Here is a 57,671-nt window from a genome sequence, read left to right as displayed (position 1 = left end):
ATGGGGGATCTGATAGACAGAGAAATGTTAGATCTGTTAACTAACGATAATACATGGAATTAAAATTATATCCAACACAAAGAAATAGTTTTCCGTTGCAGGCAATCCATATCAAAGGTTTGTCAGTCAGTCATTGGTTACACGAAATTCAATGTATGCAGTTAGACTTAAATAAAGTCTCTGTTTATCCATTACCCGGTATGCAGCTAAATAGCATATCTGGATGCTTGGTTATTCTTCATAAATCAGTGTTGGAACTAGATATACGAAATAATATATGGTGTCAGAAGATAGGAAAGCATCTATACATACCTCAGTATACAGGTATTGAACCTCAAATATTCACAGAAGAAGCAGATGAACTCTTTGCTCGTCATCCTCACTTTATGCATCCAGAATTGGGCTTAATAGAGTTGGAGGAAGAGGTAAAGTGGGAAGAGTCTATTTTTATCGGTAAAGAACAATCGATCGAACAAATAAAACCCAAAGCTGCACCGTTTATCCCGGAAAGAATAACACATTTTAGAATATCCGTAGTTCAAGAGGATAGCATTGAGCATATTTTAGAAGACCTTGAAAAGAAAGCCGATGTTGATAAACTGAAAGATGAACCATTGAGTACGTCCGAAAAGTTAAAACTGTCGTTGTATAAAACACTGATGAACAATGCTGATCCTGAGAATATAATAAAGGAAGGAGAAGGTTTACCTAAATTGTTAAGATATTCGAATATTATTTCGTCCATCTTTAAAGAGAAAGACAAAAATGGCGACAAAAAAGATTGGGGCGATCGTTTACTGGAAGATTATAAGGATTTAACTAACAGAAACAAAAGTCAGCTGGATAAATTACTCGAATTATTGAAAGATAATCCCGAAAAGGCCTTAGACTATGCTATACCTTTAGATGGAGAAGGTACTGCAAGAGGAAGTGACTTAGGTGCATTTCAGATGAGTAAATTTGCGAATGATTTATCTTCATTGAGCAAATTACTGAAAAGTAGCCGAACATCGGGAGGTAGCGGATATTATACGATGGAAGACGATGCTCTTTCTCTCTTGCGAAAACAATATAGAGATAGTGCAGATAAGCTTGTGTCAGATAAGAAATATATACAAGCATCTTATATCTATATAAAATTACTAAAAGATAATTATGCTGCGGCAAGAATGTTTGAAAATGCAAATCTGTATCAGGAAGCAGGAGATGTGTATCAAAAACTTATCGAGGATAATCTAAGAGCCGGTGAATGCTTCGAAAAAGCTAAATTGTACGATAAGGCTATTGAGATGTATAAGACAAAAGATATGTATGAGAGAATTGGAGATCTCTATTCCTTAATGAACAACAAAAAAGAAGCAGATGTTTTTTATCAGAAAGAAATTGACCGTCACTCTTCTGATCTTCAATATATAAAAGCAGCTAAGGTAAGTTCAGAAAAGATGAATGATCCTAACTATGCGCAATCTTTAGTATTGAAAGGTTGGAAAGAATTTGCAGACCCCTACAACTGTTTGGGAAAATATTTTTCTAATATTGAAAAGGAAAAAGAAAGAGGAAGAGAGATAAAGAGGATCTTTGAAGAAGATATTACACCTAAAAACAGAGAAGGATTTTTGAGGATTCTACAAAAAGAATATAAACAAACGGAAAGTTTGCGTGAGATGACAAAAGACATCGCTTATACTATTATTGCAGATATACTCCCTCAGAATAAAAACATAGCAAGCGAACTTATAGCTTTCAATAAAGAAGATAGTCAACTGATAAAGGATACAATCAGGTATAAGTTGTCGAGAAGTAAATAGAGGGTAATGAATGCTAAATAATCAGATTAAAAAGAGCGTTCTTTTATATGCTAAGGTCTTATTGAATACCATTTTTTGTATCGAAGAGGTAAGAGGTTAAAACCTTTGATAGGTCAAATAAAATAAGTAAATTCGCAGCCATATGAAGACTATTCGCTAAACATGAAGAATATAAAAAAACTCCTATCAAGTACGATTTGGCTTGTTATCGGGATTACTCTATTTCTACTGATTCAATATTTTTTTGAATTTCACTTGTATTACGCAGAACAACTGCAACTTTTTTTATACAATAAAACATTTTTATCAGATCTGCTTTTTTCATTTGGCGGTCTGTCTGAGATTATTGGCAGATGGTTTCTCCAATTTTATCTTCATCCTAAAGTAGGGGCATTGATAACAACTTTTTTAGTGTTGAGTGTTGCCATAATTATGGATAGAATTTCAAAAAAGATCAACTCCAATATATCCCTTATACTATTACCTCTTTTAACGGCTGTTTTCTTTCTGTTCTTGCACCTCGATCATAGCTATTATATAGCAGGAACAATCGCTTTTATATTAATGTTAGCTGCTTTTCTAGTATATTTATACATAGATAAACCTATTGTGAGAATAGGTGTTGCTACTGTATTTACTGCTTTGTTGTTCTGGTGGGGAGGTTCAGTCGCTTTTCTGTTTTCTATAGCTGTTCTTTTGTGGGAATTACTAACGGATAAGAAAAAAATATTATTATCACTTATCCCATTATGTCTACTTTTGATTTTAGCCTATGTCAGCGTTCATTTTGCATGGATAGGAGGATATGAGCAAATATTTACCCCATCACTATATTTCGGAATTGGGATTACGATACCATCTATTACTTACTTTGCTTGGGGTGGATTAGTGCTTTTGATCCTACTAGCATACGGACTAAGAAATCAGAAAATATCAGATAAAAATGGACTTTTTGTTTTAATTGGTCAAGTAATAATTGCTACAGTTATTACATATTATTTGTTGCCAATATATGGACAGTTTTCATCTATTCAGTATAAAAAATTAGACTATTATGCACGAATGGAGAGATGGAACGATATTATTGAAGAAAGCAAAAAGCCTATAACTAACCTGTTGTATGCCTATTACCTTAATCTTGCTCTGATGGAAACGAATCAACTCGGTAAGCAGTTTTTTCAATTCGACCAAAAAGGTATTAATGGCTTAGTCCCAAAAACGGATAGAAATATGTCTACTCTGATAATATCCAACGAAATGAACTTTGCATTGGGAGATATTGCAGCTTCTCAGCACTATACCTTCGAATGTAATATATCTATATCTAAAACAGGTAGTCCGAGGCTATATAAACGATTGGTTCAAACAAATCTGATTAGTGGAGCATACCCTGTTGCTGAAAAATATATCAAACTACTAGAACAAACCCACTACTATAAAGAGTGGGCAACAGATCAACGCCGATTCCTATATAACGATCAGGCTGTAGAAGAAGATCCTTTATTAGGGAAGAAAAGACGGGGCTTACCAAACGAAAACTATTTGTTGTTAACAACAAATGTAGTCTCTAAGTTGCAGCTGCTTGCTGAGACTGATCCTACTAATAGAACGGCTGTTGAATATTTAGCTTCGTTATTCTTGTTTGGGAAACAAACGGCTTCTTTTATTGAGCTGATAGATAAATATTACAACACCGAGGAAGCTCTGTTGAATATGCCTGAAAAATTTCAGGAAGCTATTATTGTTATCACCGAAAAATCTCCAACTGAATGGGAAAAGTATAAGATAAATCCTATGATCATTCAGAAATATAAAGAATACAAACAAATGTTTTTGAAAAATAGGAACAATCCTAACTTGGGAAATATGCTATACCAAAATTTTGGAAATACATATTGGTCGTATTTTATTTTTAGTAACTAATTTAGTCATATGAATAAAGTCATATATATAGCTTGTATCGTTTTCTCTCTTATAGTATCGGCATGTACCAAAACTGTAGAAATAAATAAAACGAGTGATACACTTCTTCCAATATACCCAGACTATATTGGAGTAACTGTTCCTTCCAATATTGCACCTTTGAACTTCAAATTAGTTGAGGATACTGATAAGGATTTAGCTGCTATTTTTGAAGGTAGCGATGTCCGATTTGAAGTACATGCTAAGAATGGACAGATCCAAATACCTGAATCGAAATGGCAAGAGTTGCTAAAAGCTTCTATTGATAATGAATTCTTAGTAACATTATGTACACAAGAAGAGGCTGGGTGGACTGCATATTCTCCTTTTAGAATAAAAGTAGCTAAAGAACCTGTTGATCCGTATTTAGCATATCGTCTTATCGAGCCAGGATACGAAGCATGGAATGAAATGGGAATTTACCAACGAAATTTGGAGAATTTTACCCAAACAGCTATTTTGGAAAATAAAACGGTAGGGAGTGATTGTATGAACTGTCATTCCTTCAGAATGCAAGATCCAGATCAGATGATGATGCATATACGTGGAGCTAATGCCGCTACAATGTTAATGATTGATGGGAAAGTGCAAAAAATAAATACCAGAACCGATGATACAATGTCAGCCCTTGTGTATCCATCATGGCATCCTTCCGGAAAATTTATCGCATTCTCGGTAAACGAAACAAAGCAAAATTATCATTCAATAGATAAAAATCGGGTCGAAGTATATGATTTAGCCTCCGACGTAGTAGTATATGATATAGAAAAACAAGAGATAATTACAACAGCGGCCTTGTTTTCGGATCAAAGATTTGAGTCTTTCTCTACCTTTTCTCCCGATGGTAAAACTCTTTATTTCTCTACCGCAGAGGCTCGCCAAATGCCAGAAGAATTCAGAGATGTAAAATATAGCCTTTGTAGTATTAGTTTCGATCCTGAAACCAGGCAGTTTGGAACAGCTGTTGATACGATCTTTAATGCTAAGATAGAGGACAAAAGTGCATCATTCCCCAGAGTGTCTCCTAACGGGAAGTATCTTCTGTATACTAGGGGCGATTATGGCGGTTTCTTTGTGTGGCATAAGGAAGCCGATCTTTATATCTGCAATCTGGAAACGAAGGAGCATTACCCTCTTACACTAGCAAATAGTAATGATGCCGAAAGTTATCATTCGTGGAGTAGTAACAGTAGTTGGATTGTGTACAGTAGCCGACGTATAGATGGATTGTACACCCGTCCTTTTATCGCTTATATTAATGATAAGGGTGAAGCAGAAAAAGCTTTCGTTGTACCTCAAAAAAATGTTGAGTTTTATAGCTCTTTAATGAAATCATATAATGTTCCTGAATTTGTAAAAGGTAAAGTGAAAATTACCGGGCATGATATTGCTCATGTTGCTAAAACAGAAAAGGGAAGCAATGTAACATTTAAGAAACAATGAAATATACGAATATATATTGGGATGATTTAGCGATACAGTTGAAAGCAACGTCTTTCGATGTAGGCGGTAATGCATCCGAATTTCATTCTATTCTACAAATTACAGATTCAACCTTAGATGTAGAAACTCAATTCTTAAATATACATACAGCGATACAGCGTATAGCTGATAACAAAGTCTTTGAAGGGACAGATCTGATTTGGAAACGTTACTTTGTAAGTGATGCTATAAATCAATCTTTGTATTTCGAAGAATATCCGAATGCCGTCTCTTCTATTGTACAGCAACCTCCGCTTAACGGAACAAAGGTGGCATTGTGGCTCTATTATATTAAAGGGAATAACTCTATTCTAAAAGAAGGGAATACATTAGTAGTGCAGCGTAACGGTGGCAGCAAACATTTATATACAGCGCAATTACATGCTCCGCTTAAAAATGAATATGCTGAAACTGAATATATTTTCAACTCGTATAATGAAATCCTTAAGCAACATCAATCTACCCTCAAGGATAATTGTATAAGGACATGGATTTATGTACAAGGTGTTGATATTCACTATCAGGAAATGGTAAAAGCTCGTGTAGCTTATTTTGAACAAGAAGGGCTGAATAAAGAAACACACTATATTGCAAGTACAGGTATCGAGGGTCGACATATTCACCCTCATTCTTTGGTGTTGATGGATGCATACGCGATTGAAGGAGTGAAGCCGGGGCAGATAAAATTCTTGCATGGCTTAACGCATCTCAACAGAACACATGACTATGGAGTTACTTTCGAAAGAGGGACTTCTATCGATTTTGCTGACAGACGGCATGTGTATATATCGGGTACAGCTAGTATAAATAATAAGGGGGAGATTGTACATCCGCACAATGTGATGAAGCAGCTCGATCGCACATTGGAAAATATCAATGTGCTATTGTCTGAAGCCGAATGTGGTATGACTGATATCGCTCAAATGATTATATATATACGCGATATAGCCGACTATTCGTTGGTTAATCGCTTCTTTGACAAAAACTATATAGATATCCCTAAGGTTATTGTCTTAGCCCCTGTTTGTAGACCGGGCTGGCTGATTGAAATAGAATGTATTGCAATAAAGAATATAGCGAATAATCTTTTACCTGAGTTTTAGTTTATATATTCAAAATAAGCAAAAGATCTCTGGCGAAATTTTTGCTTACCTTGATATTTCTTAAAGCTATTTTATCAGTATTATTGAACAATCTTACTATAAATATTACTGAAACGATCTATTACTTCAATCATGATAGAACTTTCAGTTGACTTTGGAACAGCATAGAACATATGTTCTGTTGGCGCTGCACCTATGCCTTTATGCTTGAAACCGGATTGGTTTTTATTAACATAGTCAACAATAGAAAAATCATATCCTGTAAATTGTTCCATTTCTCCCATTTTCACACCATTTTCATACCAATAAACTTTCCATGCCGGATCATAATTCCATACATTGGCAGTTACGGCATTAGGCTTTTGTTCGTTATATCCAATAGGGTAGGCGTTGAATTGATGATCCTTATCTTTTCCTATCGATTTAGAATACCACTTAATATCATTATTATCTATTTCATATACTGCATAACCACAAGGAGAGCCATCCCAACTCCAGGGAGCCATCCAGAAAAGCCCACTGAGAGTAGTGTGTACATGTTCAAATAGATTCTCTTTTAGTTGATAGTTTTCAACATAATGCTCATGTCCCGAAAATATATGTACATTGTATGGTTCTAAGAGTTTGTAAAGAGGTTCTCTATTTTGGAGTACACGGTGCATCTGATCTTTATGTGGCTCTCCACGTCGAGAGTCGGGCGAGAAAGTCGGAATATGCATTGTAATAATGAGAGTAGATCCTTCTGCTACCGTTTTAAGATCCTGCTCTAGCCAGTCCATCTGCTTATCATCCAGATAGCCGATAGAGGCATTGTTGCGAGCGGTGTAAAATACATTGTCTAACACAATATAATGTATTCTTCCTCTGTTAAAGGAGTAATAATTGGGACCAAAATATTTCTTATAAGTTGTTTTGGCATAAAATTCTGATCGATCGTCAGCATCCATGTCATGATTTCCTACAGCATAAAAAAAAGGAATGCCGGTAGCAGCTATTTTTTGTTTAATAGGAGGATATAGTTTGTCGGCATCTTTTATCCATCCTATCATGTCTCCGGGTACTAATCCGAATACAGGCGTTTTAGGATAATCTTTGGCAATAAGATTTTTTAAATCATCTACAGCTTCTTGTAATTGAGTTAATTCTTCTTCATAATAGACTTGTGGGTCGGACCAAACAACCATGACATGCTTATTGTCATCCTTTTTTGATTTAGTTAGCTCGAAATTAAAGATTTGTTTTTCTTTGTATTCCTTCGGTACTTTATGAAAGAATAATGGTGCATCATTCTTCATTGGAACTTCGTAGCCAGATGGGATACTGATGTAGATATATTCAGCAGTAGCATTACTCAAAATCTTATATCTGCCATTTGCATCTGTTCTTACAATATTATATCCATCGGTTACGGATACATTGGGTATTCCTTTTCTCCTTTCATCATGCACTTTACCTTCGAAGTTGATATTCCTTAAGTCAACTTGAGCCTGCATTAATATAGTTGGCAAAAGAATGAATAGGATCGATGAAATAAATGTTTTTATATATGTTGACATGTCTGCTATTTTTTGTTGCTAATCTCTTGTGTAAAAATGTTCCCAAATCGGTCTATAACTTCTACTTTGATCGTGCTGGATGTGGATTTTGGAGTAGCGAAAAATAGATGATCAGTGGAGCTTGCATTTGCCCAGCTATGTTTGAAGTTTTGTCTGTTCTTTTTTACAAATTCGTTTATCTCCGTATCTATGCCTGCGAACTTCTTCATTTCTCCCATTTTTACTCCATCCTCATACCAGTAGATTTTCCATTCCGAATCATAATTCCATACATTGGCAACAATCGATTCTGGTTTTTGATGATGCTCTCCTACATTGTACAATTTAAATTGGATGTTGTCTGGCTGTCCTACAGCTTTGTAGTGCCATGTAACAGAATCTCCATCAAACAGGTACACAGTATAACCTCTTCGTGTTCCATCTTTACACAATTCTGATTCGTAGAAAAGTCCACAAATAGCAGGGTGGTTGTGTTCATAGATGTTTTTCTGGATAATATAATTATCTGTTTCATGTATATGCCCCGACATTATATGAACATTATATCCGTCAAGCATTTTGAAGAGGTGGCTTCTGTTTTGTAGTACAGAACTAGGTTTTTCTTTTCCCCATTCGCCTTTTCTGGCATGTTGCGAGTATGCAGGGATGTGCATAGATATTACAATAGTACTTCCTTTTTCTACTCTGGCCAGATCTTGTTCTAGCCATTCTAGCTGGTTTTCGGGCAGATAGCCAATATAATACCAAGTATTTCCATTGTAGAAACAATTGTCAAGAACAATATAGTGTATCTTTCCACGGTCGAAAGAGTAATAAGTGGGGCCAAATGTTTGTTTGTATAGTTCTTTCGAAGGACGATCGCTACGAACATAGTAGAGAATATCATGATTTCCGGGCAGGTAGAAGAAAGGGATTCCCGTACTTGCTATTATATCTTTCATCCTATCGTAAAATAGAGGTTCTGCGTTCGCGTCTCCTACCATATCTCCCACCACCATGCCATAAGCGGGCGTATTAGGAGCTGTTTTTTGTAAATGAGTGACAACATCTTCGGCTGACTCTTGCACATAAGCCAGATCATCATCAGAGTATACCTGAGGGTCGGCCCATACTACAAGAGAGTGCTTTTCTTCGTTGTTCGGTAATCTTTGTAAATCGAAATTAAACTCTTGTTTTAAACTGGTTTTATCTGTTAATCGATGATGAAAAACCGGCGTTTTGTTTTCGATAGGAACTTTATATCCGGCCGGAACTGATATATATACGAAGTCCGTAGTCGCATTAGTTAGTAATGTATATTTACCTTCACTATTAGTTGATACGATGTTAATGCCATCTGTGACAGCTACATTCTTAATCCCTTCTCCCTGGCAAGTTACTTTTCCGTGCAACAATATGGTTTGTAAGTTAACTTGAGCCGTTGAACTTAAAGAGAATATAGAAATTAAGAGGACGAAAAGGGTATACTTTACTATTTTCATAATTCTACTTTAGAGATGGTGATGGTTCGCTCAATAGGTTTATTTATAGAGTAAATCCTGTCAATTAAGAGTTGTTGCATCATATCCCATGTTTTTCTAATTTCTTCGAATCGGGCCTTGGTATAGTTAGGGTATAAATGAGGAAGCATATAGTGAGTGTCCAATTCACTTTGAAGCTGATCAAGCGTTTTTCTCGAATCTTCAAACAATAGACCTTTTCCCTCCAGATATCTGTATTGAAGTCCTTTGTATTGACGGATGCGTCGTTCAATTTCCCAGCGTTCTTCGTTTAGATACATCACAGCCATAGCTTGTTGATATTGAGGAGTATTCGTGTGTTCAGCCAGATTGATTCCTTTCGAAAGTTCTTGAGAAGAGGTTTCTGTTATTATTTCTCCGTCTATTGCAAGTTGATATTTTCCATCGCTCAGCCCTTGTATAATTAGCCTTTCATCGTTCATTTCCTCCATGAAAGGAATATGTTCCAAGGCTTCATATTGCGATGCCGATCCCCATATATGTACAGTATCGATAGGGTATGGCAAAGAGTTCGCTAAATAGTTAAAACTTAGTTTATTCCCATTATTCCTAATGTTGCTTATTTTGCAGTTTTCGGCTATTAATGTTTTATTTTTCTTGGCATCAATGTTAATATACGCAACTTTTTCTCCTGATAAATTTTGAGCTTTCAAGATGTAATAAGCCATTATCATATGTCCCATATTGTAAGGATGAACACGGTCTTCGCCACTGATAGTGAATGCAGGATTGGCTTTTTGCCCCTTTTGGTTGATAGCAAGCATTGGATGTATAAGGTCGACAAATCCCCAGTTGTTTTCTTCCGATTTCTTTTGTTGAAAGTCGGTTATTCGTAGCATCACATCTGTTTTGCCTTTGTGGGCTTTCTCTAGTGGACTTTGAGTTAGATCAGCTATCTCTTCGTATGGAGTTGGACTTATTATCGCGACTTTGGTGTTGTTTAGATTCTTTATTTTGGTTTCCATTGGTCCAAAATTTCGGACAGTCTCTTCATATTTATGCTCTCCAAATGCTTCAGCGCCGGGTTTGTTGTATTCTTCATATCCGGAATCATTCATTCCGAAGGTGAGGAACAAGTAGGTTGGCTTGTAAGGTATGACATCTGTTTCGAAACGTTTTTGCATTTTCAAAACGTTGTCGGCGCTAATCCCCGAATTGAATATTTGTATTCTCAGATTAGGAAATCTGGTCATATAGTATAACCAAATATAAGAATGGTAGCGTCCTCCGTCGGTAATACTATTACCTAAAAAAACAATGCGGTCTCCGTCTTTGAAGCGCTCAATTGTTTGTGCAGAGAAGGATATACTTGCAAGTATACAGGTTATTATTAAAAAAGTTTTTCTCATGGTTCTTATTTAATCTTAAGATGTGTTTGTATTATAGGTAGTAGATATTCGGCGTAGCGCATGAAGCCTAAGTCGGTAAAATGTAATCCATCTACAGTAGCTTCCATATCGTTGCCTATAATGTTATGAGATGATATCAGAAATATATTAGGGTCTTTTTCTTTTAGCCTGTTGTATATTTTGTTGAGCGCCTCGTTCTTACTTTCAATTTGTTTCCTGATATAAGTATCGTATCTGGCTTTAGGAAATATCGGATTCTCAATAATAAGTATAGTCGTTGTAGGTGCTTTGCTCCTTATTCTATTGTAGAATTTTTCTAATTTTTCATTTACCTGATCTGTTTCTACATTGGGCATAAAATCAAGAATGTACAGAGGGGAATCAAAAGATCCTATTAGTTCAGCTATCTCATAATCTAATTGGGCATTCCCGCTGAATCCTAAATTGATGATCTCTGTGTTTAGCCACCGCGAAAGAATGTTAGTGTGAGCCATGCCGGGACGCGATGCACATCCTCCTTGTAAAATACTCGTTCCATAGGCTACTATCGGCTTTTGGGTATTAGGTAGTTTTACTTTAGGTTGTTCAATGATAGCTCCTTCATTTACCCCTATCTCTAATTCAGTCAGTGCATCGTATAAAGGAAGGTAGAGCATGTATTCGCGTTGCTTACGAGTCATGTTTGAAATGATGGTAGTCTCGGTAAGCAATGATCCTATAGTTGGGCGTGCGGCATTTACAAATATCCATTTATCACCTTCCAGGCAATATAAATCTAAACCTCTGCTCCCAATATCTGTCATATGGTTCATGTGTATTCCGTCTTTAACTTTCCATTTTACTCCAATAGTAGTGGCGTCAGTAGAAAAACGAACAGCTAGTCCTGCACTGTTTTTGCCTAAATACCAAACAGCTTCACGGCTTACTCCTTTTAAACCTTGCGGTAGACGCTCGTAAAGCGTCTCCGTTTCTTTTGAAATTTTTCCTAGCAGAGGAAATGAGTCAGCACTATGGTATGATAATTGTGCTTGTAATGATAGGTTAGCTATCAAAAGGATAGTCAATAGATATTTGATTTTTGGTTGCATGAGGAGGATATATATCTTTTGTTTTTATAATATTTAGCAAATATAATAAAAATTTTAAGTATATATCTTTAGTTAATAAAAGAACTTTTTAATTTTGGGTTAGAATTGAAAATGTGGTTAGTCATTGTTGTTAAAAATATTGCTTCTTGCGAGAAGGCAGGCTCCTGTTACTCCAGCCTTGTCTTTTAGTCGTGATGCAGTAATAACTGAATCTTTGTTCACCAGATTCAATGAATATTTTCTGATAGCGGCTTGTATCGGGTGCATTATATACATCTCTGTGCTTGATATGACACCGCCTATTATTACTAGCTCAGGGTTGAATATGTTTATGATTCCGGCTAGCTGTTCTCCTAGCTTCTCTCCTAATTCTTCAAATAGCTCTATGCATAAGACATCTTCGTACTCTACTGCGGCTTCTATTATATCTTTAATGGTGATGTGTTCTTTGTTTTTTATTCGAGTTGATAGATAAGATGTTGCACCTTCTTCTATTAACTCATGTAGTCGTTGGTATATGTATTTTCCTGATATTTCAGTTTCTAAGCAGCCTATTTTTCCACAGTGGCATAAAACGTCATTGTTGAATGTTTTGATATGTCCAAACTCTCCCGAAAAACCTGATTTACCGGTGTATATCTTTCCGTCTATTATGATGCCGATAGCTATTCCCCAGCTGATATTTACAAAAATGATATTCTTTTCGTTGGTGACAGATCCTGCCATATATTCACCATAAGTCATAGCTCTGGTATCATTGTCTATAAATACATTCAGTCCCAAGTGATTGCTGAATTTTTCACTCAGAGCCTCCTCATCGAAGTAGAATATGCTGTAACTGTAGCCCGTAGCGGGATTTACTCTTCCCGATATATTAATATTAGCACCAAAAATTAGTTCTTTATTGATGTTTGTTTTCTTTATAAATTCCAAAATAAGTTCACAAAGCGTCTCAAAGGCTTGTTGTGTATTGCTGAATTCGTAGGGAATATCCATATCTAATTTGACCATTTCCCCTTTGAAATTACATAAGCCGATGTTAATTCCAAACTGATTCATGTCGACTCCGACAAAATATGCAGAATCGGCCTTTAGTCCATAAAGGCTAGGATGTCTGCCTTCAGAAGTCTCTAGTTTTCCAAGATCTTCAAGAAGCTGTTCTTGACACATGTCAGAGACAAGTCGTGTTACAGTGGGTATACTTAGTCCAATGTTTTGGGATAGAACTGTAATGGTGGAACTGCCTTGTAGTATGAAGTGTTTAATAATCTTCTTCTTTATTAAAGCATTTTTACTTCCTTTTTTGATCTCAGTCAAAAGCTTCTTGTTCATTAGTTTTATTGTTGTTTGATCTTGTTGTTCAAAGATAACTAAATTTTTTAATAAGTAATTTATTTAAAAATATACGGGCTTTTTTCAAGGAGTATATTCAGAGTGATGTTGTGTCTGAGTTTCCTTTGGATAGGCCTGAAGATGTATTTAAATATATTACAAATATATAAAAAACATGTAAGATAAATTCAATTGATTAAATAAAATTTTTAATTAAGTATTGTGTATTAATTAAAATATACTATTTTTGCGTTATTATTTTTTAAATCTAATTGGATTGTGGAAAATAGATTATTGTTATTGCTGCTTGTATTATTTCATTTTGTTTTTTTAGGGTGTAATAAGAATGATATCCAATATAAAGTGGATGTTCTTGTTGTTGGTGGTTCCGCCAGTGGTGTTGCTGCTAGTGTGCAGGCTTCGAGAATGGCTAAAGATGTTTTATTGATTGAGGAGACTTCTTGGCTTGGAGGAATGCTCACTTCCGCAGGAGTAAGTGCTATTGATGGTAATAAAAATCTACCAAGCGGTTTCTTTGGAGAATTTAGAGATTCCTTATCCAATCGTTATGGCTCGTTGGATGCATTGAAAACAGGTTGGGTTAGTGATGTTTTGTTTGAGCCTTCTGTAGGGAATGCTATTTTTCATAATATGGTAGCTAAAGAAAAAGCGTTGAGCTTATGGGATAATTCTTCTTTGATTTCTGTAGAGAAAAAAGAAGGGTTATGGTATGCTACAGTTAATAGAGATGGTAAACCTCAGCTAGTAATAGCTAAAGTGTTGATAGATGCAACAGAATTGGGTGATGTCGCTAAAATGTGCGGAGTGGCATATCAGATAGGTATGGATAAAAGAGAAACTACTGGAGAAGAAATCGCACCTGACGAAGCCAACGATATAATACAAGATCTGACGTATGTAGCTATTTTGAAAGATTACGGAAAAGATGTGACGATTGCACGCCCCGAGGGTTATGACTCTACCTATTTTGCTTGTGCGGCTATAAATGATATTTGTATAGAGCCTAAAGAGCCGGAAAGAATGTGGAGTTCTCAGGATATGATCAATTATGGCAAACTGCCAAATAATAAATATATGATCAATTGGCCTATCGAAGGCAATGATTATTATCTTAATTTGATAGAGTTGTCAAAAGAAGAAAGGACGGAGGAACTCAAGAAAGCAAAGAATTTTACGCTGTCTTTCCTATACTTCATCCAAAAAGAATTAGGCTTTAATACGTTAGGTTTGGCAGATGATGAGTACCCAACTTCAGACCTATTACCTTTTATCCCATATTATAGAGAGTCCCGACGTATTGAAGGCGTTGTGCAATTTAATTTAAATCATATAGTAAAACCTTACAGTCAACCGGAAAAGCTTTATAGAACATCTGTTGCTGTAGGTGATTACCCTGTTGATCATCATCATGCCCGATACAAAGGCTATGATGACTTACCTAATTTATATTTTCATCCGATTCCATCTTATGGTTTACCGTTAGGTGCACTGATACCCAAAGAAGTAGATGGATTGATTGTAGCTGAAAAATCAATTTCGGTAACTAATCTGGTTAATGGTACAACCAGATTACAACCTGTTGTATTGCAAGTAGGACAGGCTGCAGGAGTTCTGGCTGCCTTAGCTGTCGATAAGAATATAGAAATACGAGAAGTATCGGTACGTGATGTACAAGCGAAGTTGCTTGAAGAAAATGGATATTTACTTCCCTATTTAGATGTAGCTAAGGATGACAAAAATTTTAAGACATATCAACGAATCGGGGCAACCGGAATATTGCAGGGAGAAGGAAGAAATGTTGGTTGGGCGAATGAAACATGGTTGCGAATAAATGATCCTTTATTAGATACAGAAATAAGTGGTCTGACAGATATTTATCCTTATGTTAAAGTTGAGGCAACCGGTAAAACATTGAGCTATCGTGAAGTGTTTAATATCATTAATAAAATTGGGGAGAAGGAGAATATAGTGTTACCTGCCGATATGGAGACGTTTGCGGGAAACATGGATGACCCTATAACGAGAGGGCAATTTGCTGTACTTGTTGATAGAGTTTTAGATCCATTCAATTCTAGATCAGTAGATCTTCATGGAGATTACAAATAAAAGAACATTAAAATAACGATGGAAAATAATAGAAGGGATTTCTTAAAACAAGCAGCAGTTGCAGGAACAGCAGCTATGACGGGAGTTTTTGCCTCAAGTTGTCAAAGGGCTCCGGAGCTTGTTGAAAATTCGATAGATTTATCTATCGACAGTAAGTTGATTGTACCTAAAGGGAATGCATTACAATTATCAGGAACTTTTGTAGATGAAATATCTCACGATATTCCTCATCAAAACTGGGGTGAAAGAGAATGGGATCTGGATTTTCAACACATGAAAGCGATTGGTATAGATACGGTAATTATGATCAGATCTGGTTATCGCAAGTTTATCACTTATCCTTCAAAATATTTGCTGAATAAAGGATGCTACATGCCTTCCGTTGACTTGGTCGATATGTATTTGAGACTTTGCGACAAATATGGCATGAAATTTTATTTCGGTCTTTACGATTCAGGTGAATACTGGGATACAGGTGATCTGTCGTACGAAATAGAGCATAATAAATATGTAATAGATGAGGTTTGGGCGACTTATGGACACTATAAAAGTTTTGGAGGCTGGTATATCAGTGGCGAAATAAGCCGTGCAACGAAAGGAGCTATTGCAGCATTTCATTCGATGGGGAAACAATGTAAAGATGTATCGGGAGGGCTTCCTACTTTTATCTCTCCATGGATCGATGGTAAAAAAGCTGTAATGGCAGCATCGAGTACACTTGCAAAATCGGATGCTGTATCGGTTGAGGAACATGAAAGGGAATGGAGCGAAATTTTTGATGGAATCAAGGATGTTGTAGATGCTTGTGCTTTTCAGGACGGACATATAGACTATAATGAGCTAGATGCATTTTTTACTGTAAATAAGAAACTGGCAGATAAATATGGCATGCAATGTTGGACAAATGCCGAGACTTTCGACAGAGATATGCCGATCAAATTTCTTCCGATCAAATTCGACAAACTAAGGTTGAAGTTGGAAGCTGCTAAACGCGCAGGATTTGATAAGGCTATAACTTTCGAATTCTCTCATTTTATGAGCCCACAATCAGCTTATTTGCAAGCAGGACATCTATACAATAGATACAAAGAATACTTCAATCTATAGAATAGACATTATGGATTCAACTATAAATATGAAGTATGTCACATTTCTGACACTTGTAGCTGCTCTAGGTGGTTTCTTGTTTGGTTATGATGTAGCCGTAGTGTCAGGGACAATTTCTCAAGTTTCGGAACAATTTGATCTAGATACTTTAGCATCTGGATGGTATGTAGGATGTGCTCTTTTAGGCTCTATTATAGGAGTACTCTTTGCCGGAGTAATGTGCGACAGGCTGGGTAGAAAACCAACAATGTCTTTTGTTGCCATTCTGTTTATATTATCAGCTATTGGTTGTGCAGTTTCTACTGATTTTAATGTTTTGGTTATTGCTCGTATTATAGGAGGGATGGGGATTGGAGTTGTTTCTATTGCATCGCCTCTCTATATATCCGAAATATCAGTTCCTCAGCATAGAGGAAAGTTAGTTGCACTTTATCAACTGGCGGTGACTATAGGCATCTTAGGTGCTTATTTGGTGAACTTTAAACTTCTGGAATATTCTCAAAATGGAGCAGCAGAGATTTCAATTCCTCTGTTACGCACCATATTCTACGAGGAGGTTTGGCGTTCCATGCTAGGAATGGCAGCAGTACCTGCGTTATTCTTCTTGATTGTTATTTCTTTCATTCCTGAGAGTCCAAGATGGTTGGTGCTGAAAGGGAAAGAAGAAAAAGCAAATACTATTTTAGAACGTCTTTTGGGTGGAGAAACAGCAGCAAATACAGAATTGGAGTCGATCCGATTAGTTGCTGCCGGTCAGAAAGTAAATTGGAGAGTAGTATTTGAACCGGGTATTCGCAAAGCGGTATTGATTGGCGCAGCCATTGCCATACTAGGACAGTTTATGGGCGTAAATGCAGTAATGTATTATGGACCAACAATATTTGAGAGTGCAGGTTTGTCTAGTGGCGATTCACTTTTCTATCAAGTCATAGTAGGATTGGTTAATGTACTTACAACAGTACTCGCTGTTTTCATTATAGATAAAATAGGACGTAAAAAATTGGTTTATATCGGAGTATCGGGAATGATTCTGTGTCTGTTACTGATTACTTTCTATTTTACTCAATCAGAATCATTAGGACTGCCTAGTGAAATGTTATTAGTGTTCTTCCTTTCATACGTGTTCTTCTGTGCCATATCCATATCTGCAGTCATTTTCGTGTTCCTCTCAGAAATGTATCCTACCAAAGTAAGGGGGATAGCTATGTCCATTGCGGGATTTTCCCTTTGGACCGGAACATTCCTTATAGGACAATTGACTCCTTGGATGTTAGAAACTCTAAAACCAGCCGGAACATTCCTCTTATTTGCGGTCATGTGTATACCATATATCCTTATTGTATGGAAATTGATGCCCGAAACTACAGGGAAATCGTTAGAAGAAATTGAAAAATTTTGGACTCCGTCAGAAACCTCTGAACGAATTAAGTAACCGAATTATATATCTATTTAAGTGTATTATATGAATTTTAAAGAATTAGCGAATCAATACAAATCAGAGCTACTTGATAATGTTATCCCTTTCTGGATGGACAATTCTCAAGACAATGAGTTTGGAGGATATTTTACTTGTCTCGAAAGAGATGGGAAAGTATTTGACACCGACAAATTTATTTGGTTACAAGCCCGTCAAGTATGGATGTTCTCTACATTGTACAACACTGTAGAAAAAAAACAAGAATGGTTAGACTGTGCTATTCAAGGAGCCGAATTCCTAAAAAAATACGGACATGATGGTAATCTAAATTGGTATTTTTCTCTTACCAGAGAAGGAAAACCATTGGTCGAACCTTACAATATCTTCTCTTACACTTTTGCGACTATTGCCTTTGGTCAATTGAACAAAGCCACAAATAACGAAGAGTATGGAGAAATAGCAAAAAAAACATTTGAAATTATTCTATCCAAAGCAGATAATCCCAAAGGGCAATGGAATAAGAGTTATCCGGGAACTAGGAATCTCAAAAACTTTGCTTTACCAATGATTCTTTGCAATCTCGCACTGGAGATAGAACACTTGTTAGATGCTAAATCTTTAGATATCCTGATAGAAGATTGTATCAAAACTATTTTTGAAGACTTCTATCGCCCCGAATTAGGCGGGATCATTGTGGAAAATATAGAATCTGACGGAAAACTGTCAGATACTTTTGATGGGAGACTAGTTAATCCTGGGCATGCTATAGAGGCTATGTGGTTCTCTATGGATCTTTCGAAACGATTAAATCGTCCTGAGTTAGCCGAGAAAGCAGTTGAAATAGCTATAACTATGCTCGAATATGGCTGGGACAAAGAGCATGGAGGAATATTCTATTTCATGGATCGCTTAGGACGTCCCACACAACAGTTAGAATGGGATCAAAAACTATGGTGGGTACATATAGAAACTCTTATAGCTCTGTTGAAAGGTTATAATCTAACTCAATCGAAAGAATGTCTGGAATGGTTTGAAAAAATACATAATTATACGTGGAGACACTTTAAAGATCCTCAATACGGAGAATGGTTTGGTTACTTAAACAGGCAGGGGGAACCTTTACTTTCTCTTAAAGGTGGCAAGTGGAAAGGCTGTTTTCATGTGCCTAGGGGACTCCTTCAGTGTTGGAAAACGCTAGAGGAAATAGATAAAAAATAGATCGAAAAATGTTAAATCTAATTCATTACAATTTATGAAAAAAAGTAATGCTTTAATGCATGTAAGTTTTAAACGGGACTTACCTTTATTTAAAATCATGAAAGTCACAACATTTCTAAGCTTTGTGTGTGTCTTCTCTTTGTTTGCAGAAAATACTTTTGCAAGCGAGAAAGCAGCAATGAAAGACTTCGTTGTTTCCGGAAATGGAGAAAGAGAGCACGCTGAAAAAGCGTACAATCTTGTGCAAGAAATCACTGTAAAAGGAACTGTCCTTGATGAGCAAAGAGTTCCTTTAATCGGAGTGAATGTGATGGTGGAAGGTTCTTCTCAAGGAACAATTACTGATGTAGACGGTAATTTTACAATTAAAGTAAAACCAGATGCTTCTCTGCGTTTTAGCTATATTGGTTATGAGAGCATCACAGTTAAAGTAAACAATCAAGAGAGTATCGAGGTCGTAATGAAAGAATCAGCTTCAGCTCTTGACGAAGTAGTTGTAGTAGGTTATGGGATTCAGAAGAAAATAAACTTAACCGGATCCGTATCTCAAGTTAGCTCAAAGGATCTGATGAAAGCTCCTATGCAAAACACTTCTAACTTGCTTACTGGTAAAATTTCGGGGTTGACAAGTATTCAGAGTTCTGGTAAACCCGGAGATGATGGTACAGCTCTATATGTTAGAGGATTGCAGTCGTTTGGAGGTAATGGACCAATGGTATTGGTCGATGGAGTTGCACGATCTATGGACTATGTAAATCCTAACGATATAGAGAGCATATCTGTATTGAAAGATGCTTCTGCCGCAATCTATGGTGTACAGGGAGCTAATGGTGTTATTTTGATTACCACAAAAGGAGGAAGTGAAAGCCCTGCAAAAATAATGTATGATGGCTCATTCACTCTAACAGAAAATACAGCTATGCCTGAATTCCTAAATGCTCCTGACTATATGTATTGGCACAATAAAGCTCGATCTATGGATGGTCTAGATCCTTTGTGGACTGCCGATATACAAAACAAGGTGATGAGTAATGATCCTAATAGTATCTGGGGACAAACAGACTGGCTGGAAAAAGTATTTCAAACTGGGTCAACCAATCAGCATAATGTGTCTGCTTCGGGAGGAACTGATAAAGTGAAATATTTTGCCAGTCTTGGAGTGATGGATCAAGAAGGAACTTTAAAAAATACATCTTTTAATCGTTATAATGTACGTGCTAACTTAGATATAAAAGTAGCAAAGAACTTAAAGTTTACAACTAATATATCAGGCTATAGAACTGATAGAAATTGGCCGGGTTCGGCAATCGGAGGGCAACAAGAGTTTGACCCTATCAGACAGGCTATCAATTCTATTCCTATCATTAAATCAGAATATAACGGAATGCCAACTGCCTGGCAAGGATCAAGTTATCTGGTAAATGGTTATGCTGCTCTATATAATTCAGGTTATAAAAAACAAAATCGTTGGCGCTTAGAATCAAATTATAAACTGGAGTATGACTTTTCAGATATAACAGATTATCTAAAAGGATTAAAGGCTTCTCTTTTTGCTTCTTATGACTATGGCCATACTGCGGATTCTAATTTTGACGGTTATTATGAACTATATGGAGTGAACAGTAGTTTTGACGAGTGGGTAGCAGGAGCTAGTGGGTATAATAAAGCAAGAGGCTATAGTAAAGCTTCTTCTTGGGGAGATACTTACATGTTACGTCCACAATTAGAGTATTCTCGTCTTTTCGGGAAACATAATGTTTCTGCAATAGCATTGTATGAAAAGACAAAAAACTACTCTAATACTATGACAGGAACCAAAAGAGGTTATGTTATTGATAATCCTGTAGATATAGAACATGGAGGGGAATTTCCTGAAGCAGCTATATCAGGATCACACGGCTATACGGGATATCAATCTTGGGTTGGTCGTTTAAACTATGTTTACGATAACAAATACTTATTAGAATTTGCTTTCCGTAACGATGCCTCTTATAAATTCCCGACAGAAAATAGATGGGGATTCTTCCCTTCGGTATCAGCTGGATGGGTGATCTCTCAAGAAGAGTTTTTCCAAAAAGCATTGCCTAATGTAGACTTACTAAAACTTCGAGGTAGTTATGGAGTAGCAGGAAATGATGCTACTGTAGAACCATTTCTTGATAAGCCTACTTATAAATTAGCTGGAAATAGCATGATTTTAGGGGGAAGACCAATATCACAGTTCTACACTAAAAATCCATATCTCTATAGCGATTTAACTTGGTATACTACTAAAACATTCAATGTGGGGGTTGATGTCGAAATGTGGAGAGGAATGTTAGGTTTAGAAGTTGATGTTTTCTACCAATTAACGGAAAATATTTTGGAAGAACAATCAGGCTCTTATCCTACTTCATTGGGAAGTTATTATCCTTCATTCAGAAATACAGGAAAGGTAGATAACAGAGGGATTGAATTGACAGTAAAACATAATAACCGTATCAACTCTGATTGGAGTTATGGCCTTAGAGGAAATGTATCATTTGCTCGTAACCGTGTGCTATCTAAAGCTGTTAGCGACAATTACCCTAATTATAGAGGAGTATTGGGAGAATCTATGGGTGCCAGATATGGCTATAAAGCTTTAGGTCTTTTTCAGACACAAGAACAACTAGATGTATATCCGGTAGCTCCAAGTGGAGAAAAACGTCTGGGAGATATTATGTATCTGGATTATAATGGAGACGGAGTTATTAATGCAGACCATGATTACGTCAAAATAGGCTATGGACAAATACCTGAAATCAATTTCTCATTAAATCTAGACGTGTCATATAAGGACTTCTATGCAAGTATGCTATGGCAGGGAGTATCTCATGTTGACTACGAGTTATCAGGCGTTTATGATACAGGAGTAACATCCTCTACTAGCTATACAAGTGTTTTCTCTGGAAGCGGAAATACTCCTTCTTATTTGGCAGAAGATTCATGGACTCCTGAAAATACCGGAGCAAAATACCCTCGTCTGAGTACTATCTCTAATGGAAATAATGCATGGCGTTCAAGCTGGTGGGTGGTAAATGGAGAATATCTTCGTTTGAAAAATGCTCAAATAGGATATAATCTTCCAGCTAAGCTATTGAAAAAAACTCCATTCTCTAGAATCAATATTTATATGGCAGGAACAAACCTACTTACTTTTAGTCATTTTAAATATGTGGATCCAGAAAGTCCTTCAGTAAGTAATGGACATTATCCGCAACAAAAAACATATAGCATGGGACTTAACGTTACATTCTAATCAATACAAGAGAATAGAAGATTATGAAAAAAACAAAATTTATTTTATTAAGTGCTGTAGCAGTATTCCTTACATTGTCTTCTTGTGGAGACGTAACGGATTTAGAAAACACAAGAGAGGTGTCAAGTACAGCAGTGTGGAGCTCAGACGAAGCAGCTGATATGTATATTACTGCATCTTACAAGACCTTTTCGGATGTGTCTCAAGTGGCAGAGAGCCGTTCTCAGTATTTTGACAGCTATTCGGATTTAATGAAATCAACATCATGGGATCAGTATAATCATGGTTATAACAAATCATTACTTCAGTTAAGTGCTTTTTCCAAAGGAGGAGCAGGGGCTCTTGACTGTTGGTCAAGCGTATATGATAGAATTAGACGAGCAAATGTACTGTTAAACGAAATTACTAGCTATGGAGTAGAAAACTTTGGAGAAGAATGGAGCGAAGTTCGTCGTGCAGAAGTACGCCTTTGCCGTGCGTATTCGTATTACCGACTAATTAGAGTATATGGAGGAATTGTTCTTCGTACCGAAAATTCAGGAACTAATGGCGGAGTAGACGATGGAGCAGTAGAGGCTGATATACACAGAGCTCGTTTGTCTGAAGCTGACAGTTGGAAATTTGTAATGGACGAGTTGCAATGGGCTGCAGAACGTTTACCAGAATCTTGGGGAAGCGTTTGGGAAGGACGTGCAACCAAAAGAACTGCTTATGGATTACTGTCACGTATGGCTTTGCATGCAAAAGAATGGAAAATAGCCGTTGATGCAGCTGAAAAAGTAAAAGAATTGGGCGCTGCTTTAGCTCCTGATTATGCGAAAGTATTTCAAGTGAACGGAGGACAGGATAATTCATCTGAAATCTTGTTTGCTCTATCTTATAAAGATCAAGCATTGACTCATAAGTATGATTTATACAATCGTCCTTTTGGTGATAGAGCTGCTCACAATACAACAGTTTATGCAGAGCATGTGCCTACAGCAGAATTAGCAGACTTGTATGAGTTCTCTGATGGAACTGAATTTAACTGGGATACATATTCAGGTAAATTTGATAATCCATATACAGAAAGAGAACCTCGTTTCCATGCAACTATTCTTTATAACGGAGCTAAGTGGGAAGGTCGTGAAATACAGACCTATACAGATGGTTCTGATAGTTTTAAAGCATTTACTCAAAATGGTCATACCGATGGACATACTTGTACAGGTTATTATTTGCGTAAATACTTACAAGAGAACTATACAACTTTTATCTCTAATGGAAGTACTCAGTATGATGCAGTTCTTCGTTATGCCGAAGTATTGTTAAACAAAGCAGAAGCTTATGCTGAACTGGGTTATGAACAAAATTCAGATAAAGCTTTGGCGGCTCTTAACGAAGTTCGTGGACGTGTAGGTCTTCCGGCTAAAACTAAAACTGATGCTCCAAACAAAGAGGCATTTATGACTCTATTACGCAAAGAGCGTTGTGTTGAGCTGGCAGGAGAAGGTTTCCGCTATTGGGATTTACGTAGATGGAGATTAGCAGAGAAAGTAATTAACGGACAGACTGCTCATGGTGTAGAAATTTCGAAATTAGAAAATGGCAGTTTCTCTTATAAGAGAGTGTCGTGTGATGGAGGAGCTGATGCTAAACGAGTTTTCTTAGAAAAATATTACTATTTCTCAATTCCAACAATCGAAATAGGAAGTAATAAATTGTGTGAAGATAATCCACTTTGGTAACCAAGTATAATATAGAAAAATATGAAAACTATAAATAAAATAGGAACATTATTATTATGCCTTTCAATAGCATTTCTAGTATGGAGTTGTGCTGAAGCAGATGAGGAATTTGTCCATTCTTCAAATGTAATCAAGAATATTAGCTGTCAGGCAACGCAGGGAGGAAGCCAGTTTGTTGGTGTTATTCATGAATATGATAAAGATGGTAACCTTGTAGAAGCTCCTTTTACTCAAGAAGATGTAGAGGGTGGATATGGATTGGTTCTCTTTGCTGTTTCCAAGTCATTGTCTGATGAAGTTGATTTAACGAATGTTTATCTAACTGCAGGTTTGGAATACGACCAAATGATAACTCCTTCATTGTCCGGTAAACATGATATATCAGGCGAGGGAATGACAATAGAAGTTAAATCCGGAGTAGGAACAGTACGTTATTATCGTTTGAGAGGATATTATGAGTAATGGATAGTAGAGAAATCTACTATCTGTTACAAAAGATCCTATCATATGATTTATAATATTTCAAACAAATTAATCATTTAGATATGAAAAAAATAAATGTCTTATATATAATACTATCTATTATAACAGTCTTCTCTTTTATTGCCTGTAGCGATAGCGATGATAATCTAAGTGGAGATGCTAATGTAGAGCTTGCTTTTAAGGTGAAGAAAACAATTGTTGATGAGAATGGTGCACCATTAGAATATGTATTTAATTCATCTGTCGGGCAAGATACTATCACGATTAAAATTGCACCTCATATGGATGAAAAAGAATTTTTATCTTCGGCAACTCCAGTTTTCTATTTGTCAAAAGGAGCAACAGTTTCACCTGATCCAAGCTTACCTCAAGACTTTACTCAGGAGGGGGGAGTTAAATATACTGTAACATCAGAAGATGGTAAGAATGTACATGAGTATGTTGTTACTTGGGGAGCATCAGACTTACTACCTTTCGGCTCTGGATTTACTTATGCAGAGATAGGTACAGTAAAAAGTTTTGCTGAGCTAGGATATCCTGGTGAGGTTGGAAACTTTGATTTTGCCGATTCAAAACAATATGGAGACTTAATAATGTATCATGCTTATTGTGGCAATTCGATAGTATTACTTTCTCGTGCATATATTGATGAGAATCCTAAATCTCCATATATTGTTAAAGTGGTAAATAAAAGTACTTTAGCCGAGTCTGGAACATTAAACCTAGGATCTATAAATATATCGAACCTGAAGATGATCACTTCCGACTACAAAGGACGTTGTGTAGGAGCAGTAACAAACGGAAATGAGACGGAGATTTTCTATTGGCTTCAGCCGGGAGATGCTCCAACCTCTGTAGGAAAGATAAATATAAATATGGCTTCAACTTCGGATGGTTCAAGCAACTTCCAAGTGTCGGGTGATATCACTGGTAATGCTTGGATTACAGCAATGGCTCCACGTAGCGCAAAAGGAGAACACTATAGAGTACAAGTGACAGGTGGTAAATTAGCGTCTACTCACTCTATAGTTACTACTGGCTTTGCAAGTGATGATTCTAGTGCGTTCCAAATGATTTCAGCCTTAGACGATTCAGATAAACCAAGCTATGTAGTAGGAGATACAGACGGCACTGCTGCAACAGCAAACTCTATTCGCTGTTATGTAAACTCTCCTTCAGGACTGACAACAGCAACAATGCCAGGATTATGGCAATCTACATTACAGGCTTGGTGGGTAGGAACAGGATTTTCTACAGCCCGTTCAGGTGGACGTGCCCCTGTTGTTTCAGCATTACCTATCAATGGTAAAACATATGTAGTCGTTACTAGTGGAACGGGATGGTGGCACTCTGCAGCTGTATTGCATACAGACCTGAAAACATTGGCTCATGCAAATCTTAATATAGCACATTCTGTCAACCGTGGTTGGAGTTATGGATCATGGGTAGATTGGTATTGGGATGAAGAAAATAGCGAGGCTCATTTGGCTATCTGGCTTGGTAGATTAGGATTATATACATATAAATTGACATGTTATGAGTAAGCTTTAAAGCTTACTTATAACTAAAATATTAATCATGAGAAAATTCTTATTAATAGCTACAGTTTTTTGCTTTCTGGTTTCATGTTCAGATAATGACAATGGAATTGATGTACAAAAACCAGATATTCCTTTAGATTTAGGAGATGATAAAGAAGTTGTAATTAAACCTAAGCAAATGTGGATTGATGCTCACGCAAATTTCACAACTTTTGCTACAAAAGCTAAGATTACTGCAACTTTGGAAAAAATAAAAGATACAGGTTTTAACGAAATATATGTTGATGTTAAACCTGGAATCGGTTATGCTCTTTATGATAGCGATATCTTACCAAAACTAACTACTTGGGGAAACGAAAAAGTAGAGCGTGATTGGGATTATTTAGGTTATTGGCTTGAAGAAGCTGAACGCTTAGAAATCAATGTTATTGCTAGTATTTCGGTTCTTGGTTTTGGATATACAAAAACTAAAGAAGGCCTGGTATATGATGATCCGGAATGGGATGGTAAAACTCAAGTGGCATTAATAAAGAATTCAGATGGAGAAATGACCGCGCTTGAAGACATCCGTAATATAACAGATGTAGATGGGGCTATGCTCGATCCAACAATACCAGAGGTTCAGTCATTTGTAATTTCTATAGTAGAAGAGGTGGTAAGAAAATACCCTAAACTTAAAGGAATATGCTTGGATTATTGTCGTTGGTATGGAGCTGATTATGGATTTGGCTCTTCAACCCTGAGTGCTTTTGAAGCATACTCGGGAGAAAAGATCTCAGATAAGAATCAGATAATAACTAAGACAGGAGGTATGGGACCTCTATACAATAAATGGATTGAGTTCAGATCTCAGACAATTACAGATTTGATTACGAATATTCGTTCAAAAGTTAAGGCAATTGATTCGGAAAAAGAAATTCATTTATGGGCTTCAGCTCAATGGTCGTCTCGATATAGTGTTGGACAAAACTGGGCTAGTAAGAATTATAAACCTAAAGCAAGTGATGTTTACACTGATGCATATAGCAAAACAGGCTTTGCCGATCAGCTTGATGTTTTCTCTTTAGGAGCTTATACTGAACATATTTGGAAATCTGAAAATCCAGGAAGTGAATGGTCTGTAGAGAACTTTGTAACTACTTACTCTAACTATACACAAGGAGCTTGTAAGGTCTATGGATCTATAGCATCTTATGCGTATGGGAATGATGTAAAGGCTGTTTCAGATGCAGTATATCTTTGTCTTAAGAATACGGATGGACTGATGGTATTCGAAATATCTCATGTTAATAATAATTACGATCAGTGGGCTGCGATAAAAGACGGAATCAGCCGAGTGGAAAAACAATAAAGACTAAATATTATCAGAAGGTAATTGCAGAGGGGTATCCCTCTGCGATTATTTAAAATAGACAACTAAATAAGAAAATGAAGAAAATAGGTTTATTGATTGGGGTTATATGTGTTCTATGTATGACATCTTGTGGCGAAACAAAGCAAAAAGTAGCAGAGAAACCCAAATATATGTGGTTTGATGCAGAAGCAAACTTTGAGCGTTTCTCCAACAAAGATTCTATTTGCTACTATCTGGACAAAACAAAAGAAGCTGGTTTTAATACAGTCGTTATAGATGCCAGAGGTCTAAATGGTTATGCAAATTATTATAGTAAAATATTAAAACCATCTCGTCCTGATTTGGATTGGGATTATTTACAATTCTTCATCGATGAGTCTCGTAAACGAGAGCTGGAAGTATGTGTTTCTGCTATGATTTTTCCTGCAGGACGCCCTTCTGACAAGACAGGTGTAGTATACGATGATAATACTTGGGATGGAAAAACATCTCTTCAATATACAGCCAATGGTATGCTCGATATGAAGGATGACCCTACAAAGGTTGCTGTATTCCTAAATCCTATTTTACCTGAGGTACAAGAATATTGTATGAGCTTTATCAAAGAGCTTGTTACAAATTATGATTTTGATGGATTTGCATTGGACTATTGCCGCTATTCGGGAGTAGAATCAGATTTTTCAGAAGCAAGTAAAAAAGGCTTTGAAGCATATATAGGAAGAGAAGTGAAAAACTTCCCTGCTGATATCTTTACATGGGAAAAAGATGAAAATGGCGAAACATATGTAAGCGATAAAGAACTAGCGCCACTTTGGTACGAATATAGAGCTATGGTGATACATGATTTTGTGAAAAAAGCAAAAGAAGAAATCAAAGCTATTAAACCGAATGTACGACTTGAGTATTGGAATGCATCTTGGCATCATGTATTGTACCGCCAAGGACAAAACTGGGCAAGCAAAAGCTATGATCCATACGGAGAATATCCATGGGCTTCGGAGAATTATAAAAATACAGGATTTGCAGAGCATCTTGATCGTTATATGAACGGAGCTTATTTAGAGCGTGTTTATGGCTTAGATGATAATGAGTCTATCGAGTTTGCCTATGCTAAAGGGAAACGTATTATAAATGGAGACAACTCAATGGTAGGTAGCATTTATGCATTGGAACACGAAATAATGGAAGATGCTGCATATGTATCTCTGGAACAGACCGATGGATTGGTTGTTTTTGATATTGTACAGGTAATTCAGTTTGATCTATGGGATGAATTCAAACGTGCAATAGATAAATACGAATCAGCGGAGGAAAAGAAGTAAAACAGAATAGATTTTAGAAATGAAAAAAAGTATTATTTTACTACTTCTGTTTATTTCCGTTCTGTCTCTTACAGCAAAAGAATACATTGTAAAATCTCCCAATGGGAAACTGAAAGTAACAGTAACCGATGGAGAAATATTGCAGTGGAGTATTCAGTCAGGAGATAATATCCTTCTTTTGCCTAGTAAATTAAGTCTAGAGGTAAAAAATCAGAAAATACAATTGGGGGTTAAACCTTCTGTTCAGAAAGTTTTAAGAAAATCGGTAGACGAGGTAGTAGAAGCTATTGTGCCGACTAAACAACGGAACGTTAGAGAACATTATAATGAATTGACATTAAAATGTAAAGGGAATTATAGTGTAACCTTTCGCGTTTACGACAACGGAGCCGCATATCGTTTCGAGACTAATTTGAAGGAAAAAGAGATCTTTGTCGCTAACGAAAGTGTAGAGTTGAACCTTGCAGGAGACTATACAACATATTGGCCAAAAGATAATAATCCTGAGATGATAACTCATAACGAAGCTCATTTCGATTATCTGAATGTGTCTGATATACCAAACACCAGAAATGGTTATTTACCGATCTATATGAGTTCGGAAAAAGGAAAGAAGATGGTCATTATGGAAGCAGACTTGTTCGACTATCCCAATATGTTTCTGTATGGTACAAGTGGAAATACTTTGACAGGGAAGTTCCCTCCGGTTATCTTGGAGAAAGAGCCTAAAAACGGATCGGATAGAGATGAGAAAATTATTCGTAATTCAGATTACCTGGCAAAAACTGATGGAAAAAGAAATTTTCCATGGCGACTGATAATGATAACGGAGGATGATAAATCTTTGTTAGAAAATAATTTGGTCTATCAACTTTCTAGACCAGAGGTAGAAGGTGATCTGAGTTGGATCAAACCCGGTAAAATTTCTTGGGAATGGTGGTCTGGAATCGATGTTTACGATGTAGACTTTGTTTCTGGAGTAAATACTGCAACTTATAAATATTTTATCGACTTCGCCGCAAAATATGGTTTAGAATATATTTTGTTAGATGAAGGTTGGTCAGTGAGTACAACAAATATTAGCGAACCTCGTGGCGAGATTGATATGGCTGAACTTGTCCGTTACGGAGAGTCGAAGGGGGTAGGAGTTGTATTGTGGGCATTATGGAAACCTCTGGAACAAGATATTGAGGGTATCTTGGATATCTACCAGAAATGGGGAATAAAGGGTATTAAAGTCGATTTTATGCAACGCTCCGATCAAGATATGGTAAACTATTATGAGGCTGTAGCTAAAGCTGCTCTTGATAGAAAAATACTAGTTGATTTTCATGGTTCTTTTAAACCATCAGGCTTACATCGTAAATATCCTAATGTGATGACCTACGAAGGCGTTTATGGAGCAGAACATCATAAATGTTCTTTTGATATCACGCCTAAACATAATCTACTATTGCCTTTTACCCGAATGACAGCAGGACCGATGGATTATACACCAGGTGCAACAATGAACGCGGAAGAAGGTGCTTTTAGTGAGAGATGGACACATCCTATGAGTCAAGGAACTAGGGCTCATCAAGCTGCATTGTTTATTGTGTACGAGAGTCCTTTGCAAATGATAGCTGATAGTCCGACTAATTATTATAAAACTCCAGAATTCATTGAGTTTATATCAAAGATACCAACTGTTTGGGACGAAACGAAAGCTCTCTCAGGTACTATAGGAGAGGAGTTATCGATAGCTCGCAGAAATGGGAATAACTGGTATGTTGCAGCAATGACAAACTGGGATGAACGAAAGAAAACGATAGAACTAGACTTTATTGATGATCAACAATATGATATTATAATTTTCCAGGATGGAGTTAATGCTAATAGAAATGGAGCAGACTTTAAAGTAGAGAAAAGGATAGTATCTAAAGGTGATACATTAAATATTCATATGTACAAAGGTGGAGGCTGGGCTGCAATATTAAGCCCTAGAAAATAGTTGAGTTTATAGTATTATTACAAAAGGGGAGTATGTTGATCAAGGGTTTGCTTTTTGAGCAAACCCTTGATGTTAATCCTTGTTTGTAAAGGGTGGAATATGAACTGTTAAGAGTTTATTTAAAATGATACTCTAGCTAAATTTTATTAATTACTTTCTATTCTATATACCCGAACATCTTGAGGTGGTATGTTGCAGTATAGCTTTCCATCTTCTATAACGGAGAATTCAGAAGTCCATAATTCTTTAACACTCAAACTTGCTTTTGTTTCTATTCCAAGCCTTTTACAATCAACGGTATCAATCATGTTGTCTTGTTTGTTGAAATTAAAAATAGCTAAATAGATATAATCGGAAGTTTTAAGCATAAATTGGGCCTCTGTTTTATTAGCAGCTTTTGCTGTATACCCCTCTACTGGATAGAATGATTTGCCTATTCTTGCTATATCGTTAATGTCTTTATTTGTAGCTACTTCGGTAGCTCTGATACGAGCCTCTATATCTCCTTTTATACTGCCTTTCAAACTAAAATTATCCCCTAGCATGTAAATACCAGTAATAACTGCTGATGTGATACGTGCTCTATTAGCACCTAGTTGGTAATCTGCAGATTCGCTGGGTTGATATAATAAAATATGGTCAGCATCATTGAAAGGGTAAACTCGGTCGAGCCACCATCCAAAAGATAAACTATTCAGCATATAGCCAGTTGTGCCAATCTCGCCTTCAGTCATAGCTCCCCAAGCATCACAACTTATTCTTTTAGATGTTCCGTATTGGGAAGGAAAGGTCGGTGCAATAGAAAGGGCTAAAAATATATTATCTCCACATGCATCTGTTAGATAAGACATCCCTTCGTTATACGCTTGTTTCCCTGTTGTAACATCCGGATTGTAAAAGGATACAGCCTCTAAAGTACCATTATTGATGAAATCTAATTTTATATATTCATATCCCATTTCTTTGAACATATTGATGTAATGGTCTATTCTCTTTTTTGTGGCAGGGTGGGTAGGGTCAACAGCTAATGATTCTATTTTTCTTGGTTTGCCACTTGGGGCATATAAATAAATGTCTTTGTACTTCCATTCGTTATTTGTCCCTTCTACATAAGCTTCCGGATTGCCATACCAATCCGAAAACGGACACCAATAGATTCCAGCCTTTTGACCATTTTTATGACAATGTTCAACAAACTCTTTTAGCTGTTCGGGTTTAAAATTGTCCCAAAAAGAATCAAGACCAATATAGACAATGTCGTCGTTGCTAAAATTATTTTCTTGTAATTCAGATTTAATAAAGTCGGAAACATCTATAGCTCCCTCATAATTGACTTTTGTAGCCATGGAAGCCCAACTATTCCAACCAAAAGGAGTCCCTTTTTCCCACTTACGAGGAGGAGCAATTGTAGCACATATCTCTCCGTAAGTTTCCATTCCTCGTCTCCAATCTTCAAAATATCCTAAAATAATCTTAGGTGATTTTATCGTATTCCCTTTTACATAACCGTGTTCACACGATGGTCTGTCTTCTCTTTCGCTCACGTCGCGAGTTAATTCATTTGCTAATCCTCCAAAACATTCAAGAAGAGATATTTTTGAGCTGTCTGCAGTTTGGTAATGTATTCCTGTTTTCCAAGTATCATGTTCTATAGAGCCTATAATTAGTCCTTGTCTGTTTTCTCCGTTAAAAAAAGCTGTAACTTCGGAAGATGTATCTTCTACTGTCAAAGGATGGGAAAGGTATGGAACAAAGTTATCATTATCAAAAGGTACTCTCAATACTCTGTTTGATGCAGACTTTTCCAGAAACAAATTGTCTTCAACAGTATATATAGGTGCTATATAGTTAGACTTAAGTTCTTTGTTTTTGTCGGTAAGATAGGTTTCGGTAAGAAAATAAGGTCTGTCTTCATAAAAATAGAATACTTGGTTTAGATCAGGCATATTTTCTAATCCTGAAAAACTATAAATTACTTTTTGTCCTGAGCCTATTTTATCATTCAGAGACTCTTGTTCGACAGAAATCTTTGGATAATCAGAACTGGATATATAGCTGCTATCTAATTTAAATATAGAAGAAACTCCTTTTAATAAAGTGTTGCTTTTATGTTTGAATGTCAGTGTTTTTTGATCTTGGTTGAATTGGATAGACCAATCATAGATATCTTTGTCATAAGATCCAGTACACGAAGCGAGGTGTAATAAACCTATGATTTGAATAAAGAGTAAAATCGTTTTTATTTTCATTTTGCTACTTTTGTAAATATGTTCCATGATACATTCAATAATAATAAGATTAGGAACAAAGAAAGGAAATAAACTTAAAATGAAATAGAATGTAAGCCTCTCCTAATATCTTAAGTGTATATTTGGTAAATGAATAGACTTTTGTGGTATAAACTGATACAAGTGTAGCTTATTTTTCCTTTATAAATGTTTTACTTTCTATTGCATAAATTACCCTGAAAAACTCAAATCAATATCGGATATGATTAAACATCTTTTCTTAATAATTATAGCATGTTTTATATATCATTCATCGGTATATTCATCAGATTTTAATTTCAAAAATATAGATAGTGATGCCGGATTATCACAGAATAATGTGAAGTCTATTTTTCAGGATAGCTATGGCTTTCTTTGGTTTGGAACAAAAAATCGTTTGAATAGATATGATGGGAATGCTATAAAGGTTTTTGACTGTTACGATAAGGTACAAGATAAAGGAAATAATAATATCGGAGCAATTGCAGAAAGCTCTGATCGGAAATTATGGCTTGGTACAGACAAAGGGGTTTATATATACGATCCGCTACACGAAACATTTTCTTTTTTTGATGTTAAAACAGCCGCAGGTGAAACTATTAGCAACTGGATTTCCGATATACAAGTTGATAGTCAGAAAAATATATGGATCGTCTGTCCTAATCAAGGTGTTTTTAAATATGAAGGTCAATCCGGTAAACTTTATCGATATACAGTCGTAGATGATCTTCTGCCTAGTGAGAGCAATCCTCAGTGTATGGTTATAAGTGATGATGGTCAGGTTTGGATAGGTACAAATGGTTGTGGTATTTATAGTTATGATTATAAACTAGATCAATTTACACAATATTTAGAAAATAGGAATGGATCAATTTCGTTAGAAAATAAAAACATTTATGACCTGGCGTATTTCAAAGGCGAGTTAATTATTGGAATTCACGAAGAAAAGCTTTTTAAGTTTAATGTATCTGAAAAGACATTTTATGATTTTTCTGTAGTAGATGCTAATTATAAAATAATACGATCTCTGTCTATTCTCAATGAAAAAGAGCTATGGGTTGGTACACAACAAGGTATTTATATCATCAATTTGGAGACATACAATGTAAAACATTCAGAAGAAGACTTTGTGAAAGAATCTTCTCTTTCTGACAATATTATAGAAACAATATTTCAGGATAAAGAGAAAAATATTTGGATAGGTACAGGCTCTGGAGGGGTAGATAATATCCCTAATACATGTTACGATTTTAAAACATATTTTCCCTCACAGAAAGAGAATTCTTTAAAGACTAAAAGAATCAGAAGAATTATTGAAGATGAAAATAAAAAATTGTGGATTGGGACAGATGATGCAGGAGTTTTTTCCTTTGATCCTCATACTTCTGATTTTAAAAAAATACCGAATTTATATTATAATAAAACATTGTCTTTGCTTGAAAATGGCGATGAAATATGGGTTGGTTTTTTCAAAAATGGGCTAGATGTCATAAATAAACATTATTCATCTAAACATTATAGCGCAGAGTATATGGGCTTAAATGAAGAAAGTATTTATGCCTTATGCAGAGATAGAAACAATAATATATGGTTAGGTAATGCCTGGGGTGTATATCTCGCGGAAGAAGGTTCAAAAAAATTTACGAGACAAACACAGTTTGGCTCTAGTTACACTCATGATATTATCGAAGATTCGGATGGTAATATTTGGTTAGCAACAATGGGAACTGGTGTACTTAGATACAATCCGGAGACCAAACATGTTAGTCACTTTGTGGCAGGGACTAAAGAAAATACCTTAAGTTCTAACTCTGTAAGTAGTATGACTGAAGACCATCTGGGACAAATCTGGTTTTCTACCGATAGAGGAGGCATCTGTGTCTATCAAAAAGACAAAGACGAATTTAAAAGGTATTCAGTAGAGGATGGTCTTCCTGATGATGTAGCATATAAAATAGTAGAGGATAATGAGCTCAACCTGTGGTTCGGAACAAATAAAGGATTAGTGAAATTTAATCCTAAAACCGAAGAAATAACTGTTTTTACGAAAGATAATGGGTTGCCCTCTAACCAGTTTAATTATAATTCGGGATTGATTACAAGTTCGGGGGAATTATTCTTCGGAACATCCAATGGGCTTATAAGCTTTAACCCAAGTCAGATGTCTATTAATCAGTATATACCACCTGTTTTTATAAACAAAATATCAATTTTTAATGAAGAGTTAACGGTTAGTATTAGTGATTCTGAATCACTATTACCTCAAAGTTTGATGCATACAAAAGAAATAACACTGCCTTATAACCGAACCAATATTACAATTGGATTTATTGCTCTTAGTTACTCTTCTCCTAATAGTAATAAGTATATTTATATGATGGAGAATGTAGATGAAGGGTGGATCGAAGCCTCTGCATCTCAATTCGCTTCATATTCTAATCTGTCACCAGGGAAATATAGGTTTAAGGTGAAGGCTTCAAATAGTGATGGGCTGTGGAATCCAGATGCCACATATATTGATATTGTCGTAACACCTCCTTGGTGGAAGACTACAACTGCTTATGTTATCTATACTGTTTGTCTATTCGTTATAATACTAACAGTCATAAAACTATCTATAAATCGATATACAAAACGTGTAAAAGAAAAGCAAAAAGTTTATCGAATTGAAAAAGAAAAAGAACTATACGAAGATAAGGTTAACTTCTTTACGAACATTGCTCATGAAATTAGAACACCATTGACTTTGATTAGTGCTCCTTTAGAGACTCTTTTGGAAAATAATACTAATAAAGATAGATCAACAGAAGAGTATTTAAATATAATTAAAAGTAACACGCATAACCTCTTGAAATTAGTAAATCAATTGTTGGATTTCAGAAAAGTAGGTAATGAGAAGCAAAAACTAAAATTGGAGAAATTTGATTTAGTTGCACTCGTAGAGCAAAGTTGTTATCTGTTTAAACTCAAGATAAAAGATTCGGATAAGCAATTAAAAGTGCATACGCAGAATAATGTATTATCACTTGATATTGTTGCAGATAAGGATGAACTTTTTAAGTTAATCAATAATTTGATATCGAACTCAATAAAATATTCTAATAAACATATTGATATATACCTTTCTGCTGATCTAGAAGGAGGTTTCATTGTACATATAAAAAATGATGGAGATTTAATCCCTGAGGAATACAGGACTAGAGTTTTTGATCCGTTTGTTCAAGTTAAAGGAGAACGTAAAGATGCAGAGGGGTCAGGGATAGGCCTTTCTCTAGCCAAGTCGTTGGCAGAGATGCATCAAGGTTCATTAACATATACTATAGATGAAGGATTAAATAATTTTATACTACATATTCCATCTCTTCAACCAGAAAACGAAACGGAAATAAATATTAATGAAGATAGTTCTGTAGATAATAAGCCTTCTGAGCATACACATGAAATTTCAAAAATGACTTTATTGCTAGTGGAAGATAATACCGATATTCTACTATTTCTGAGAAAAAAACTGGAAGAAAAGTATAATGTTTTTTCAGCCGAAAATGGAGTTAAAGCTTTAGAAATATTATATAAAGAAAAGGTAGATGTTGTCATAAGCGATATCATGATGCCCCAAATGGATGGGTTTGAGTTGTGTGAGAAAATAAAAAGTGATGAAAAACTTAGTCATATAATAGTGCTTCTTTTGACAGCAAAGAGCGACTTGGAAAGTAAAATAAGAGGATTAGAATTAGGAGCTGATGCATATGTAGAGAAGCCATTTTCTATCAGATACCTTAATACTCTTCTCGTATCGCTTGTCGCCAATAGGATAAGAGAGACAAGTATATTCTTGAAGAAGCCAATAGCTTTTAGTAATCAGGTCAATATGAATAAAGCAGATGAAGAGTTTATTGATAGGTTGAATAATATCATTCAGGAAAATATTGATAATTCAGATTTCAATGTCATTTCATTAGCCGAAAGCATGAATGTAAGCAGATCCGGGTTGCACAGGAAAGTTTCTGAAATATTGAAGACAAGCCCGGTTGAATATATTCGATTGTGTAAATTACAGAAAGCCGCAGAACTTATAAGCGAAGGCAAATACCGTATCAATGAGGTGGCTTATATGGTCGGTATTAATACTCCTTCTTACTTTATAAAAATATTTCAGGCTCACTATGGCATGACGCCAAAAGAGTTTGAAGAGCATATAAGAGATAACATCAAGTAAAAACTATTCGATATAAACGAACCCTTATTGTACTGAGTGTGTGCAGTAAATGAACATTTGTACTATCTTCTGAGCTATTATTCCTACCTTGATATACTAGGGGAGGCTATCTTTGTGTTTAAACCAACGTAATACCAATGAAGAATATGAGACTCCCTCTGTGTTTGTTATGCTCTGTTATATTATGTGTAGCATGTAACAAATCCATCAAAAAAGAACAAAAAGATAGCGTCCATCAGTTGTGGTATGACACGCCGGCTCAAGAATGGATGGAGTCAATTCCATTAGGCAATGGAAGGTTAGGTATCACAACATTTGGGGGGATTGAAAAAGAGATAATAACTCTCAATGAAATAACTCTTTGGTCCGGACAGTATAATGATAAAATGCACCGGTCAGCAGGAAAAGAGATTGTAGATGAGATTCGGCAATCTTTTTTTGATGGAGATTATAGAAAAGGGAATGACTTAGCAACAAAGTATTTAGCCGGTAATGGCGAAAAGTTTGGCTCTCATGTCCCTTTAGGCGACTTAAATTTAAACTTTTTATATTCAAGCAATGAAGATGTAATTGATTATAAGCGAGAGTTGAATTTATATAATGCCATTAATACAATCTCATTTAGCAAAGGTGGGGTTCATTATCTTAGAGAATATTTCTGTAGTAATCCAGATCAGATATTTGTTGCAAACTTTTCGGCAGATAAAAAAGAGAGTATATCATTCTCTCTTCTATTCGATATGTATAGAGGAGTTAAGTATTATGAAACAGAGGAGGGAATTGAATTTGAAGGAAAAGTGTCTTTCAAGGGATTGTCTGGTGTCGATTTTCATGGAAATCTGGGAGTGGCAATGAAAGATGGAAAAATTACGATAAAAGATAGTGTCTTGATTGTTGAAAAAGCAACGGAAGTGATATTAGCTTTTGATGTGAGAACTAACTATAATAATAATGAATATGTAAAAGATAGTCGTTTGAAAGTGAAAAATATCTTGTCTCAAGATTATCAAACAATCAAAGAACGACATATGGCAGATTATCAGCAGCTTTACAATCGTGCTGAGCTGTATTTGGGTGATAGTCCTAACTGGGAATTACCAACAGATGAAAGATGGGAAAAAGTAAAAGACGGAGGGACTGATGTTGGTCTTGATGCTTTGTTTTTCAACTATGCCAGATATTTATTAATTGCAGCTTCACGTGAAGATTCACCACTTCCTGCAAATCTTCAAGGGATCTGGAATGATAATTTGGCATGTAATATGGGCTGGGCTAACGACTATCATTTAGATATAAATACACAACAGAACTATTGGCTTTCTAATATTGGAAATCTGCACGAGCTGAATACTCCTTTATTTAAATATATCGAATATTTGGCACTACACGGATCTCGTACAGCTAGTGAAGTGTATGAAGCCAGAGGATGGACTGCCCATACAATAGCTAATGTGTGGGGATATACAGCTTCTGGCGATGGCGTAAACTGGGGGCTATTCCCTTTAGCGAGTTCGTGGATAGCTACACATTTATGGACGCATTATGAATATACATTAGATAAAGATTTCCTGCGTAAACAAGCTTATCCTCTATTGAAATCAAATGCAGAGTTCTTGTTAGATTTTATGGTGCTTCATCCTCACACAGGAGAGTTACTTGCTGGGCCTAGCACTTCCCCCGAAAACTCCTTCATATATAAAGGGGATCATTTGTCTATATCAATGGGGACAACTGCTGACAGGCAGCTGGCATATGAAATATTTACAAGCTGTATAGATGCAAGTAAAATCTTAGATATAGATGAAAAGTTTAGGTTGGAATTAGAATCAGCAAGAGAGAAGCTTTCACCAATACGTATAGGGTGTAATGGAGGAATTCAAGAATGGTATGAAGATTTTGACGAAGCTCAACCCAATCATAGGCATACTACACATCTTCTTGGTTTATACCCATATAATCAAATATCAAAGGAAAAGACTCCGGAATTGGCAGAAGCGGCAAAAAAAACAATCGAATTGCGATTGTCAGCTGAAGGCTGGGAAGATGTGGAGTGGAGTAGAGCAAATATGATATGTCTGTATGCCAGGTTGTTGGATGCAGAAAAGGCTTATAAGAGTTTAGTTCAGTTGCAACGAGAATTTACTCGTGAAAATTTGCTGACAATCTCCCCTGAAGGGATTGCAGGAGCTCCATATGATCTGTTTATATTTGATGGAAATGAAGCTGGAGCAGCAGGTGTTGCCGAAATGTTACTGCAATCTCACGAGGAATATATTCATTTTCTGCCGGCTTTACCTCAAGCGTGGAAAGATGGTTACCTCAAAGGGTTTGCTGTAAAAGGAGGCGCTACTATAGATATGAAATGGAAAAATGGAAAAATACAAACAGCAGAAATACGAGCAAATGTAGATAACGAATTTAAAGTAAAATTGCCTGAAAATTCGAAACTTAAATATAAACTTAATGATATTACCATAGAAGTCAATGAGGGTGAAAATATCTCAATGAAAAAAGGCGATGTGTTAGAGTTAAAATGCTGTTATTGAAAACTAAGTGCAAATAAAACAAATGTAGAAAATAATAGAGTAAATGTATAAATACAGAAAAGGATCAAGATACTTAAACAATCATGCTATTCTTTTGGATTCAGGAATTGTGGTTTTTGCTTTTTTATAATTCTATTTGTTCTATGTAACTGGTAATATCTATGAGAAATATACTCTCTTTAAATTAAAACTATTTAAACATTTTTATTTAATACCAAACGAATTATGCGAATAAAGGACAAATTATTTTCAGCCTTATGCTGTACTCTTTTGTTACTTGCTCTGTTTACTATTCCATTATCCGCATCGGAGAATGATATAGTACAATCTAAGCTAAAAATAACAGGAATAGTGCAGGACGAACTTGGACCTCTTGTAGGAGTATCTGTAGTGATACCAAATGCAACAACAGGAACAATGACAGATATTGATGGTAAGTTTTCTATCGAAGTTGATGGAGGAACAAAACTACATTTTTCTATGATAGGATACGTTAGCCAAGAAGTAGAAATTAAAGACAATACATTCCTTAATATCTTAATGGTTGAAGATTCTCAACTGTTAGATGAAGTTGTAGTTGTTGGAGCTGTTATGAAAAAAAGCGATTTGACCGGGGCTGTAGGGCAGGTCAATAGTAAGACGCTAGTAGAACGACCAGTGACTAATATCAATGAAGCTCTTCAAGGACGTGTATCCGGAGTATTTGTGAACCCTTCGGTAAAACCAAGTGACGATACTTCTTTGAAAATTAGAGGAACAAACACAATCAATTCAGGGTCTAATCCTATCTATGTTGTAGATGGTATGGTGATAGAAAATAATCAGGGAGGATTTAATTCTGTCAATCTGAATGATGTAGAATCAGTACAAGTTCTAAAGGATGCTTCAGCTACAGCCTTGTACGGTTCAAAGGGAGCTAATGGAGTTATTCTGGTAACAACAAAAAAAGGACACAGTGGAGTAGGAAAAGTAACATATGACGGGTGGGTAGGTTTTTCTAAATTTGCTAATCGTCCTAAAACTCTTTCAGGAAGTCAGCTAGCAGAACTGCGCGTTGATGCCTTTGCAAATGGCTATATGTATAATAACCCTGGAGCAAATCGTCAAGAATATATTGATAATACTTTGATGAAACCGGGGATTGCTTTCTCAGAGCAGGAGTTTAATTCGTGGCAAGCAGGAGGCAACTATGATTGGCTTGATCAGTTTACTCAAACAGGAATAGAACAGAATCACTCTTTAAGTTTTTCAGGAGGTACAGATAAAAGCTCTTTTTATTTGAGTTTTGGCTATGCTAATGTTGACGGAATGGTTAAAGGAACCCTTCAAGATAAATACAATGGAAGAATTAACGCCGATTATCAAATCAAACCATGGTTGAAGGTAGGTACTAGTACCGGATATAATAGGCTGGAAGATGACATTCCTTCCGATGATGTATTTAATAAGTCGATGTATGCTAATCCTCTATTGGATTATGCTCCTTATAGTGATCCTGCGACGAAATACAATGAACAGTACCTGACACTCTATTATAGAGCTCTTAGTGAAGAAAGTAACAATAATTATAATCCTTTCAACTCTCAAGATATTACTCGAAAAAGAATTCGTAATCGTATAACTTCATCTAATTATATCAGTGCAAATATTATGAAGATGTTTGATGTACGCTCAACTTTTTCTTTGGATTATGGAGATCAGTCTTGGTTCGAGTTTACTCCAAGTAATATTCAAGAATCGATTAGACATACTAGTGGCGACGCGAGAGCAAAACATGAAAGATGGAGTGACTTAAGCTGGCAATGGGATAATACCATTTCATTCAATAATACTTTTAAAGAGAAACATAAAGTATCGGCTATATTAGGTACAACGGCAAGTCGTAGAATGTCAAATTATACAAAGATACAAGGAGAACGATTTGCAACAGATGCACAATTGTATTATAACCTTGGAGGTGCAGCTGCTTTAGAAAAATCCAGCCTTGGTTCGGACTTTAATGCAAGTACCTTGTTATCTTATTTCGTAAGAGCGAATTATAGTTATGATGGACGCTACTTGTTTACAGGAACTGCACGTTATGATGGTTCTTCCAAATTTGCACCTGGAGAGCGTTGGGGTATCTTTCCTTCTTTCTCAGCAGCATGGAATATTGCGGAAGAAAGCTTTATGGAAGATCAAACACTATTTGACCAACTTAAATTTCGAGTAGGGTATGGTATTGTAGGTAACCAAGATATTGCAGAATATGCCTATCGCTCATTGTATAAGTCTAAAATAGGGGTCACTGTTACTGAAGATGGAACAGAAGTACCGTCGTCGGATCTATATAATGATGGACTGAGAGGTACTCCTTTATTAACTTGGGAGAAACAAAAACAAACAAATATAGGACTTGATATGGTATTTCTAAAGTCTCGTCTAAATGTGTCTGTAGATGCATTCTTTATAGACAATGATGATTTGCTGTTAAGGCGAAATTTGGCAACATCTACTGGTTATACAAATACATGGGAGAATATTGGATCTTTGCGTAATAAAGGAGTTGAAATCTCTCTGAGTGCCGATATTATAAAAAACAGAGAATTTAGCTGGAATGTCGCCGGTAATATCTCTTTCGACAAAAACGAAATAAAAAGCTTATATGGTGATATTCAGTATATACGCAACGATGGCCGTGAAGGAAATATTTTCTTAAACGAATCTTTGAATAATATTTATATTCTAAAGTCGGGAGGTATTGCTCAAGAGTGGAATCGTAATCTATGGCAGGGGCTTGACTATAATGGAAAGACTGTAGAATTGGGAGATTTATTTGCTCAGGATTTGTCAGGGCCTGATGGTACACCTGATGGTGTAGTAGACCAATACGATAGAGTGATTGTAGGTAAAAAAGATCCTAAATTTTATGGAGGATTCTCTACCGATGTTTCTTACAAGGGGCTTTCTCTTTCTGCTGTATTTACCTATTCATATGGAGCCAAAAAAATATCGAACTATTACGAAACGTTACTCGGTAGTGTTGGTATGGGTATAGCAACTACAGATTTGTTAGATCGATGGACTCCTGAGAATACAGATACATCTATACCTAAAGTGATAACTAATGCAAGCGGTTACAATCGTTACAATCCTCATGAATTAGATATGTCGATTCAAGATGCCTCTTATCTGAGGATGTCAACATTGACACTCTCTTATTCTTTTCCAAAGAAATTGACTACACCTATGCATGTAGACAATCTGAGACTGTACTTTACAGGATCAAATCTATTTACTGTTACTCCATACAAAGGTTTAGATCCAGAATTTGGAGATTGGGGATACCCACCTTCAAGAATGTATGTTTTTGGAATTAATTTAAGTTTTTAAGGACATTAAAAAAAGAATAAAATGAAAGTAATAAACAGATATATATGGTTATTAACCTTAATTCTTCTTTCTATAACTTCATGTAGTGACTTTTTGGATGAAAGTAGTAAAAAGGACTTGGAAGAAGAAGTGGTATATACAGATGTCAAAACTATCGAAAAAGTTCTAAAGGGAGTTTATACAAGATGGGGAGATATTAGATCAGACGAGGCCGGACTGATTATGATGATGGGAACTGATGAGGTGCAACAAGGTGCATTTCAAATGAAGTCTGAGCCAACAAAAGCAGCTTTTGACCGATTTGATACAAATCTTAACGGAGAATTGGGTTATAATAAAAATCAATGGGATTCGCGTTGGCCTATGATCAATGAGGCTGCTAAGATTATCAAAGGTCTTAACTCTTTTGACTTGACCGAAGGCTCACTAGCAGCTCATTTGATGGGAGAAGCAAGCTTCTTACGAGGATTCTTTAGTTTCGAAATGACTATGTATTGGGGAGAAATTCCAATAAAAGACAGAGATAGAGATCTTGAGTTAGGAGATGGTCGCCAACCACTTAAAGATGTATGGGAATTTATAATAGAAGATTTTACGAGAGCTACAGAATATAGTCCTGAGACAAATACTTCGGGCAGAGTAACTCGTGGAGCCGCTTGGGCTATGTTGGGAAAAGTTTATATGTCAGCTCCTGAAGAAACAGGTTTGCGTGATTTCAGTAAGGCAAAAGAATGTTTTGAGCAAATGATGGATTCATATCAGCTCGTTGCTTTCGCTGATCTTTTCGACTACAACAAACCTAATACAGCTGAGTCTATACTTGCATTGCAGTATAGTACAACAAGTCCCAATAATAATAAGATACAATTTCAAATAGGTTCTAGAGCAGTACAGTCTTTCTTCGGAGATAAATGTAGTTTTTCTGGTTATGATAAAATTCTTCCTACAGAATTTGCTTATGAAACTGTAGAAAACGGAGGCTTGTGGGAAGAAGGAGATTTGCGTAAAGAAGAAAGTATTCGTTACGATTTTACTTACAACGGGGTTACTCCTGACTATAGTAATATTCTCTGGGAAGATCTTGGTGATGAACATGATGAGTTAAAACCGCATATCAAGAAATATGAAGATTTTCGCACTGATGAAAATTCTGGATTAGGAATAAATAATATGTGGCATTCGGGTAAAAATATTCACATTTTACGCTTGGCAGATATAAAGCTGTGTTATGCTGAATGTTTGAACGAATTAGATAAGACTGAAGAAGCAATCGCCGTAGTAAACGAAGTAAGAGCTCGTGCTTGGGGTGGAACATTACCTGAGGATAAGGCATGGAAGACTATGTCTAAGGACGAGTTCAGAGACAAAATAATGGACGAACGAATTCGCGAACTATTTGCAGAATACTGGCGTCGTATCGACTTAATTCGTACAGGAAAATATGTTGAGTTGGTGAAAGAACGTAATAGATGGGCTAGAGAAGCAGGTTTAATCCAAGAGTTTCATATGAGATTACCTATTCCAAATACAGAAATCGATCTTAACGAAGATATATCAAGAGAAGATCAGAACCCAGGCTATAGATAATCAAATTAAGTAAAATAAATATAACTCCCCTCTGCTGTTTTTACGGCAGAGGGGTAAATTAAAGCTATGATAAAGAAAACAATTATTTTATTGATGTTGCTAATTGGTATTAGTACAATCAAAGCAGATCCTATAACAATTAGAATTTCTACAGATCAGACGGATTTAGTGTTACAAACCGGGAAAAATGGACGCCTGTTTCAATTATATTTAGGGGAAAAGTTTTCTTCTCCTTCAGACTATACGAATATTCCTTTGAAAGAGAAAACAGATGGAATGAGTTGGGAAACTTATCCTGTATCCGGTGCTGACTCTTATTTTGAGCCGGCTTTTTCTATTGAGCATAATGATGGAAATTTAACTTCAATATTGAAATACGTTTCACATACATCTAAAAAGATAGATAACAACGTAGAAGAAACAATTATCACTTTAAGGGATGATCTTTATCCGGTGGAAGTGAAGCTGTATTATACAACCTTTGCAAAAGAAAATGTTATAAAATCATGGACTGAGATTGTTCATAAAGAAAAGAAAGCTGTTTCTATAAAACAATATGCTTCATCAATGCTTTATTTCCGAAACTCGTCTTATCATTTGACAGAGTTTAGCGGAGATTGGGCAAATGAAGTTCGTGAAAGTACTCAACAGTTAAATTTTGGAAAGAAAATTTTAGATACTAAACTAGGAGCAAGAGCAAATATGTTTGTTTCTCCCTTCTTTACAGTAGGTTTAGACCAGGCAGCAAGAGAAAATGAAGGAGTAGTGCTGATGGGTACATTGGCTTGGACTGGAAACTTCCGATTCACATTCGAGGTGGATAATTTGGATAATCTTCGTGTAATTTCGGGAATCAACCCAGAGGCGTCTCATTATGTTTTAGAACCGAACGAAGTCTTTAAGACTCCGGAGTTTATCTTTACTCTAAGCAATCAGGGTAAAGGACAAGGTAGTCGCAACCTCCACCGTTGGGCTCGCAAGTATCAGTTGAAAGATGGAGAAGGAGATCGCCTATCTTTATTGAATAACTGGGAAGCAACATACTTTGATTTTGACGAAACTAAATTAGCCGGTCTGATGAAAGAAGCCAAAGATCTTGGAGTGGATATGTTCTTGCTCGATGATGGATGGTTTGGAAACAAGTATCCACGTCATAGCGATACTCAAGGGTTAGGAGATTGGCAAGTCACAAAGAATAAACTACCTAACGGAGTCCCAGGTTTAGTGAAAACAGCGAAAGAAGCAGGTGTTAAGTTTGGTATATGGGTAGAGCCGGAAATGGTAAATTCGAAGAGTGAGCTATATGAAAAACATCCGGATTGGGTTATCCAATTACCAAATAGAGAACCTTACTATTTCAGAAATCAATTGGTTTTGGACTTAAGTAATCCGAAGGTACAAGATCATGCTTTCTCTGTAATAGATAATCTAATGACAGAAAATCCAGATATAGCCTATTTTAAATGGGATTGTAATAGCCCGATAACGAATATATATTCTCCATACTTAAAAGATAAGCAAAACAATCTGTACATAGAATATGTAAAAGGTCTATACAATGTATTGGATAGAATAAAAGCAAAATATCCAAACCTGCCTATGATGCTTTGTTCTGGAGGTGGAGGTCGTTCAGACTACGATGCTTTGCAATACTTTACAGAATTTTGGTGTAGCGACAATACTGATCCTATTGAGAGAATCTTTATCCAATGGGGATATTCTCAGTTTTTCCCTGCTAAGGCTATGGCTGCACATGTGACAAGCTGGAATAAAGACACTAGTGTTAAATTCCGAACAGATGTTGCAATGATGTGCAAGCTAGGTTTTGATATCAATATAAAAGAACTATCAAAAGACGATCAGACCTTCTGTAAAGACGCTGTTAAGAATTACAATAATCTGAAAGAAGTAATTTATGATGGTGATATATATCGTTTGGCATCTCCATACGAAGGCAATCACGCTTCAGTTATGTATGTAGATGAACCAAAGGATAAAGCAGTCTTATATGTATATGATATTTTCCCAAGATATGCAGACAATCTTAAGAATCTAAAACTGCAAGGTCTGGATAAAAATAAATCATACCGGGTTAAAGAAATAAATCTAATGCCTGGTAAAACATCTAAATTATCTTGTAATGAAAAGACTTTCTCCGGAGAATATCTGATGAAAGTAGGCTTAGACCTTTTTACTAAAGATAGATTAAGTAGCCGTATATTGGAAATAACGGCAGTTGGTTTATAGTATACTCTGAAAATCAATATTTATGAAAAAAAACATATTAATACAAGGCTTGGCAATACTAAGTCTGTTACTTACTTCTTTCGTAAATTTACAGGCTCAGGTAGAATTTCCAAAATTCTCAAATGTAACGCCATCGGAGGTTCCTCAAATATTTCGAGGAAATTTTACTTGGGGGGACTACAATAATGATGGCTATCTGGATATGGTTGCTCTTGGAAGAGCCGAGAATTGGGATCAGCATGGTATTTTAATGACTAACTCCTCATCAGGATTTAATAACATAGCAGATCTAAGCACTCTGGGATTAAAAGTTGATGGGGTTTACAATACTGTTTTTAGTTGGATAGATTACAACAATGATGGTTATCTTGACCTGCTATATATGGGCACAACAGGTGATGAAAATAGTAATAAATCCGAAGATCTGTTTTTCCATTTATATAAGAATAGAGGAGAAAAAGGGAATTACAAGTTGGAACTTGTTAATAATACAGGGCTTGAAGGATTATTTCCGGGACAAGAAGGTCAATATGCTGGAGTTATAGCTGTAGGTGACTACGATAACGATGGATATAAAGATATTGTAGTTACAGGAGATAGAGATGGAGTAAAAAAGGTTTCTCTTTATAAAAATAATAAAGGTAACGGAACATTTATTTTGCAAGAGGGAATTGTAGAAGGTAAAAACTTCGATGCTGTTGCAGGAGGAGGAGTTGTTTTTGCTGACCTTAATAATGATGGATACCTTGATATTATTGCTCACGGTTGGAATAATGATGTTGATACGGCATTATCCTCTATTTATTTAAATAAAGGTGATGCTACATTTCGTAAAACATCTTGGTCTAGTGATATAAGTAAAGCGGGACAGACTCAGAAAGGGCAAACTATTGTAGGAGATTTAAATAATGATGGTTATCTTGATATTATAACTACTGGGGAACGTAAAGATGGAGATCAATGGACTACTAATACAAACCTGTATTTCTATAAATCGCAAACAGAAGGAACTATTTCTTATGAAGAAAAAACAGGAAGTGATTTAGGAGTCTCTGCTATTCAAAAAGGTGGGGGAGATATGGCTGATTTTAATGCCGATGGATTACTTGATTTTGTGTTGACAGGAGAAGGACAGGGAACACATACCTCTTTTTATATTAATAATGGTGATCAGACTTTCGCTAAAGAAGCAAGTTCAATATCGGGTGTACGATCTGGAGGAGTAGTTAGCACTCAAGATATTGACAATGATGGTTATTTAGATATTTCTGTAATGGGAGGTTGGCCTCCAACATTACAACTATGGAAGAATGACGGAAACTTGACTAAGAATACGAAGCCTGCAACTCCTTCAGACTTGAAAGCTCGATATTCGGCAGGTAAAATAATTTTCTCTTGGACTGCTGGCAGTGATAAGGAAACTCCGGAACAGGCTCTTCGATACAATCTTTATATTAAAAATAAAGAAGGGGAAATCGTTACGATTATTCCTGTTGATATAACTACAGGAAAACTTAAAGTGTCGGATCTGTCAACAGCGATAAATACGACTTCATATGCTCTACATATTCCTAGAGGAACTTATGAGTGGGGAGTACAGACAATAGATCAAGCTAAGGAAGGAAGTGAGTTTGCTACAGCTACATTCAATGGTGATGGGAATTTGGCTATTGCTGAAGGAAATTGGGAGATAGTATATGATGAGAGCAACAAAACATTAGATTATACTTACAATGGTAAATCTATTCTTTCAGGAGTATATGTACATGCTAAAACGAATACGAAAACACTAAAAAGCTCCGATTATGAAATTCCTACATTGGATAAAGAAAGTATTAGCGATAAGTTTGGTTCTGGCACAAAATATACTCTCACTTATGCTGGACAAGATGCTAATTTAGAACAAGTATTTTATTTCTATCCCGGTAAAGATTATTTCTTGACAGAAGCTTATGTTCAATCAGATAATTCAATTTCCAGTAATTATATTGCACCGGTAGTAACAACTACTCGTAATGCATTCTTGCCTCAAAGTTCTGATAATCGGGTATTAACAGTTCCTTTCGATAATGACGGTTTTGTAAGATATGGGTCTTATCCTTTATCAACAGATTCTGTGTCGTTTGAGGTAACTTCTATATTCAATGGAAAACAACGTGACGGATTAGTGATTGGTTCGGTAGAACATGATGTGTGGAAAACGGGAGTTCGCTTCTCGACAAAAGACAATAGGTACATTGATTATCTTGAATGCTTTGGAGGAATAACTCATAAATTGACAAGAGACATCAACTCATCTACTAAGAAAGAGCATGGTAGTATATCTGGTAAATCTCTCAAATCGCCAAAAGTATTAGTCGGTTATTTTGAGGATTGGAGAAAAGGCATGGAAGCATATGCCGATGCAAATGCTACGATTGCTCCTCCTCGCAAATGGGAAAAAGCAACACCTTTTGGATGGAATAGCTGGAGCGGGATGGAAACTAAAGTGAATTATGAAGGAGTAACTGATGTTTCTGACTTTATAAAGAATGAACTCAGCCCTAAAAGCTTTGATAGCGATGCCGTATATATTGGTCTAGACTCATGGTGGAATGAGAATTTCACAGAACAACAGTTGATAGATTTTGTGAAACATTGTGAGGCAAATGGACAAAAAGCAGGTATCTATATGACTCCATTCTCTGACTGGTGGGGCGATGATGGAGCCGAGCGTGCTATGGAAGGAACAAATGGAAAATATAAATATAAAGATGCTTATTTATATTCTAATGGGAAACCGATTAAGATTGAATCTAAAGCATTAGATCCTACTCATCCGGGAACAAAGATGATGATGAAGTATAATATTGACAGATTTAAAGCATGGGGCTTTAAATATATAAAACTAGACTTTATAAATAATGCCACTTTGGAAGCGGATTCATTTTATGAAGAAGGCGTGACTACAGGTGTACAAGCTTATAATCATGGAATGCAGTATTTGGTCGACCTGTGTGGAGAAGACATATTCTTAGCATTATCTATAGCTCCTACATTCCCAGCTCAGTATGGACACTCTAAACGAATAAGTTGTGATACTTGGGGACAAATGTCAGAACACGAGTCTCATACTGGTTATATGTTGAATAGCTTGTCTTTTGGCTGGTGGCTAGACCGAGTGTATGCATTTAATGATGGCGATCATCTGATTTTTCATGACAGAGAATCTCGCAAATTATACAAAGAAGGAGAAAATAGAGCACGTATCACTTCCGGAGCTATAACAGGTCTTTACATGCTAGGTGATAACTTAAGCCTCAAAGGATCTTATCCGGGTAGTCAAGAGATACGCGACAGAAACTTACAAATTGCGACTAATGCTGAAATAAATGCAATAGCTAAACTCGGCAAGTCATTCTATCCGGTAGAAGGTTACTTAGCTAGTGGGTACGATCGTTCCGAAAGTTTCTTTATGCTCGAGGAAGGGAATTACACATACCTTGCCATCTTTAACTTCAAGGATAATGCAGCCTTAGAAGGTAGTATAGAATTGAGTAGATTAGGAGTAGAGTCCGGCTTAATTAAAGAAATTAAAGAACTATGGACAGGGCAAATTGTAGAAGTTGAAGATAACGATATTCCTTATTCAGTGCCTAGTCAGGATGTACGTGTATTTAAGATAGAAAGAGAAGTTGAGGTAGCAACAAAACCTTCAATTACAAGTCAGCCGAAATCACTTGAGGTATTTACAGACCAATCTGTAACGTTTTCGGTAGAGGCATCAGGAGGTTTTTTAACTTATCAATGGTACAAGAATGATGAAGTTATAGATAAAGAGACATCAAGATTCTTAAATATAAATAGTGCTAAACTCGAAGATTCGGGGAATTATCATTGTGTTGTTTCAAATACTGAAGGATCTGCTGTTAGCGAGAAGGCTTCATTGAAAGTATTTACAAGGGATACTAAAGTAGAGGCTATTATTGTCAATGGCGATCGACTTAAATGGGATGATTTAATAGGTGCATATTCTCTTCCTTGCGGGACAAACAATCTATCGTTAGAGATAATTACAGAAGAACTGGGAGCCAAAGTTTTATATGAAGGACAAGAGGTTGATAACAAGACTATACAGTTAACAATTGATCGTCCTGGTGTTAAAACAATTCCTTTTTCAGTTCAATCAGAATCGAATGCGGAGATTATCAAATCTTATGAGTTTAAGGTTGAAAAATATTTTGAATTCGGACAGGTTGTTGTTGTAAGATGGAATAATACTCTTATTGCCAATAATAATAGTAGTACAAACGGAGGATATAAGTTTAAAGCATATAGATGGTTCAAAAATGGAACGGAAATTGGTAATAAAGCCAGTTATTCAGCCGGACCTCGTAAAGATATGCTCCTTGATAATAAAGCAAGCTATTATTTAGAAGTAACCACTACAGACGACGAAGTCTTAAGAACTTGTGCAGAGAATATAGAACTTAAACCTATGGGGGTTAATGCATATCCTAATCCGATAACGATGTTTGAGCCTTTGAATGTCGAAGTCGATTTAGATGATGAGTTACTCAATAATGCTGTAATTGAAATATATAATTTCCAAGGTGTATGCTTTAGTAGCAAAAGAGTGGAGGGCAAGACAACGACCGTTAATATGCCAACTTCATCAGGAATATATATGGTGAAAGTTAAATCAGGCGGCTTTGTAGAAACCTTAAAGATTATTGTTAAATAATACATAAATGCAAAAAAGATGAAGAAAAATATATTAATGTTTGTTGCAGGTCTATTGATCTGCAGCATACTCTCCGCCCAAAACAATAAGACACATGAGGTTTCTGTGTGGGGAGCCGGAGGTTTGTCCACTTTGCAGTATGATTTGAATATTGGTGATTCTAAGAATGGGGTAGGAGGTACTGTAGGCTTTGGTTATAATTATAATTTTAATGAAAACTGGAGTATTGGTTCCGGGTTAGAATTATCTTTTTATTCAGCTAAAAGTACAATTGATGGACTATCTGATAGCTATGCTGCAAATGATGGTGAGTATGATTTTGTTTTTCATACAACTATTAAAAATTATAAGGAGAAACAAAGTGCAACATATCTGAATATTCCAATTATATGTCAATATCAAACCCCAGTATTCAATGAACACAGTCTTTATGTTTCTGCTGGTATGAAAATAGGAGTTCCTGTATCAAAAACATCTAAAGTTACTAATGCAGATTTTAATAACTATGGTTATTATCCGGAATGGGAGAATCCTATCCAAGACGATCCTTACTTTATGGGGTTTGGAGCATTTAAAAGTATAGATAAAAAAGGGACACTTGATCTTAAAATAGTCTATATACTTGCCCTAGAAACAGGGTTGAAATGGAAACTATCCGAAGATTTGGGCTTGTACACAGGAGTATATCTTGATTATGGACTAAACGATATTAAAAAGGCAGATGATAAGAGGCTTATTCAATACAATAAAGAAATGCCGGAAGATTATATTCATAATAGTATATTACTTTCCAAAGCTGCTATTAATGACTCAGAGGATAAAATCTTAAGTAAGAAAATTAACTCAATAGCCGCTGGAATAAAAGTAAGGTTAGCCTTTTGCCTATGATTCATTATAAGTGTAGATGACATATAGAATTATATCTATAATAAGTTGTTTTTCATTTACAATGAGAGTGGAAAGCAATAGATAAATATCACAGCAGCCCGATTATTTGTACTAATAATCGGGCTGTTTATATTTTAAGGCCCTCCTTAATTGTGTCGCTGTATTTTGCTGGTAATTTTTTATTCTAAATGTAGTGATTCTGTTAACTTATCTATTATCAGCATATAATCCCTTTTATACATAATTTTTATTCGTTTCAGAAAAGTCGTGTCTTTATGTATCCTGTCTCAATTTTATATTATTTTTCGGGACTGAACTCTGCATCAACTACAATTTTCACTTTATCTGAAATGAAGTTTGCTCCAAAACTGGTTCCCAGAGTGAAGTCTTCACGACTAATCACCCCTGTAATTTTAAATCCAGCTGTTTCTTGCTCTGTCATTGGATTAATAACTGTTCCAAAATGAACAATGTCTAATCCAATATTTTTTGTTATTCCTCGTATTGTTAAATCTCCATATAATTTTCCGTGAGTATCATCTGTCTTTTCAACTTTAGTACTAGTGAAAAATATTTCGGGATATTTTGCCACATCAAAAAAATCGGCAGATCTTAAATGATTATCTCTCATATCAATTCCGGTATTAATGCTGTTGGCTTCAATCGCTATCTGAACATTTATATCCGAATAATCGGGTTCTATATGTTCTGTTTTTACTTCAAAATTTGAAAAGTATCCTGAAACATCAGCAATTCCCATGTGTTTTATAACGAATCCTATGCGTGAGTGTGCAGGATCAATATTCCATGTAGTTATTAAGTTCTTTTCCATATAATTTTATTTTAATACATCAATAAGTTTATGTAGCAAATATATATTTTTTAGAGCAAAGATATTTTTGTGGTTACCTACGTGTAATTAGTAACCATTAGGTAACTCGAATAGATAAAAGTGTTTTTGGTATAGTATTTGGAACTATATAAGTAGGAAATTAATTAAAAAGAAAGGAAATATACAATGAAGATTAAGAGTATTTCACAAGTTGCTAGAAGAATGAATATCAGAGATCCATTTATACTTGCATCGAATATATACGACAAGTACCCTGAAGGAAATGGTAATATGGCTCCTAAATCGTATCTAGCAGGACGACAAATTGGGAGTGATTTTAGTGAAACAGCACCATGGAGGATGTATCATGGTAATAAAGTTCCCGGATTTCCTCAGCATCCGCATAGAGGCTTTGAAATTGTAACAATTGTACCAGAAGGCTTAGTTGATCATTTTGACTCAAAGGGGTCCAAAGGTCGTTATGGTAATGGTGATGTACAGTTAATGAGTGCTGGGAGAGGGGCGATGCATTCCGAGATGTTCCCTTTGTTGAATGATGATAAGGAGAATTCTTTACGATTATTTCAGATATGGATTAATCTGCCAGCTAAAAACAAATTGACAGAAGCAGATTATAAGATGCTTTGGGCAGAAAATATTCCTGTTGCAAATCTAGACTGTCCATCGGGAGGACATGTAAGGATAAAAGTCATACTGGGTGAATATTATGGAGTGAAGGCTCTTGGAGCATTGAAGAATTCATGGGCTGCTGATCCAAAGAATCATCTGGGAATTGCCTTGATAGAAATGGATGCTAATACTGAGTTCAAATTAGAGAATATCTCGTCTACTATGAATCGTTTTATATTATATTACGAAGGAGACCAAGATATAAGTATTGAAGGAACAGCAATCTCTCAAAATCACATGGTGGATGTGGCTGGAGATCAGGAAATAGTAATTAAATCAGGGGATTCGTCTGCAAAAATACTTCTACTGGAAGGAGAACCTATCAATGAGCCCATTGCAGCGTATGGTCCTTTTGTGATGAATACAGAGCAAGAATTGGTAGATGCTTTTGAGGAATACCGCAGAACTGAGTTTGGTGGATGGCCTTGGGGCGAGAAAGAATCGGATATTATCAATGATAAAAATGCAGAACGTTTTGCTAGCTACCAATTTGGGAAGATTATAGACAAACCTCAGATGACTTGATCTGGATATAATAAAAAGATGCCCTTCTGTACAAAAAATACAGGAGGGCATCTTTTTTTGCTCAATATTTTTATTGAAGACGGAATCCGTATTCAGTCGGATCTGCAAAAAATAGTTCTTTATTTGTAGCTTCAGTAAGTTCAACTATGTAACCTGGTGCAAATTCCAAACGTCCTTGTCCTCCCATAATATTCTTTGTGTACTTCTGCAAGATTGGAATACCTCTTCTTTCTGCTTCTTTATATACCTCTTCTATAGAATCTACTATATACATGATTCGTGTTTCTTGGATATAATATGGTAGTTTTTGACGGTCTTCTTCAGCCATAATGACAACAGAGACGCTTCCTAATACAGATTGAAGCCCAAGAACCTTCAGATTAAAATACTCTTCTAATCGAAATTCATACTCTATTACTCCATCCAGATTTTTTAGATAGTTATCTACATAGGCTTTCTCTTGTTCAGGAGTAAGGAATAATCTTTCGTAAGGACCACTTAAAAGATGCCCTGCTAAAAATGTTTTTTTGATGTCACTTTTTGTTTTCATATTTTTAATATTTATTATTTCAGTAAATCTTTTAATGCAGACTTAATGTCGGGAAATCTAAATTTATAACCTGCTTTTATTATTTTTTCTGAGGTCAAGTGCTGACCATTATAAGATGTGTCAAGTGTATTGAATGACGTGGTATCTTGTTCTTTCAGATAGTACATCAATTTCAATATTGATTCTTGAGTTGTACTTTCTGGAGCTGTAGTATTAAACACTCCATTTAACGAGCTATTCTCCACAGCATAGGCAAACATACCACCCATATCATCAATATGTACCCATGGAAAATAGGTTACACCATTAATGTACCTCAATCTATGTGAGTAAACAGAGACTTGTTCCTTGAAATCGGGAAATACTCCTCCCTCATTTCCCAAAACTAAGCTGATTCGAAATTTGACAACTCGCTCAGCTACATGTTGAATTTTGAATTTGTCGGCAGCTTTTTCCCTACCATCTGATAGAATAGCAGAAAAATCATTGCCTTTACTTCCATTTTCATCAATAGCTAAGGTTTTATCTGAAAACGAATAATAACCTAAAGCACTAGCTGAAATGAATGCTTTTAGTTTTTGATTTCTGTCTTTTAATTTTTCAAGAAGTAATTCACTAGCTCCAATACGGGTATCCCATACCAATTTTTTACGTTCTTCTGTTAGAGGGGTACCGTCGTTTAATTTAGACCCAGCAAGATGGATAATATAGTCTATCTTGTCTAGGGCTTGATCATCAATATATTTATCTGCAATGTTCCACTTGTATTCATTTGCCCGATTAGGGTTTCTTGTTAAGAAGCGAATCTCATATTTATCGCTAAGTATTTTAGCTGTTTGGTTTGCTACCAAACCATTAGCACCCGTGATTAAAACAATTTCTTTCATATAACTATACAGTTGATGTTATTCATTAAATATCAATACACTTTTGCCTCTCGTATGCCCCTTAAGGATATTTGTATAAGCTTCGGCTGCTTTTTCAAAAGGATAAATATTATTACTATCTACTTCCCAAGTAAATCGGCCATCGGCTATTCCGTCAACCACATATTTTAAGTTCGTGGGACTTCTTTTCACCCAGACAGCTTGTACACGTGGTGACGAAAGCCGTTTCCCTGCAATAGAACCTATAAAACCATTAGCCTTGACGCATTGTAGCGATGTCTGGGTAGCCTCTTCCGTTCCGGACATATCGATGGAGGCTTCGAATGGTGTAGGATGAATTTCTTTTAGTCTATCAATTAACCCTTCTCCATAAATGACTGGAGTTGCACCTAGTTTTTTCAGATAGTCCTGATTCTTAGCAGAAGCAGTAGCTACAACTTCTATCCCACGCTCTTTAGCCAGTTGGATGGTAATGGAGCCAACACCCCCTGAAGCTCCATGTGTTAGTAGAGAATCAACTTTTCCTATTTCATCCAAGATCGTCATTGCCGCTTGAGCAGCACCAGCTATTGTACCTACCACTTCCCAATTTATCGGTTGTGGACGAGCAACAAGGTTAGCTATTGGGACATCAATTATTGTCGCATGAGTGAATGCTCCGCCTGAGCCTAAAACTTCATCTCCAACCGACCAGCCATTAGGATTAGATCCAACCTCTACAATAATTCCTGCAAATTCGGTTCCAAAGGTTTGAGGTAGAGGTGTATGCTTAAACTCACCTGTCATTCTTCTAGCATCAATGGGATTAATACCAGATGCTTTTACCTTAATACGTGCCATTCCTGAGACTAAAATAGGTAAATCTTGAGTAAGAAAGTCCAATACATCGGCTTGTCCATAAGATTGAGCAAATAAAATAGTACTTTTCATGATTCTATTGTTTTGAGTCAAATTGTATGACTTGTATTTTACTGTTTTCTAAATTTACTAAAAAACTAGAACTGCCTAGTCATTATTTTCGATTATTTATAAATTCTCGTAATGTTTTTAGAGTAATTCATGAGATTATTTAAACTATAATCAGATGATTTTACCGCTTGCTGTCTCCAACTCGCAGTCTTTCAAGTGGCCTCGGAGGGGCTTGAGCCCTCTTCGCAATAGTTACATATTCAATTGTCTGAAGTGTAGTGTTCTACAAAATTTACCTATTTTTTGTTCTATTGTATCGCTGTGTTTTGCTGGTAACTTCTTAAAGACTAAGATAAATGTCTCTACGTACAAATAGTCTTGATGATATGCTAAGAGAGCACTATTTTTTATTCTATTTTTGTCTCTTATTTTTTAACCTAAAAAACATACCTATGAGTATCCGTATAGTATTCCGACCATCAAAAAAAAAACAAAGAAGAAGGTTTTCTCAGTCTCCGAATTTATCATAAACGTCAGATGCGTCAGGTTGCCACCGGACTAAAATTAATGCAGGAAGAATGGGATGATGAAAATTCACGCATAGTTTTGAGAAACTTCTCCTTGGAAAGAAAAAACTACCTATATCAGCTCAATGCTATATTAAAG

34 protein-coding genes and 1 pseudogene (1 of these 35 running past the window's edge) are annotated in these 57,671 nt (G+C 35.9%); 25 read left to right on the top strand and 10 right to left on the bottom strand.

Going from position 1 to position 57,671, the window contains the following annotated elements; all coding sequences use genetic code 11:
* The 5 genes from DHU68_RS12710 to DHU68_RS12690 all read left to right on the top strand — a co-directional run.
* Positions 1-63: the 3' end of a hypothetical protein gene (locus DHU68_RS12710; protein ID WP_160111132.1), read on the top strand. Its footprint begins 2,241 nt before the window's first position; only the last 63 of its 2,304 coding nucleotides appear in the window; its start codon lies beyond the left edge, outside the window; its stop codon occupies positions 61-63.
* Complete coding sequence (locus DHU68_RS12705) at positions 54-1,808, top strand: hypothetical protein (RefSeq protein ID WP_108823376.1); 1,755 nt, start codon at positions 54-56, stop codon at positions 1,806-1,808. Before DHU68_RS12710 ends, DHU68_RS12705 begins: the two co-directional genes overlap by 10 nt.
* A gap of 162 nt (positions 1,809-1,970) precedes the next feature.
* Positions 1,971-3,731: a DUF6057 family protein gene (locus DHU68_RS12700; RefSeq protein WP_221405563.1), complete on the top strand. Its 1,761-nt coding sequence runs from the start codon at positions 1,971-1,973 to the stop codon at positions 3,729-3,731.
* 9 nt (positions 3,732-3,740) lie between these two features.
* Entirely contained in the window at positions 3,741-5,213 is a 1,473-nt protein-coding gene (locus DHU68_RS12695; RefSeq protein ID WP_108823374.1) for a PD40 domain-containing protein, read from the top strand.
* The gene (locus tag DHU68_RS12690; RefSeq protein WP_108823373.1) at positions 5,210-6,355 is read left to right on the top strand and encodes a Rid family hydrolase; all 1,146 of its coding nucleotides are present in this window, start codon (positions 5,210-5,212) and stop codon (positions 6,353-6,355) included. Before DHU68_RS12695 ends, DHU68_RS12690 begins: the two co-directional genes overlap by 4 nt.
* An 80-nt stretch (positions 6,356-6,435) precedes the next feature.
* Here DHU68_RS12690 and DHU68_RS12685 read toward each other — a convergent pair whose 3' ends face one another.
* The 5 genes from DHU68_RS12685 to DHU68_RS12665 form a co-directional block, all read right to left on the bottom strand.
* On the bottom strand, positions 6,436-7,911 hold the full coding sequence (locus DHU68_RS12685; protein WP_108823372.1) for a calcineurin-like phosphoesterase family protein: 1,476 nt from the start codon (positions 7,909-7,911) through the stop codon (positions 6,436-6,438).
* A gap of 5 nt (positions 7,912-7,916) precedes the next feature.
* Positions 7,917-9,392: a calcineurin-like phosphoesterase family protein gene (locus DHU68_RS12680; protein ID WP_255412505.1), complete on the bottom strand. Its 1,476-nt coding sequence runs from the start codon at positions 9,390-9,392 to the stop codon at positions 7,917-7,919.
* Positions 9,389-10,780, bottom strand: coding sequence for a GDSL-type esterase/lipase family protein (locus tag DHU68_RS12675; RefSeq protein ID WP_108823371.1), 1,392 nt, complete (start codon positions 10,778-10,780; stop codon positions 9,389-9,391). The genes DHU68_RS12680 and DHU68_RS12675 overlap by 4 nt, the downstream gene beginning before the upstream one ends.
* A gap of 5 nt (positions 10,781-10,785) precedes the next feature.
* Positions 10,786-11,868: an SGNH/GDSL hydrolase family protein gene (locus DHU68_RS12670; RefSeq protein ID WP_108823370.1), complete on the bottom strand. Its 1,083-nt coding sequence runs from the start codon at positions 11,866-11,868 to the stop codon at positions 10,786-10,788.
* Positions 11,869-11,985: 117 nt separating this feature from the next.
* Positions 11,986-13,200 (bottom strand): ROK family protein, encoded by a 1,215-nt coding sequence (locus tag DHU68_RS12665; RefSeq protein WP_108823369.1) that lies wholly within the window; start codon positions 13,198-13,200, stop codon positions 11,986-11,988.
* 279 nt (positions 13,201-13,479) lie between these two features.
* Here DHU68_RS12665 and DHU68_RS12660 point away from each other — a divergent pair, with 279 nt between their 5' ends.
* The 11 genes from DHU68_RS12660 (at position 13,480) to DHU68_RS12610 (ending at position 30,766) form a co-directional block, all read left to right on the top strand.
* Entirely contained in the window at positions 13,480-15,327 is a 1,848-nt protein-coding gene (locus DHU68_RS12660) for an FAD-dependent oxidoreductase (protein ID WP_369831344.1), read from the top strand.
* Between the two features lie 18 nt (positions 15,328-15,345).
* Positions 15,346-16,434: a DUF4434 domain-containing protein gene (locus DHU68_RS12655; RefSeq protein WP_108823368.1), complete on the top strand. Its 1,089-nt coding sequence runs from the start codon at positions 15,346-15,348 to the stop codon at positions 16,432-16,434.
* A 10-nt stretch (positions 16,435-16,444) separates the two neighbouring features.
* The gene (locus tag DHU68_RS12650; protein ID WP_255412504.1) at positions 16,445-17,866 is read left to right on the top strand and encodes a sugar porter family MFS transporter; all 1,422 of its coding nucleotides are present in this window, start codon (positions 16,445-16,447) and stop codon (positions 17,864-17,866) included.
* Between the two features lie 30 nt (positions 17,867-17,896).
* Complete coding sequence (locus tag DHU68_RS12645) at positions 17,897-19,069, top strand: AGE family epimerase/isomerase (protein WP_108823366.1); 1,173 nt, start codon at positions 17,897-17,899, stop codon at positions 19,067-19,069.
* A 34-nt stretch (positions 19,070-19,103) separates the two neighbouring features.
* A complete protein-coding gene (locus DHU68_RS12640; RefSeq protein ID WP_255412503.1) occupies positions 19,104-22,349 on the top strand; it encodes a TonB-dependent receptor in 3,246 nt (1,081 codons plus the stop codon).
* A gap of 23 nt (positions 22,350-22,372) precedes the next feature.
* On the top strand, positions 22,373-24,076 hold the full coding sequence (locus tag DHU68_RS12635; protein ID WP_108823365.1) for a RagB/SusD family nutrient uptake outer membrane protein: 1,704 nt from the start codon (positions 22,373-22,375) through the stop codon (positions 24,074-24,076).
* A 21-nt stretch (positions 24,077-24,097) separates the two neighbouring features.
* Positions 24,098-24,538, top strand: coding sequence for a hypothetical protein (locus DHU68_RS12630; RefSeq protein ID WP_108823364.1), 441 nt, complete (start codon positions 24,098-24,100; stop codon positions 24,536-24,538).
* An 83-nt stretch (positions 24,539-24,621) separates the two neighbouring features.
* Entirely contained in the window at positions 24,622-26,103 is a 1,482-nt protein-coding gene (locus DHU68_RS12625; RefSeq protein WP_108823363.1) for a DUF5018 domain-containing protein, read from the top strand.
* A gap of 34 nt (positions 26,104-26,137) precedes the next feature.
* Positions 26,138-27,451 carry a family 10 glycosylhydrolase gene (locus DHU68_RS12620; RefSeq protein ID WP_108823362.1) on the top strand — a complete coding sequence of 438 codons (1,314 nt, stop codon included), beginning with the start codon at positions 26,138-26,140 and terminating at the stop codon, positions 27,449-27,451.
* Between the two features lie 77 nt (positions 27,452-27,528).
* Complete coding sequence (locus DHU68_RS12615) at positions 27,529-28,776, top strand: alpha amylase family protein (RefSeq protein WP_255412502.1); 1,248 nt, start codon at positions 27,529-27,531, stop codon at positions 28,774-28,776.
* 19 nt (positions 28,777-28,795) lie between these two features.
* Complete coding sequence (locus tag DHU68_RS12610) at positions 28,796-30,766, top strand: glycoside hydrolase family 97 protein (RefSeq protein WP_108823361.1); 1,971 nt, start codon at positions 28,796-28,798, stop codon at positions 30,764-30,766.
* Between the two features lie 146 nt (positions 30,767-30,912).
* Here DHU68_RS12610 and DHU68_RS12605 read toward each other — a convergent pair whose 3' ends face one another.
* On the bottom strand, positions 30,913-33,015 hold the full coding sequence (locus tag DHU68_RS12605) for a hypothetical protein (RefSeq protein WP_108823429.1): 2,103 nt from the start codon (positions 33,013-33,015) through the stop codon (positions 30,913-30,915).
* Positions 33,016-33,256: 241 nt separating this feature from the next.
* Between DHU68_RS12605 and DHU68_RS12600 the strand changes: the two genes are divergently transcribed.
* The 7 genes from DHU68_RS12600 (at position 33,257) to DHU68_RS12570 (ending at position 52,612) form a co-directional block, all read left to right on the top strand.
* The gene (locus DHU68_RS12600; protein ID WP_255412501.1) at positions 33,257-37,249 is read left to right on the top strand and encodes a two-component regulator propeller domain-containing protein; all 3,993 of its coding nucleotides are present in this window, start codon (positions 33,257-33,259) and stop codon (positions 37,247-37,249) included.
* 137 nt (positions 37,250-37,386) lie between these two features.
* Positions 37,387-39,795, top strand: coding sequence for a glycoside hydrolase N-terminal domain-containing protein (locus DHU68_RS12595; RefSeq protein ID WP_108823360.1), 2,409 nt, complete (start codon positions 37,387-37,389; stop codon positions 39,793-39,795).
* Between the two features lie 225 nt (positions 39,796-40,020).
* Positions 40,021-43,167 carry a TonB-dependent receptor gene (locus tag DHU68_RS12590; RefSeq protein WP_108823359.1) on the top strand — a complete coding sequence of 1,049 codons (3,147 nt, stop codon included), beginning with the start codon at positions 40,021-40,023 and terminating at the stop codon, positions 43,165-43,167.
* 21 nt (positions 43,168-43,188) lie between these two features.
* On the top strand, positions 43,189-44,754 hold the full coding sequence (locus tag DHU68_RS12585) for a RagB/SusD family nutrient uptake outer membrane protein (RefSeq protein ID WP_108823358.1): 1,566 nt from the start codon (positions 43,189-43,191) through the stop codon (positions 44,752-44,754).
* Positions 44,755-44,823: 69 nt separating this feature from the next.
* Entirely contained in the window at positions 44,824-47,001 is a 2,178-nt protein-coding gene (locus DHU68_RS12580; protein ID WP_185117517.1) for an alpha-galactosidase, read from the top strand.
* A gap of 22 nt (positions 47,002-47,023) precedes the next feature.
* Positions 47,024-51,724, top strand: a complete 4,701-nt coding sequence (locus DHU68_RS12575; protein WP_108823356.1) for an FG-GAP-like repeat-containing protein — start codon at positions 47,024-47,026, stop codon at positions 51,722-51,724.
* An 18-nt stretch (positions 51,725-51,742) separates the two neighbouring features.
* Positions 51,743-52,612, top strand: a complete 870-nt coding sequence (locus DHU68_RS12570; RefSeq protein WP_108823355.1) for a porin family protein — start codon at positions 51,743-51,745, stop codon at positions 52,610-52,612.
* 298 nt (positions 52,613-52,910) lie between these two features.
* Here the strand turns inward: DHU68_RS12570 and DHU68_RS12565 are convergent, their stop codons facing one another.
* Positions 52,911-53,444, bottom strand: coding sequence for a YceI family protein (locus DHU68_RS12565; RefSeq protein WP_108823354.1), 534 nt, complete (start codon positions 53,442-53,444; stop codon positions 52,911-52,913).
* A 186-nt stretch (positions 53,445-53,630) separates the two neighbouring features.
* Between DHU68_RS12565 and DHU68_RS12560 the strand changes: the two genes are divergently transcribed.
* On the top strand, positions 53,631-54,659 hold the full coding sequence (locus DHU68_RS12560) for a pirin family protein (RefSeq protein WP_108823353.1): 1,029 nt from the start codon (positions 53,631-53,633) through the stop codon (positions 54,657-54,659).
* Positions 54,660-54,729: 70 nt separating this feature from the next.
* Here DHU68_RS12560 and DHU68_RS12555 read toward each other — a convergent pair whose 3' ends face one another.
* From DHU68_RS12555 to DHU68_RS12545, 3 genes are read right to left on the bottom strand one after another with little or no spacing between them, the layout of a single operon-like run.
* On the bottom strand, positions 54,730-55,209 hold the full coding sequence (locus tag DHU68_RS12555) for a hypothetical protein (protein WP_108823352.1): 480 nt from the start codon (positions 55,207-55,209) through the stop codon (positions 54,730-54,732).
* A 14-nt stretch (positions 55,210-55,223) separates the two neighbouring features.
* Positions 55,224-56,096: a DUF1731 domain-containing protein gene (locus DHU68_RS12550; RefSeq protein ID WP_108823351.1), complete on the bottom strand. Its 873-nt coding sequence runs from the start codon at positions 56,094-56,096 to the stop codon at positions 55,224-55,226.
* An 18-nt stretch (positions 56,097-56,114) separates the two neighbouring features.
* Positions 56,115-57,026 carry an NADP-dependent oxidoreductase gene (locus tag DHU68_RS12545; RefSeq protein WP_108823350.1) on the bottom strand — a complete coding sequence of 304 codons (912 nt, stop codon included), beginning with the start codon at positions 57,024-57,026 and terminating at the stop codon, positions 56,115-56,117.
* Between the two features lie 477 nt (positions 57,027-57,503).
* Here DHU68_RS12545 and DHU68_RS14475 point away from each other — a divergent pair.
* Positions 57,504-57,671: pseudogene (locus DHU68_RS14475) on the top strand (hypothetical protein); the annotation flags it as partial.

Origin of the sequence: Dysgonomonas sp. Marseille-P4361, from assembly GCF_900343125.1 — a bacterium.
Classification (GTDB): domain Bacteria; phylum Bacteroidota; class Bacteroidia; order Bacteroidales; family Dysgonomonadaceae; genus Dysgonomonas.
This window is presented reverse-complemented; position numbering and strand designations above follow the sequence as displayed.

What these genes read in the sequence shown, in the direction of transcription:
- DHU68_RS12625 (WP_108823363.1), top strand. Translation starts at nt 24,622, where the DNA reads ATGAAAAAAATAAATGTCTTATATATAATACTATCTATTATAACAGTC.
- DHU68_RS12545 (WP_108823350.1), bottom strand. Translation starts at nt 57,026, where the DNA reads ATGAAAAGTACTATTTTATTTGCTCAATCTTATGGACAAGCCGATGTA.
- DHU68_RS12600 (WP_255412501.1), top strand. Translation starts at nt 33,257, where the DNA reads ATGATTAAACATCTTTTCTTAATAATTATAGCATGTTTTATATATCAT.
- DHU68_RS12645 (WP_108823366.1), top strand. Translation starts at nt 17,897, where the DNA reads ATGAATTTTAAAGAATTAGCGAATCAATACAAATCAGAGCTACTTGAT.
- DHU68_RS12565 (WP_108823354.1), bottom strand. Translation starts at nt 53,444, where the DNA reads ATGGAAAAGAACTTAATAACTACATGGAATATTGATCCTGCACACTCA.
- DHU68_RS12550 (WP_108823351.1), bottom strand. Translation starts at nt 56,096, where the DNA reads ATGAAAGAAATTGTTTTAATCACGGGTGCTAATGGTTTGGTAGCAAAC.
- DHU68_RS12700 (WP_221405563.1), top strand. Translation starts at nt 1,971, where the DNA reads ATGAAGAATATAAAAAAACTCCTATCAAGTACGATTTGGCTTGTTATC.
- DHU68_RS12675 (WP_108823371.1), bottom strand. Translation starts at nt 10,780, where the DNA reads ATGAGAAAAACTTTTTTAATAATAACCTGTATACTTGCAAGTATATCC.
- DHU68_RS12560 (WP_108823353.1), top strand. Translation starts at nt 53,631, where the DNA reads ATGAAGATTAAGAGTATTTCACAAGTTGCTAGAAGAATGAATATCAGA.
- DHU68_RS12680 (WP_255412505.1), bottom strand. Translation starts at nt 9,392, where the DNA reads ATGAAAATAGTAAAGTATACCCTTTTCGTCCTCTTAATTTCTATATTC.
- DHU68_RS12635 (WP_108823365.1), top strand. Translation starts at nt 22,373, where the DNA reads ATGAAAAAAACAAAATTTATTTTATTAAGTGCTGTAGCAGTATTCCTT.
- DHU68_RS12570 (WP_108823355.1), top strand. Translation starts at nt 51,743, where the DNA reads ATGAAGAAAAATATATTAATGTTTGTTGCAGGTCTATTGATCTGCAGC.
- DHU68_RS12695 (WP_108823374.1), top strand. Translation starts at nt 3,741, where the DNA reads ATGAATAAAGTCATATATATAGCTTGTATCGTTTTCTCTCTTATAGTA.
- DHU68_RS12705 (WP_108823376.1), top strand. Translation starts at nt 54, where the DNA reads ATGGAATTAAAATTATATCCAACACAAAGAAATAGTTTTCCGTTGCAG.
- DHU68_RS12590 (WP_108823359.1), top strand. Translation starts at nt 40,021, where the DNA reads ATGCGAATAAAGGACAAATTATTTTCAGCCTTATGCTGTACTCTTTTG.
- DHU68_RS12690 (WP_108823373.1), top strand. Translation starts at nt 5,210, where the DNA reads ATGAAATATACGAATATATATTGGGATGATTTAGCGATACAGTTGAAA.
- DHU68_RS12620 (WP_108823362.1), top strand. Translation starts at nt 26,138, where the DNA reads ATGAGAAAATTCTTATTAATAGCTACAGTTTTTTGCTTTCTGGTTTCA.
- DHU68_RS12665 (WP_108823369.1), bottom strand. Translation starts at nt 13,200, where the DNA reads ATGAACAAGAAGCTTTTGACTGAGATCAAAAAAGGAAGTAAAAATGCT.
- DHU68_RS12630 (WP_108823364.1), top strand. Translation starts at nt 24,098, where the DNA reads ATGAAAACTATAAATAAAATAGGAACATTATTATTATGCCTTTCAATA.
- DHU68_RS12605 (WP_108823429.1), bottom strand. Translation starts at nt 33,015, where the DNA reads ATGAAAATAAAAACGATTTTACTCTTTATTCAAATCATAGGTTTATTA.
- DHU68_RS12655 (WP_108823368.1), top strand. Translation starts at nt 15,346, where the DNA reads ATGGAAAATAATAGAAGGGATTTCTTAAAACAAGCAGCAGTTGCAGGA.
- DHU68_RS12575 (WP_108823356.1), top strand. Translation starts at nt 47,024, where the DNA reads ATGAAAAAAAACATATTAATACAAGGCTTGGCAATACTAAGTCTGTTA.
- DHU68_RS12610 (WP_108823361.1), top strand. Translation starts at nt 28,796, where the DNA reads ATGAAAAAAAGTATTATTTTACTACTTCTGTTTATTTCCGTTCTGTCT.
- DHU68_RS12670 (WP_108823370.1), bottom strand. Translation starts at nt 11,868, where the DNA reads ATGCAACCAAAAATCAAATATCTATTGACTATCCTTTTGATAGCTAAC.
- DHU68_RS12585 (WP_108823358.1), top strand. Translation starts at nt 43,189, where the DNA reads ATGAAAGTAATAAACAGATATATATGGTTATTAACCTTAATTCTTCTT.
- DHU68_RS12595 (WP_108823360.1), top strand. Translation starts at nt 37,387, where the DNA reads ATGAAGAATATGAGACTCCCTCTGTGTTTGTTATGCTCTGTTATATTA.
- DHU68_RS12685 (WP_108823372.1), bottom strand. Translation starts at nt 7,911, where the DNA reads ATGTCAACATATATAAAAACATTTATTTCATCGATCCTATTCATTCTT.
- DHU68_RS12615 (WP_255412502.1), top strand. Translation starts at nt 27,529, where the DNA reads ATGAAGAAAATAGGTTTATTGATTGGGGTTATATGTGTTCTATGTATG.
- DHU68_RS12640 (WP_255412503.1), top strand. Translation starts at nt 19,104, where the DNA reads ATGAAAAAAAGTAATGCTTTAATGCATGTAAGTTTTAAACGGGACTTA.
- DHU68_RS12650 (WP_255412504.1), top strand. Translation starts at nt 16,445, where the DNA reads ATGGATTCAACTATAAATATGAAGTATGTCACATTTCTGACACTTGTA.
- DHU68_RS12555 (WP_108823352.1), bottom strand. Translation starts at nt 55,209, where the DNA reads ATGAAAACAAAAAGTGACATCAAAAAAACATTTTTAGCAGGGCATCTT.